Annotated in this window: 36 protein-coding genes (1 of these 36 cut by a window edge); 9 read left to right on the top strand and 27 right to left on the bottom strand. The window is 54.4% G+C overall.

Going from position 1 to position 45,096, the window contains the following annotated elements:
* Window positions 1-166 precede the first annotated feature (166 nt).
* The 5 genes from glgP to glgB form a co-directional block, all read right to left on the bottom strand.
* Window positions 167-2,614, bottom strand: coding sequence for a glycogen phosphorylase (gene glgP / locus H0248_RS19195; protein ID WP_180787124.1), 2,448 nt, complete (start codon window positions 2,612-2,614; stop codon window positions 167-169).
* Window positions 2,615-2,689: 75 nt separating this feature from the next.
* On the bottom strand, window positions 2,690-4,129 hold the full coding sequence (gene glgA / locus H0248_RS19190; protein WP_180787123.1) for a glycogen synthase GlgA: 1,440 nt from the start codon (window positions 4,127-4,129) through the stop codon (window positions 2,690-2,692).
* A 28-nt stretch (window positions 4,130-4,157) separates the two neighbouring features.
* Window positions 4,158-5,435, bottom strand: coding sequence for a glucose-1-phosphate adenylyltransferase (gene glgC, locus H0248_RS19185; RefSeq protein WP_180787122.1), 1,278 nt, complete (start codon window positions 5,433-5,435; stop codon window positions 4,158-4,160).
* Between the two features lie 35 nt (window positions 5,436-5,470).
* A complete protein-coding gene (glgX, locus tag H0248_RS19180; protein WP_180787121.1) occupies window positions 5,471-7,447 on the bottom strand; it encodes a glycogen debranching protein GlgX in 1,977 nt (658 codons plus the stop codon).
* Window positions 7,448-9,625, bottom strand: coding sequence for a 1,4-alpha-glucan branching enzyme (gene glgB, locus H0248_RS19175; protein WP_180787120.1), 2,178 nt, complete (start codon window positions 9,623-9,625; stop codon window positions 7,448-7,450).
* 386 nt (window positions 9,626-10,011) lie between these two features.
* Between glgB and H0248_RS19170 the strand changes: the two genes are divergently transcribed.
* Window positions 10,012-11,730, top strand: coding sequence for a sensor histidine kinase (locus H0248_RS19170; RefSeq protein WP_180787119.1), 1,719 nt, complete (start codon window positions 10,012-10,014; stop codon window positions 11,728-11,730).
* Window positions 11,731-11,841: 111 nt separating this feature from the next.
* Here H0248_RS19170 and asd read toward each other — a convergent pair whose 3' ends face one another.
* Window positions 11,842-12,945, bottom strand: coding sequence for an aspartate-semialdehyde dehydrogenase (gene asd, locus H0248_RS19165; protein ID WP_180787118.1), 1,104 nt, complete (start codon window positions 12,943-12,945; stop codon window positions 11,842-11,844).
* A gap of 299 nt (window positions 12,946-13,244) precedes the next feature.
* Here asd and H0248_RS19160 point away from each other — a divergent pair, with 299 nt between their 5' ends.
* On the top strand, window positions 13,245-13,838 hold the full coding sequence (locus H0248_RS19160) for a YhgN family NAAT transporter (RefSeq protein WP_010277887.1): 594 nt from the start codon (window positions 13,245-13,247) through the stop codon (window positions 13,836-13,838).
* A 375-nt stretch (window positions 13,839-14,213) separates the two neighbouring features.
* Here the strand turns inward: H0248_RS19160 and H0248_RS19155 are convergent, their stop codons facing one another.
* On the bottom strand, window positions 14,214-15,590 hold the full coding sequence (locus H0248_RS19155) for a GntP family permease (RefSeq protein WP_180787117.1): 1,377 nt from the start codon (window positions 15,588-15,590) through the stop codon (window positions 14,214-14,216).
* A gap of 158 nt (window positions 15,591-15,748) precedes the next feature.
* Between H0248_RS19155 and H0248_RS19150 the strand changes: the two genes are divergently transcribed.
* On the top strand, window positions 15,749-16,261 hold the full coding sequence (locus tag H0248_RS19150; protein ID WP_010277892.1) for a gluconokinase: 513 nt from the start codon (window positions 15,749-15,751) through the stop codon (window positions 16,259-16,261).
* Window positions 16,262-16,270: 9 nt separating this feature from the next.
* On the opposite strand, the gene gntR is transcribed toward H0248_RS19150, so the two are convergent.
* From gntR to glpA, 5 genes are all read right to left on the bottom strand, one after another.
* Window positions 16,271-17,266: a gluconate operon transcriptional repressor GntR gene (gene gntR / locus H0248_RS19145; RefSeq protein WP_180787116.1), complete on the bottom strand. Its 996-nt coding sequence runs from the start codon at window positions 17,264-17,266 to the stop codon at window positions 16,271-16,273.
* Window positions 17,267-17,426: 160 nt separating this feature from the next.
* Window positions 17,427-18,122: a pirin family protein gene (locus tag H0248_RS19140; protein WP_180787115.1), complete on the bottom strand. Its 696-nt coding sequence runs from the start codon at window positions 18,120-18,122 to the stop codon at window positions 17,427-17,429.
* A gap of 489 nt (window positions 18,123-18,611) precedes the next feature.
* Window positions 18,612-19,823, bottom strand: a complete 1,212-nt coding sequence (gene glpC / locus H0248_RS19135) for an anaerobic glycerol-3-phosphate dehydrogenase subunit GlpC (protein ID WP_180787114.1) — start codon at window positions 19,821-19,823, stop codon at window positions 18,612-18,614.
* Window positions 19,820-21,082 carry a glycerol-3-phosphate dehydrogenase subunit GlpB gene (gene glpB / locus H0248_RS19130; protein ID WP_180787113.1) on the bottom strand — a complete coding sequence of 421 codons (1,263 nt, stop codon included), beginning with the start codon at window positions 21,080-21,082 and terminating at the stop codon, window positions 19,820-19,822. The genes glpC and glpB overlap by 4 nt, the downstream gene beginning before the upstream one ends.
* Window positions 21,072-22,742, bottom strand: a complete 1,671-nt coding sequence (glpA, locus tag H0248_RS19125; protein WP_180787112.1) for an anaerobic glycerol-3-phosphate dehydrogenase subunit A — start codon at window positions 22,740-22,742, stop codon at window positions 21,072-21,074. Before glpA ends, glpB begins: the two co-directional genes overlap by 11 nt.
* Window positions 22,743-23,053: 311 nt before the next feature.
* Here glpA and glpT point away from each other — a divergent pair, with 311 nt between their 5' ends.
* Window positions 23,054-24,403: a glycerol-3-phosphate transporter gene (gene glpT / locus H0248_RS19120; protein ID WP_180787111.1), complete on the top strand. Its 1,350-nt coding sequence runs from the start codon at window positions 23,054-23,056 to the stop codon at window positions 24,401-24,403.
* Between the two features lie 85 nt (window positions 24,404-24,488).
* Here the strand turns inward: glpT and yigL are convergent, their stop codons facing one another.
* Window positions 24,489-25,289, bottom strand: coding sequence for a sugar/pyridoxal phosphate phosphatase YigL (yigL, locus tag H0248_RS19115; protein WP_180787110.1), 801 nt, complete (start codon window positions 25,287-25,289; stop codon window positions 24,489-24,491).
* A 102-nt stretch (window positions 25,290-25,391) separates the two neighbouring features.
* Window positions 25,392-26,429 carry a lysophospholipase L2 gene (gene pldB, locus H0248_RS19110; protein WP_180787109.1) on the bottom strand — a complete coding sequence of 346 codons (1,038 nt, stop codon included), beginning with the start codon at window positions 26,427-26,429 and terminating at the stop codon, window positions 25,392-25,394.
* Window positions 26,430-26,560: 131 nt separating this feature from the next.
* On the opposite strand from pldB, the gene rhtB reads away from it, so the two are divergent.
* Window positions 26,561-27,181, top strand: a complete 621-nt coding sequence (rhtB, locus tag H0248_RS19105) for a homoserine/homoserine lactone efflux protein (protein WP_180787108.1) — start codon at window positions 26,561-26,563, stop codon at window positions 27,179-27,181.
* Window positions 27,182-27,249: 68 nt separating this feature from the next.
* Here rhtB and rhtC read toward each other — a convergent pair whose 3' ends face one another.
* The 3 genes from rhtC to pldA form a co-directional block, all read right to left on the bottom strand.
* Entirely contained in the window at window positions 27,250-27,873 is a 624-nt protein-coding gene (gene rhtC / locus H0248_RS19100) for a threonine export protein RhtC (RefSeq protein WP_010284889.1), read from the bottom strand.
* A gap of 44 nt (window positions 27,874-27,917) precedes the next feature.
* A complete protein-coding gene (recQ, locus tag H0248_RS19095) occupies window positions 27,918-29,744 on the bottom strand; it encodes an ATP-dependent DNA helicase RecQ (protein WP_015842059.1) in 1,827 nt (608 codons plus the stop codon).
* Window positions 29,745-29,895: 151 nt separating this feature from the next.
* Window positions 29,896-30,768 (bottom strand): phospholipase A, encoded by an 873-nt coding sequence (gene pldA, locus H0248_RS19090; RefSeq protein WP_180787107.1) that lies wholly within the window; start codon window positions 30,766-30,768, stop codon window positions 29,896-29,898.
* Between the two features lie 275 nt (window positions 30,769-31,043).
* Between pldA and H0248_RS19085 the strand changes: the two genes are divergently transcribed.
* Both H0248_RS19085 and rarD read left to right on the top strand, forming a co-directional pair.
* Window positions 31,044-31,532, top strand: coding sequence for a thioesterase family protein (locus tag H0248_RS19085; RefSeq protein WP_180787106.1), 489 nt, complete (start codon window positions 31,044-31,046; stop codon window positions 31,530-31,532).
* A 115-nt stretch (window positions 31,533-31,647) separates the two neighbouring features.
* On the top strand, window positions 31,648-32,577 hold the full coding sequence (rarD, locus tag H0248_RS19080) for an EamA family transporter RarD (RefSeq protein ID WP_180787105.1): 930 nt from the start codon (window positions 31,648-31,650) through the stop codon (window positions 32,575-32,577).
* Here the strand turns inward: rarD and H0248_RS19075 are convergent.
* The 9 genes from H0248_RS19075 to lptM all read right to left on the bottom strand — a co-directional run bounded on the left by H0248_RS19075 (window position 32,543) and on the right by lptM (window position 40,937).
* Complete coding sequence (locus H0248_RS19075; protein ID WP_180787104.1) at window positions 32,543-33,601, bottom strand: AbrB family transcriptional regulator; 1,059 nt, start codon at window positions 33,599-33,601, stop codon at window positions 32,543-32,545. The two genes, rarD and H0248_RS19075, sit on opposite strands and share 35 nt — an antisense overlap.
* A 187-nt stretch (window positions 33,602-33,788) precedes the next feature.
* Window positions 33,789-34,739, bottom strand: coding sequence for a magnesium/cobalt transporter CorA (gene corA, locus H0248_RS19070; RefSeq protein WP_180787103.1), 951 nt, complete (start codon window positions 34,737-34,739; stop codon window positions 33,789-33,791).
* Between the two features lie 166 nt (window positions 34,740-34,905).
* Complete coding sequence (ysgD, locus tag H0248_RS22525; RefSeq protein WP_349814568.1) at window positions 34,906-34,962, bottom strand: YsgD/CorL family protein; 57 nt, start codon at window positions 34,960-34,962, stop codon at window positions 34,906-34,908.
* A gap of 313 nt (window positions 34,963-35,275) precedes the next feature.
* Window positions 35,276-37,438: a DNA helicase II gene (gene uvrD, locus H0248_RS19065; RefSeq protein WP_180787102.1), complete on the bottom strand. Its 2,163-nt coding sequence runs from the start codon at window positions 37,436-37,438 to the stop codon at window positions 35,276-35,278.
* A gap of 80 nt (window positions 37,439-37,518) precedes the next feature.
* Entirely contained in the window at window positions 37,519-38,235 is a 717-nt protein-coding gene (gene yigB, locus H0248_RS19060; RefSeq protein WP_180787101.1) for a 5-amino-6-(5-phospho-D-ribitylamino)uracil phosphatase YigB, read from the bottom strand.
* On the bottom strand, window positions 38,235-39,170 hold the full coding sequence (gene xerC, locus H0248_RS19055; RefSeq protein ID WP_180787100.1) for a tyrosine recombinase XerC: 936 nt from the start codon (window positions 39,168-39,170) through the stop codon (window positions 38,235-38,237). Before xerC ends, yigB begins: the two co-directional genes overlap by 1 nt.
* Window positions 39,167-39,871, bottom strand: a complete 705-nt coding sequence (locus H0248_RS19050) for a DUF484 domain-containing protein (protein ID WP_180787099.1) — start codon at window positions 39,869-39,871, stop codon at window positions 39,167-39,169. The genes xerC and H0248_RS19050 overlap by 4 nt, the downstream gene beginning before the upstream one ends.
* Window positions 39,868-40,692, bottom strand: coding sequence for a diaminopimelate epimerase (gene dapF, locus H0248_RS19045; RefSeq protein WP_180787098.1), 825 nt, complete (start codon window positions 40,690-40,692; stop codon window positions 39,868-39,870). The genes H0248_RS19050 and dapF overlap by 4 nt, the downstream gene beginning before the upstream one ends.
* Window positions 40,693-40,769: 77 nt before the next feature.
* A complete protein-coding gene (gene lptM / locus H0248_RS19040) occupies window positions 40,770-40,937 on the bottom strand; it encodes an LPS translocon maturation chaperone LptM (RefSeq protein WP_374705282.1) in 168 nt (55 codons plus the stop codon).
* A 77-nt stretch (window positions 40,938-41,014) separates the two neighbouring features.
* On the opposite strand from lptM, the gene cyaY reads away from it, so the two are divergent.
* Window positions 41,015-41,335: an iron donor protein CyaY gene (gene cyaY / locus H0248_RS19035; RefSeq protein ID WP_180787096.1), complete on the top strand. Its 321-nt coding sequence runs from the start codon at window positions 41,015-41,017 to the stop codon at window positions 41,333-41,335.
* Between the two features lie 127 nt (window positions 41,336-41,462).
* On the opposite strand, the gene H0248_RS19030 is transcribed toward cyaY, so the two are convergent.
* Window positions 41,463-44,021: a class I adenylate cyclase gene (locus tag H0248_RS19030; protein ID WP_180787095.1), complete on the bottom strand. Its 2,559-nt coding sequence runs from the start codon at window positions 44,019-44,021 to the stop codon at window positions 41,463-41,465.
* A gap of 332 nt (window positions 44,022-44,353) precedes the next feature.
* Here H0248_RS19030 and hemC point away from each other — a divergent pair, with 332 nt between their 5' ends.
* On the top strand, window positions 44,354-45,096 hold the 5' portion of the coding sequence (gene hemC / locus H0248_RS19025; protein WP_180787093.1) for a hydroxymethylbilane synthase. It continues 199 nt past the right edge of the window; only the first 743 of its 942 coding nucleotides appear in the window; it begins with the start codon at window positions 44,354-44,356; its stop codon lies beyond the right edge, outside the window.

Here is a 45,096-nt window from a genome sequence, read left to right as displayed (position 1 = left end):
GGGTGATGCAGTGAGCTGTGGTGGTGTGTTAATTGGCGGGGGAAGTTTACATATAGGCTGATATAGCCTAAATATCACCGTTCTCCTCTTGCCTTAGTAAACAGGCGTTCATTGAACGCCTGTTGTCTTTTTAAAAATGAGTCATAAGAGGGAAGCCCTTCTCTCATCACAACCGTATCGGTTTGATATTCCAGATATCTTCTGCATATTCGCCGATGGTGCGGTCGGACGAGAAATAGCCCATATTGGCAATATTCTGGACGGCACAGCGCGCCCATTCGTCCTTTTTCTCGTACAGCTCATCTACCCGATCCTGCGTATCCACATAGCTGCGATAGTCTGCCAGTAGCTGGTAGTAATCGCCAAAATTCACCAGTGAATCAAACAAATCGCTGTAGCGTCGGCTATCATCAGGGCTAAAGACGCCCGTGGTGATTTGTGTCAGCACGCGGTGCAGTTCTTCGTCCTGATCGTAATATTGTCGTGGGTTGTAGCCGTTCTGACGCAGCGCTTCAACCTGATCGGCCGTGTTGCCGAAGATGAACATATTCTCTTCGCCAATATGTTCCAGCATTTCGACATTCGCCCCATCCAGCGTACCGATCGTCAGCGCACCATTCAGGGCAAACTTCATATTGCTGGTTCCGGAGGCTTCCGTCCCCGCCAGCGAGATCTGTTCAGAGAGATCCGCCGCTGGGATGATCATCTGTGCCAAACTCACGCTGTAGTTCGGGATGAAGACCACTTTCAGTCGATCGTGCAAGGTAAGATCGTTATTGATCACCTTCGCGACGTCGTTGATCAAGTTAATAATGTGTTTCGCCATGTAATAGGCGGATGCGGCTTTACCCGCAAAAATGACAACACGCGGCACACGTTCGACCTCAGGGTCATCCTTAATACGGTTATAGAGTGTGATGACGTGCAACACATTCAGCAGTTGCCGCTTGTATTCGTGAATACGCTTAATCTGCACATCAAACAGCGATTCCGGGTTAACCACAATATTCAGCGTTTCCGCCATGTAGGTCGCTAAACGCACCTTGTTATTCAGCTTCACCTTACGAATTTTCTGCACAAACGCCGGATAATCGATGTGCTGTTTCAATTCGCTCAACTGACTCAGATCGGTGCGCCAGTTGTGACCTATGGTGTCGTCCAGCAGTTTGGACAGTCCTGGGTTTGCCAATCCCAACCAACGACGTGGTGTTACGCCATTGGTTTTATTGCAGAATCGATTAGGGAAGAGACGGGCGAAATCAGCAAACAGAGACTGCACCATCAGATCCGAATGCAGCTCCGATACCCCATTGACCTTATGGCTGGCGACCACAGCCAGCCACGCCATACGAACTTTACGCCCGTTGTTTTCATCAATGATGGAAACCCGCGCCAACAGCTCGTTGTCATCAGGTGCTTCTTTCTGGACGTACTCCAGAAAATGTTCGTTAATTTCAAAAATCAATTGCAAATGGCGCGGCAGGATTTTACCGAGCATATCAACCGGCCAAGTTTCCAGCGCTTCCTGCATCAGCGTGTGGTTGGTGTAGGAGAACACTTTCCTCACCACGGTCCACGCCTCTATCCATTTGAATTTATGCTCATCGATCAGCAAACGCATCAGCTCAGGGATGGCCAGCACTGGGTGCGTATCGTTCAAGTGAATGGCAAATTTTTCCGCCAGATTGGCATAGGTTTTATGCATCATCCAATGCCGACTGAGAATGTCCTGCACTGTCGCGGAAACCAGGAAGTACTCCTGACGCAAACGCAGCTCGCGGCCTGAATAGGTGGAATCATCGGGATACAGCACGCGCGACACGTTTTCCGAGTGGTTTTTATCTTCCACCGCCGCAAAATAGTCGCCCTGATTGAATTTACCCAGATTGATTTCGTTACTAGCCTGCGCGCCCCAGAGACGCAGTGTATTGGTGGCATCGGTATCAAAACCGGGAATGATTTGGTCGTAGGCACACGCGATAACTTCTTCCGTTTCCAGCCAGCGCATTTTGCTGCCTTCCTGCTGGATTCGGCCGCCGAAGCGCACTTTATAGCGCGTGCTGTGGCGCGGGAACTCCCACGCATTACCATATTCCAGCCAGTAGTCCGGCGATTCCGCCTGCCTGCCGTTAACAATATTCTGTTTGAACATCCCGTATTCGTAGCGAATACCGTAGCCGCGACCCGGCAGCGCCATCGTCGCCAGTGAATCCAGAAAACAGGCAGCCAGACGTCCCAAGCCACCGTTCCCTAAGCCGGGATCGTTTTCTTCCTGTAGCAGATCGTCTAGTTCCAGCCCCATGCCATCCAGCGCGGCCTTCAGATCGTCATACAGTCCCATCGCCAGCAGCGCGTTCGACAACGTCCGCCCCAGCAAAAATTCCATCGACAGGTAATAGACCTGTCGCACATCCTGCGAAAGCTGTGCCCGATTCGAGCGCAGCCAGCGTTCTACCATCCGGTCACGCACGGCCAGCAGCGTGGCGTTCAGCCAGTCATGTTTATTCGCAATAGAGGGATCTTTCCCCACGCTAAACATGAGCTTGTAAGCAATAGAGTGTTTCAGCGCTTCCACACTGAGCGTTGGTGAAGTATAGATAAACGGCGAGTTCATAATATTCATTCCCAAGTGAGTGTTACCCTACCCTGTCGTTTTCAGATTGCACGAGGATGACGCGCAGCGGGAAAACTAGTGGGTATACAAGCGTTGATAGAGCGCACCATAAGCCTGAGCAGCAACCTGCCAACCAAAATCCATCGCCATCGCCTGACGCTGCACATAGCGCCATAGCGTGGGTCGGGACCACAACACAAACACACGACGAATCGCGCGGGATAGCGATCCCACACTGCAATCGTTAAAGACGAACCCACTTGCCAGCCCATCCGCCAGATTCTCCAGCGAACAGTCCGATACCGTATCCGCCAGCCCGCCGGTTCGGCGCACCAGCGGCAACGTGCCATATTTCAGACCATAGAGTTGCGTTAACCCGCACGGTTCAAACCGGCTCGGCACCATGATGACATCCGCCCCGCCAATAATGCGGTGCGAGAAGGCCTCGTGATAGCCAATTTGTACGCCAACCTGGCCGTTATATTCTGCCGCCGCTGCCAAAAAGCCTTCCTGTAAATCCGCATCCCCTGCGCCCAGCACCACCAATTGACCACCTTGCTCCAGCAGATCCGGTACGATGCTTAACGCGATATCGAGCCCTTTCTGACTAGTCAGGCGGCTAACGATGGCGAAAATGGGCGCCTTTTCATCCACCTTCAGCCCCATCGCCGTTTGCAAACGCCGTTTGTTTTCAGCTTTATTTGCTAACGTCTCACGGCTGTAGTGGCTGGTGAGTAAAGGATCGTGCGCCGGATTCCAAATCGTTTCGTCTACGCCATTGAGGATGCCGGATAGCCGTCCTTCTTCTTCGCGCGTTTTCAGCAAACCTTCCATGCCGTAGCCATAAGCCGGCAGCGTAATCTCGTGCGCGTAGGTTGGGCTGACGGTCGTAATATGGTCAGCGTAGTACAGCCCTGCCTTGAGATAAGAAATCTGGCCGTAAAACTCCAGCCCAGACACCTGAAAGAACTCACTCGGCAGGTGGAGATTCGGCATATGCCGGGCATCGAACAGTCCCTGATAGGCCAGATTGTGAACGGTAAAGACCGATTTCGCCGGACGGTTGCGTGCCGCTAAATAAGCGCAGGTCAGCCCCGCGTGCCAGTCATGGGCATGCACAACATCAGGCAGCCAGTAGCGATCCAGCCCGCATGCCATTTCACATCCCATCCACCCCAGCAACGCAAACCGCAGGTAGTTGTCGGCATACGCATAAAGTGCCGGGTCGTGATAAGGGCTGCCCGCGCGTTCATACAGCTCAGGCACATCAATCAAATAAATACCGACACCGTTAAAATGGCCGAACAGCAGCGTGACGTGTCCCGCGAAGGTATCCAGCTCGCGCACGACCTGTAGGTTGGCGATGCCTTTTTTCAGATCGGGGAAGGCAGGCAGGATGACACGGGCATCCATCCCCGCCGCAATCTGCGCGCTGGGCAACGCACCAACCACATCCGCCAGTCCACCGGTTTTCAATAGTGGAAAAATCTCCGAACAAACATGTAAGACCCGCATTATTACTCCCGTCTCGTTCCGATGGTGTTTACAGCTTTTCCAACATTGATCGCGTGACCAGCACGATCCCCTCTTCCGAACGGTAAAAACGGCGACTATCCTCTTCCGCGTTTTCACCAATCACCATGCCTTCGGGCAAGTGGCAGGCACGATCGATCACACAACGGCGTAAACGGCAGGAGCGCCCCACGTTGACATCTGGCAGGATCACCGTCGAATCGATACTGCAAAACGAATTCACCCGCACGCGTGGGAACAACACCGAATGCGTGACAACAGAGCCCGAGACGATGCAGCCCCCAGATACCAGCGAGTTCATCGTCATGCCGTGACTGCCGGAACGATCCTGAACAAACTTGGCGGGCGGCAGCGATTCAATCGCGGAACGAATTGGCCAATGCCGATCGTACACATCCAGTTCCGGCGTGACGGACGCCAAATCGAGATTGGCGCGCCAGTAGGCTTCCAGCGTGCCGACATCCCGCCAATACTGATGTTCATCTTCACCCGACGTGACGCAGGACAAGTTGAAAGGGTGAGCCCAGGCCAGACGCTGCGAGACGATCTTCGGGATCAGATCCTGCCCAAAATCGTGATTAGAGTCCGGTGCGTTACGGTCTGCTTCCAGTAATTGATAAAGATAGTCGGCATTAAAAACATAGATCCCCATGCTCGCGAGCGCCATGTCTGGGTTATCTGGCATCGGCGTCGGGTTATCCGGTTTTTCGGTAAAATCGAGAATGCGATGCTGTTTGTCCACGCTCATGACGCCAAAGGCACTGGCTTCTTCGATCGGTACGGGCAGACAGGCGACGGTACATTCCGCCCCCTTCTCCACGTGATCGATGAGCATACGTGAGTAGTCCATCTTGTAGATGTGATCGCCCGCGAGGATCACCACATACTCCGCACGATAGCGTCGAATGATGTCGAGATTCTGACACACCGCATCTGCCGTTCCCCGATACCAGTGATCGGTCGAATGGCGCTGCTGCGCAGGAAGCAAATCCACAAATTCGTTCATTTCCGCATTCAGAAATGACCAACCGCGTTGAATATGCTGCACCAGCGTATGCGACTGATATTGCGTAATCACGCCAATACGCCGGATGCCGGAATTCAGGCAGTTAGAGAGCGCGAAATCAATAATGCGAAATTTGCCGCCAAAGTGAACGGCGGGTTTGGCACGTAATGCCGTCAGCCCTTTCAGTCGCGTTCCACGGCCTCCGGCCAAAATTAATGCCACGGATTTTAAAGGGAGCTGTCTTGCCAACATCAGAGGGTCATGCTTGTCGTTATTTACCATGGCTATCTCCTGATTATTCTTTTAATGGCTTGCGCTTAGGCGGTCTGTTTTATCAAGACGCCTACCGCCTGCGCGTGTCCGTGCCAAATTCCACCTTCAGGCGGATTCGTCTCATCAAACGGCGGTGAAACCTGCCAGTGGCCTTCTGGCAAAATGAACGCACCGGCATGCAGGCTGGCGTTAAACAACACGAGCCAACGACCGGAAAGTAAAATCTGTAGCTGATGCTCCCCTTGCTCCCATTGCTGCGGCGTCAACGGCTGCCCTTCTCGGTTCAGCCACTGCACCGCACCATCCCCTTCTTGCCACCACGTTTCCTGCTGTAATGCCGGAATCGTGCGGCGTAACTGGATCAATCCGGCGACAAACTCGCGCAGTGTGCGATCCGCATTTTCCCAGTGCAGCCAGGTCAATTCGTTGTCCTGACAGTAGGCGTTGTTGTTGCCCTGCTGACTGTGTCCCAGTTCATCGCCCGCCAGCAGCATTGGCGTTCCCTGCGACAGAATCAGCGTCGTCAGCAGCGCCTTCTGGCTGGCCAGCCGGCGTTGAAGAATGTCGTCATCCGCTTCCAGCCCTTCCGTACCGTGGTTATTGCTGAAATTGCTGCCTGTGCCGTCGCGGTTGCCCTCGCCGTTAGCGTCATTGTGCTTGTGGTTGAAACTCACCAGATCGCGCAGCGTAAAGCCGTCATGGGCTGTCAGTTTGTTGATGGAGGCGTAAGGCAGGCGGTCGCGCTGCTGGAAGATGTCGCTGGAGGCAGCAAAGCGGCGGGCGAATGTGCCAAGAGAAATGTCACCATGCAGCCAAAAGCGGCGCATGTCGTCACGGTAGCGGTCGCTCCATTCGGCAAACGGTGTCGGGAATTGACCGAGCTGATAACCGCCATGTCCGATGTCCCACGGTTCGGCGATCAGCTTGCAGCCCTGTAAACGGCTGTCATTTTTCATGGCGGATAGCAGCGGCGCGGCAGCAGTAAAATCTGGGGTACGCCCCAACACCGTTGCCAGGTCAAAGCGGAAACCATCAACGTGGCAGACCTCACGCCAGAAGCGCAGGCAGTCCATCACCCAGTCGATCACCGCCGGATGATTCAGGCGCAGCACATTGCCGCAGCCGGTCCAGTTAGGGTATTCGCCGTTGTCACCCAGCCAGTAGTAGCTTCGGTTGTCGATGCCGCGCTGGCACAGCGTGGGGCCTTCGACGTCCAGTTCAGCAGTGTGGTTAAACACCACATCCAGAATGACCTCGATGCCCGCGTGATGCAGCGCTTTCACCGCATCGCGAAATTCATTCAGCGCATCGTCACCCGCCGCCAGACTGTTATCGACGGCAAACGGCAGCAGCACGTTATAGCCCCAGTAGTTACGCAGCCCCAGTTGCTGAAGCCGGGGTTCATCGGCATGCTGCTGCACCGGAAGCAGCTCCAGCGCCGTGATGCCCAACGATGTCAGATAATCAATCATCACCGGATGGCCTAACGCCGCATAGCTACCGCGAATATCTTCGGGGATATCAGGGTGCAGTTGCGTCAACCCGCGGACATGCGCCTCATAAATCACCGTCTTATGCCAGGGCGTGTGCGGATGCTGGTCGCCCTGCCAGTCGTAATCTTCCGCCGTGACCACGCACTTCGCCATCATGTCAGCACTATCGCGTTCATCTCGCTGGTTAATCCCGCCTTGCAGGCAAGCATCATCCACCACACAGCCATCAAGCTGGCGGGCACACGGATCCAACAGCAATTTATGCGGATTGAAGCGCAAACCCTGCGACGGCTCGAACGGCCCATCAACCCGGAAACCGTAGCGTAGCCCCGGCTGTGCATCAGGGAGATAGCCATGCCAGATATCGCCGCTGCGCGCGGTCAGTTCGATGCGCAGCTCCTGCTGATGTTCATCAAATACACACAGTTCGACTTGCTCGGCATCCGCCGAAAACAGGGCAAAATTCACGCCCTGTCCATCAAAACGGGCTCCCAGCGGCGTCGGCTTGCCCGTCTGCAATTCCGCCATTTACGCCTCCTTCACCAGATATAGCGTGGCAAGTGGCGGAATGGTCAGAACCAGAGAATGCTGGCGCTGATGGCTAGCGTGCTCATCGCTGTAAATCGTCCCGACATTGCCCGTATCGCTACCGTTGTAGTGAACCGAATCCGTGTTGAGCACTTCTCGCCAGCCGCCAGGCTGGTTAATGCCGATACGGTATCCATAGCGCGGAACCGGCGTGAAGTTGCTGACCACTAGCACTTCGTTACCTTGCTCATCGCGCCGGACAAAGGCAAAGACGGAGTTTTCCCGATCATCCACCACCAGCCATTCAAAGCCCTGCGGCTGGAAATCCAACTGATACAGCGGCGGCTGCTGGCGATAGCAGTGGTTGAGATCGCGTACCAGTGTTTGCACGCCGCGGTGCCAGCCTTCCGGCTCATCCAGCAGATGCCAGTCCAGACTGGCGTCGTGATTCCACTCACGCCCTTGCGCAAACTCGCTGCCCATAAATAGCAGCTTCTTGCCGGGATACGCCCACATAAAGCCGTAATAGGCGCGTAAGTTGGCAAATTTTTGCCAGACATCACCAGGCATGCGATCCAGCAGCGAGCGCTTACCATGCACCACTTCATCGTGAGACAGCGGCAGCACGAAATTCTCGCTATAGGCGTACAACATGCCGAATGTCAGTAAATCATGATGGTATTTGCGGTGAACCGGATCGTGCTGCATATAGGCCAGCGTGTCGTGCATCCAGCCCATATTCCACTTGTAGTGAAACCCTAACCCGTTGCAGTCCGGCGGCAGCGTGACGCCCGGATAATCGGTGGACTCTTCGGCCAGCGTGATCGCCGCAGGCGCGGCATGACCCAGCATGTGGTTGGTGTAACGTAGAAACGCAATCGCTTCGAGGTTCTCTTTACCGCCGTAATGGTTCGGTACCCACTCGCCTTCACTGCGGCTGTAGTCGCGGTAAATCATAGAAGCCACGGCGTCGACCCGCAGGCCGTCGATGCCATAGCGCTCCATCCAGAACAGCGCATTGCCCGCCAGATAGTTACGCACCTCATGGCGACCATAGTTATAAATCAGCGTGTTCCAGTCCTGATGATAGCCTTCGCGCGGATCGGCGTATTCATACAGCGCGGTGCCGTCAAACTGCGCCAGACCGTATTCATCGCTGGGAAAATGCCCCGGCACCCAGTCCAGCAGGACGTTGATACCCGCCCCATGAAGCGCATCAACAAAGGCTCTGAACTCGGATGCGGTACCGAAACGGCGCGTGGGCGCATACAGCCCCAGCGGTTGATAGCCCCAGCTACCATCGAACGGGTGTTCGTTAATCGGCATCAGCTCCACGTGCGTGAAGCCCATGTACTGCACATAATCAATCAGCTGATTCGCCAGTTCTTCATAGCTCAGCCAGAAATTGTTATCCGTATGCCGCCGCCAGGAACCAAGGTGAACTTCATAAATGGAGATCGGTGAACGCAGACCGTTCGCCTCACGCCGGGCGTCGCTGGTCGGGACTTTCTCAGGCAGCGGTGTAATCAGCGAGGCGGTATCCGGGCGCATCTGCGCTTCGAACGCATACGGATCGGCCTTCAGCCTGACGTTGCCGTGGCTGTCGATCATTTCATATTTGTAGAGCTGCCCCGCTTCCACATCGGGCAGAAACAGTTCCCAAATACCGTTTTCCTGTCGCAGCCGCATCGGGTGACGTCGGCCATCCCAGAAGTTGAACTGCCCCACCACAGAAACACGCTGGGCATTCGGTGCCCAGACCGCGAAGCGCGTGCCTTCAACACCGTCCAGCGTTTCCAGATGTGCGCCTAGCCGTTCGTAAGGTCGCAGGTGGGTACCTTCAGCCAAAAGCCAAATGTCCATATCCTGCAACAGCGGGCCAAAACGGTAAGGATCTTCAATGACCCAGGTTTCTTCACCCCAAGTCACCGCTAATTGGTAACGAAAGGCGTTTTTCCGGCGCGGCACTACACCACAAAAAAAACCGCGTTCGTCTATACGTTCCAGCTCGACGAGTTTTCGCCGATTGCTGGCATCCACAACCCAGACTGCCTGCGCATCCGGCAGTAGTGCCCGAACCTCAAGGCCTTTAGAAGAATGATGCATACCTAACAGCGAAAACGGGTCAGCATAGTGCCCGGAAATAAGTAAATTAATCGCCTCAGAAAACGCTGACATGGTATCCATCCTCTGATTAACCATTTGAATTAAATAAATAAGTAATATAAAAAACGCATTACGTTACGTTTATATTATCCTATTACTTATCTTTAACAAAAAACCAATAAAATTAACGAGTTATTAGCTTGCTAACGAATAGCGGCGATAGGTAAAAATAATGAATACTATGAAAGAGTTCTTGAACCACGCCCCCTAATTTAGCGTAGTCAAAGAATGGGGAAATATCAGAGAATTAATGCAATTTTTCCGTTTATATTTATATGAATAAGTTATGACACAGGACAATTAGCATCTTTTGTTTAATATCGATTTGTTCATAGGGAAAAAGCAGTACAATTTGGCGATTATATATGTTGCAAATTGTGTGTGAAGAGACCCCGTCTATGGTTAGTCAGGTTGATCTGATTCTTTCCCTGTTACAGCAGATGTGTGTTTATCTGGTCATCGCCTATCTGCTCAGTAAGACACCGCTGTTCATCCCGCTGATGCAGGTCACCATCCGTCTGCCGCACAAGCTGGTCTGCTATCTGGTTTTTTCCGTGTTTTGCATCATGGGAACCTATTTCGGGCTGCATATAGACGATTCTATTGCCAATACCCGCGCGACGGGCGCCGTGCTCGGCGGTATGCTGGGCGGCCCTTCCGTCGGCTTTCTCGTCGGGTTAACGGGCGGATTACACCGCTATTCGATGGGCGGAATGACTGCGCTGGCCTGTATGCTGTCGACGATTGCCGAAGGCTTGCTCGGCGGGCTGTTACACCGCTATCTGGCACGCCGCAACCGCATCGATTTGCTGTTCCAACCCCTCGTCGTCGGCCTGACCGCACTGGTAGCGGAGATACTGCAAATGGCGATTATCTTGCTGGTCGCCCGTCCGTTTGATAACGCCGTTGAACTGGTTCGAGATATCGCTCTACCGATGATGATCACCAACACCATCGGTGCCGCCATGTTCATGCGCATCCTGCTCGACAGACGCGCCATTTTTGAAAAATACACCTCCGCGTTTTCCGCCAAAGCACTGCAAATCGCCGCCCGCGCCGAAGGGGCGCTACGTCAGGGATTCAACCCGCAAAACAGTATGCGCGTCGCCCGTATTTTGTATGAAGAGCTGGGGGTGGGTGCCGTAGCCATTACCGATCGCGACAAACTGCTAGCCTTCATCGGACTGGGCGACGATCACCACAACGTCGGCACACCTATCACGTCATCACATACGCGTCGGGCGATAGACAACAATCAGGTGGTGTACGCCGACGGCAACGAGGTGTCTTATACCTGTTCGGTTTCATCACACTGTAAACTCGGCTCCACGCTGGTGATCCCGCTGCGTGGCGAAGATCAGCGCGTTGTCGGCACGATCAAGCTTTATGAGCCCAAAAATAAGCTATTTTCCAGCATTAACCGCACGCTGGGGGAAGGGATCGCCCACCTGCTTTCCGCACAGATTCTGACGGGCCGCTTTGAACAGCAGAAACAGCTACTGGCCCAATCGGAAATCAAGCTGCTACACGCGCAGGTCAACCCGCACTTTCTATTTAACGCACTCAACACGCTGTCTGCCGTGATACGGCGCGATCCTGCTCACGCCCGTCAGTTAGTGCTGTCTCTGTCGACGTTTTTCCGTAAAAACCTCAAGCGCAGCAACGATGAAGTATCGCTCAATGACGAGCTGGAGCACGTTAACGCCTATCTCGAAATCGAAAAAGCGCGCTTTGCCGATCACCTGACCGTAGAGATTTCACTGCCGAAGGAGCTACGCGAAACCCGATTACCGGCATTTTCCCTGCAACCGATTGTCGAAAATGCGATTAAGCATGGTACTTCACAGATGATTGAACACGGGCACATCCACATTAGCGGACGCCTGCACGCCAACACGCTGGAACTGTCAGTGGAAGATAACGCGGGCACCTATCAGCCCCGCAGCGGCGGGGATGGGCTGGGTATGAATCTGGTCGACCGCCGCATTAAAGCACGCTACGGCAACCGCTATGGCATCACGGTGGTCAGCGAAGCAGATAAATTCACTCGGGTCGAAGTACGCGTCCCGCTGATTTCGGCGCGCAAGGCATTGGGACAGTTGGATAGTGCGGCGTGAGGGGGGAAACGTCAGATATCATAATAAGAAGAGTGTCAGGCCCGTCATTGAAATATGGCGCAACACCAAACGATGTTGCGCCAGAAAAGCAGAAGAACGATAGAAAGATAACTACAGCAAGATGCGCAGCATACGGCGCAGCGGTTCAGCGGCTCCCCACAGCAGCTGATCGCCGACCGTGAAGGCGGACAGGTATTCCGGCCCCATGTTCAGCTTACGCAGACGACCCACCGGCGTGGAGAGCGTGCCCGTTACCGCAGCAGGCGTCAGCTCACGCATGGTGATATCGCGATCGTTCGGCACCACTTTCACCCAGTCATTGTGGGTTGCCAGCAGTTGTTCGATTTCCGGCAGCGCTACGTCTTTTTTCAATTTGATGGTGAATGCCTGGCTGTGGCAGCGCAGGGCGCCAACGCGGACGCAGAGGCCGTCAACAGGAATGACGCTGCTGGTGCTCAGAATCTTGTTAGTTTCAGCCTGACCTTTCCACTCTTCACGGCTCTGGCCGTTATCCAGTTGCTTGTCGATCCACGGAATCAGGCTACCTGCCAACGGCACGCCGAAGTTATCGGTCGGCAGCGAACCGCTACGGGTCAGCGCGGTCACTTTACGTTCGATATCCAGAATCGCAGAGGCCGGATCCTGTAGCTCTTTCGCCACTTCACCGTGTAACGAACCCATCTGGGCCAGCAGTTCACGCATGTGACGCGCACCGCCACCGGAAGCCGCCTGATACGTCGCGGCAGAAACCCACTCCACCAGATTGTTCGCAAACAGACCGCCCAATGACATCAGCATCAGGCTGACGGTACAGTTACCGCCGGCAAAGGTTTTGATGCCTTTATCCAGACCCTGTTGAATCACACTGTGGTTAACCGGATCCAGAATAATAATCGCGTCATCTTTCATACGCAGTGAGGATGCGGCGTCGATCCAATAACCCTGCCAGCCACTTTCACGCAGCTTTGGGTAAACTTCATTGGTATAATCGCCGCCCTGACAGGTAATGATGATGTCCAGCGCGCACAGTGCATCGATATTATAAGCATCCTGCAACACGCCTTTATGACCACCCAGCGCCGGAGCAGGTTCGCCGTGCTGAGAAGTCGAGAAGAATACCGGGTGAATCACATCAAAGTCGCGTTCTTCCACCATGCGCTGCATGAGAACCGAGCCGACCATACCGCGCCAGCCAATAAAACCAACATTTTTCATGGTAACTGTCCTGCTTTGGGGGTAACAAAAAGAATTCTGGCTAACGTCGATAGCGCTGAGTGATTGCTGGTTCGGTGATCTCCCGCAGAGGTCGCGCGCGCGTCGTGTCGTAAACCCGTAAATAATTGTGTCATTCAGCCTTACAAAATGTACCTAAAGTCGCAAGTGAATTTATTCGATAGCACGCCCTTTTTCAGCAGTCATTCTAATATCATCAACCTGACGCAGGATAATCACGTTGGTCAACCCATAAAGATGGCCGAGGTCAGGAAACAAGGTTTCGGGAGTAAAAAACCAAAATGACAGAAATGATCTCCGCAACAGTGCTGCTGTTGCTCATTATGGATCCACTCGGCAATCTGCCGATTTTCATGTCCGTACTCAAACACCTCGACCCCAAACGCCGACGTGTGGTGCTAATACGTGAAATGCTGATCGCACTCGGGCTGATGCTGATCTTCCTGTTCGCCGGTGAACACATTCTGGCATTCCTGAATCTGCGCACCGAAACCGTGTCGATTTCCGGCGGTATCGTGCTGTTCCTCATCGCGATTCGTATGATTTTCCCTTCGCAGGAAGGCAATAGCAGCGGCCTGCCTGCCGGAGAAGAGCCGTTTCTGGTGCCCATGGCGATTCCACTGGTAGCGGGGCCGTCGATCCTCGCGGCGCTGATGCTGCTTTCCCACCAGTATCCCAACCAGCTACCTCACCTGACGCTGGCGCTGTTTATCGCCTGGACGATTTCATTCATCATCCTGCTGATGTCGGATGTGTTCTTGCGCTTGCTGGGTGAGAAAGGCGTGAGTGCGCTGGAGAAATTGATGGGATTGATTCTGGTCATGCTATCGACGCAGATGTTCCTCGACGGCGTGCGTGCCTACATGAAGTTATAGCAGCTCCGTTTCCCCCTGTGTCTTATGCATAAATGTGCAAATTAGTGTGGGGGTTGACGTTATCTGGCGTAAAAATTATGCAGCGATGGGCATGACCACCGAGTGAGCGGCAAGGACGCCGCGAAAGGCTGTGCCGCGCCGGGAGCGCGTCACAGTCGGCTCGAAAAGTGGTCATGAACGCCGATGGCACCGCGTAGCGGCATAATTTAGCCAGAAGCCTGGGGTCATGGGGCGAGCGGCGTTTGAGCCGCCCCATGTCGGGCGCGTGCTACGAAGTAGCATGAAAATAACGACATTATCGCGCACGAAACCGTCTCTTGGTCGGCATAAAAATGTGACTAAAAGCCTCCCTCCGCAAGGAGGGGGCTAAACACATCAGAGAAGAATACTTCCCACTAACGCCAGCAGGAACGCAATGGTGCCGAGCAGCGTTTCCATCACCGTCCAGGTTTTCAGGGTCGTTTTCTCATCCATTTCGAGGAAACGACTGACCAGCCAGAACCCGGAGTCGTTCACATGCGACAGCACAGTCGCCCCGCCCGCAATCGCCACCACGATAAAGCACAGGTCAAACTGGCTTAATCCCGTGGTCGCCGCCACTGTGGGTGCCATCAACGCCGCCGTGGTCGTCAGTGCCACCGTTGCAGAACCCTGCGCTACACGCAGTGCCATCGACACCACAAATGCAGCAACGATAACAGGCAAGCCCGTATCTGCCAGTGCACCAGATAGCGCGTTGCCAATTCCGCTAGCACGCAGAACGCCACCGAACATGCCACCTGCGCCAGTTACCAGAATAATGGCGCAAATTGGCCCTAATGCCCCATCACAAATTTTTTCCAGATGCGCTCGGCTTTTGCTGCCGCTAAAGACCATCAACGCAAATAACACCGTGATCAGTAATGCAACTGGCGTTTTACCCAACATGCGTAAGAACTGCACCACGCCGTTATCACCGCTCACTACCCCCATCACCGTTAGCGTATTCAGCCCAGTATCGAGAAAAATCAGCACTAATGGCAGCAGCAGAATACTCAACACCACGGAAAAGCGCGGTGGTTTAACAGCCGTATCCGTTTCAACCGCAGACAAGAAGCTTGCAGGCAGTTTGATGTCGAATTTTTTACCGGCGTACAACCCATAGAGGTAGCCGCCGAAATACCAGGTCGGTAGCGCGATGAGGCCCCCGATAATCACCAGCAGGCCGATGTTGGCGCCTAACAATTCACTCGCAGCAACGGGGCCGGGATGTGGGGGTACCAAGGCGTGCATAGCGGCAAACGCGCCCGCCGCAGGAAACGCATATTTTAGCGTCGAGCCGCCGAAGCGCTTTGCCACGCTGAAAATAATCGGCAGCATAACAACCAGACCGGCATCAAAAAAGATCGGGAAGCCGAACAGCAGAGAAGCAACCCCTAACGCAAAAGGTGCACGATGTTCGCCAAATTTATTAATTAGCGTATCCGCCAGCACATTCGCGCCGCCGGTCACTTCTAACAGGCGGCCGATCATTGCCCCTAGTCCAACCAGCAGGGCAACGGATGCCAGCGTACTACCGAAACCACTCAGCAGCGTCGGCACAATCTTTTCGTAAGGTGTTTTTGTTACCAATGCTGTTACCAGACTGACGAGTGTCAGCGCCAGGAACGCATGGATTTTAAAGCGCATAATCAGCACCAATAACAGTGCGACTGCACCAGCGGCAATGGTCAACAACACACTGGCGCTATAGGCGGAGGTGATTTCTGTCATCGTTAATAATCTCTTTAGGGCACTCGGTCTGGGTTGGCTAATTGTTTGTGAGGTGTATCACATCATCATTTGATACCGGTAACATGATACGGGTAACATGTTAAAGTATGGAACCATTAAGTATCATTTAATTTACAGTTTGGGATAGAGATCAAATTATGTCAGGTCGAAGCATTATTCTGATGGGCGTATCAGGCAGTGGAAAATCCTCAGTTGGCGCTGAACTTGGCCGCGCCATTCAGGCAAAATTTATTGACGGCGACGATCTGCACCCGCGCGCGAATATCCAGAAAATGGCCAGCGGTACGCCATTGAATGACGACGACCGCGCACCGTGGCTGGAGCGTCTCAGCGATGTCGCCTACAGTCTGGCGCACAAAAACGAGACCGGCATCATCGTCTGTTCCGCGCTGAAAAAGCGTTACCGCGACCGCCTGCGCGAAGGCAACGAAAAGATGGTGTTTATCTATTTGAAAGGCAGCTTCGAACTGGTTCTGGAGCGTCACAAAGCCAGAGCAGGCCACTTCATGCCGACAGACCTACTGAAAAGCCAGTTCGATGCGCTGGAAGAACCGGGTAGCGATGAGCCGGATGTCCTGAAAGTCGATATTGACGGCACTCGGGAAGACGTCGTGCAACGCTGCGTTGACGCACTGCGCGCGGCAGGCTAACACAGCGGCTTAGAGGCTTTCGCCGTCCAGCACGGTAAAGCCGACATCGACCCTCTCCTGCGTAACGGGCTCGCCCCGCAGACGAGCCAGCAGTTGTTCGGTGCCGACGCGTCCCATGTGTTCACGCGGTGTCAGTACGCTAGCCAGCTTCGGCACCATCGCCTGACCAATGTCATGCCCGTGGAAACCGGCTACACCAATGTCATCCGGCACGCGCAACCCCTGCCGCTGGCATTCGAACATCGCACCGACGGCTAAGTCGTCATTGGTGCAAAATACGCTATCGACCTGCGGGTATTCCGCCTGCGTCTGCCGCAGCAATTCGCCACCGAGCGAATAGGACGATGCCCGCTCACTCATCACGCAATAGCTCTTGAGCCCGCTTTCCCACATCGCTTGCTCGTAGCCCTGACTGCGCATAATCGTACGCTCATCCTGACGCGCACCGAGATAGACGATATGACGATGCCCCAGCGCGACCATACGCAGAGTCATCTGTCGGGCGGCTTCAACGTTATCAAATCCGACGGCCATATCCAGACAGGGCGAAACAGAATCCATTAGCTCGACAACCGGAATGCCAGCAACGTCCAGCATCTGGCGCGTTCGCGGCGTGTGGGTGCGCTCGGCCAGAATAAGTCCATCGATGTGATACGACAGCAGGGAAGTCAGACGCTGTTCTTCTCTGTCAGGATGATAGCCATAGTGCGCCAGCATGGTCTGGTAGCCGTGCGCTTCCGCCGTGCGTTCAATCCCGCGCAAAACTTCGGCGAAAACCTGATTGGTTAATGACGGCAGCAGCACGCCAATTGCGCGGCTGGTGGCGCTGGCGAGCATATTCGGCGCGAGGTTGGGGATATAGCCCAGCTCATCCAATGCAATAGCGATCTTTTCCTGCAACGCAGCGGATACCTGAGCAGGATTACGCAAATAACGGCTTACCGTCATTTTGGTAATCCCCACGCGGTCAGCAACGTCCTGGAGAACGGGTCTTTTTTTCTTCATCGTCGACTAAAATGCCTGAAAAACAGTAATCTAAGTCTATCAAAAAAAGCGTCAGGAAAGTAAAGACTGAGGGCAGAATCTGAATGATGTAATCAGGTCGTGATAAATAAAAAGCCCGCGTCCTTTCCTACGCGGGCTGCTTCACTTTTCTCACTCGCCGTTATACTGGCGGCAGATCAAACAGCAGGATTTCGCTGTCCTCGCTGGCGTGCACGGCGATCGCCGTTTCATCCCAAACCGCGAATGCATCGCTGGTTTCCGCTTTCTGGCCGTTAATCTCTACCGTACCGCGCACGACCTGAACCCAGACGCGGCGGTCAGCCTGAATCGGGTACACCGATTGCTCCTGCGCTTTCAGCGCCCAGCGCCACAGCGTCATGTCCTGAAAGACTTTCAGCGAACCTTCACGTGCATCTGGGGACAGCACCAGTTGACGCCCTTGCTGCACATCAAAGCGCTTTTGCTCGTAGCGCGGCGTCAGCCCGGTTTTTTCTGGGATAATCCAGATTTGGTACAGGTGCAGCTGTTCATCTTTGCTGGCATTGTATTCAGAGTGACGAATGCCCGTGCCCGCGCTCATAATCTGGAATTCGCCCGCTGGCACCTGCTCTTTATTCCCCATGCTGTCCTGATGCTCAACCGCACCGGACAATACATAGGTCAGAATTTCCATATCTTTATGCGGATGCGTGCCAAAGCCCTGACCGCCTTCAATAAAGTCTTCATTAATGACGCGCAGTGCCGAAAACCCCATGAAATCAGGATCGTAATAATCGGCAAATGAGAACGTGTGCCAGCTGTCGAGCCAGCCGTGATTCGCATGTCCGCGATCTTGCGCTTGACGTAAATAGATCATGTTATTTCCTCCCGCGTTTTTGATAAGGAAAGTGTAACGGGCGGCGGTAAATAAGATAGCGCAAAAAACTCACCGCTCTGTTCGAAAAATCAGAACGGGATGACGGGCTGGAAGGGAATTGCAAAAAAAAAGCCAGCACCCGAGCTGGCTAAATAATACTGGAAGCAATGTGAGCAATGTCGTGCCTTCACAGGGAAGCCGAACCGTCATGAACACCATCGGTTATTAACACAGGCACATGACATCGCTCCCCAGAACGCACAGCAATAATAATCATTATCATTCGCACCTGTAAAGTGCTTTTTGCGATAAATTCTTATTCTCAACAAGAGTAGGGAAATAATCTGTTTTGCTTAACACCCATCGTTTCAAGATCGAGATACTGGGGCTACCACGGTGCGAGGCATCCCTACGGGAACCTCATCACCGTGTTTCCCCTACGTTCACGCTTAAGCGATTGGCATTACACGTTTTGCTCCCTGCCACCTGTTATTCTGGCTGCGCCAGTGACCTCGCCAACAGGGTGATTGGGTGTTCACATTTTTTGCTGGTCGACATCTCAATCTGCCATTTACAGGTTTCGCAGTCCGTCACCACGATATCGACGCCGCTCTCTTCAATCTGCTGAAACAGCGGTGCGCCAATGCCTTGCGACGTGGCGTAATTCTCTTTCTTGAAACCGTAGGTGCCAGCAATACCGCAGCACTGAGAATCCAGCATCACCAGTTCCAGACCGGGGATGCGTTGCAGCAGCGCCAGGGTATACGCTGTCCAGCCCATTCGCTCCAAGTGACAAGGCGTGTGATACGCCACCCGCAGCGGCAATTTACCCAGCGGCAGCGAGCGTCCTTCTTCTTCCAGCAGACGGTAGAGCTGGCGCGTCACCAGTTCGATGCCATCGCGCACATGGCCGTTATCCACGCCCAGCAGATGTGGATACTCGTCCCGCAGCGTGAACGTACAACTGGATGACGTCGCGACTACCGGCAGGGATTTCTGATTGATTGCCTCATCCAGCGATTTGATATTCGCATGTGCCTGCTTTCTGGCCTTGTCGTGAAAACCATTGGCAATCAGCGGCACGCCGCAGCACTTCTCTTTATTCAGCAACTGGACGCCAATGCCCATCGCGTTAAAGACCTGAACCAGATCTTTACCCAGCTGTGGATGGTTGTAGTTCACATAGCAGCCGTGGAAGTAGGCGATCTGCTCATCATAGGCCTGCTGCTTTGCTGCCTGTTGGCGATACCAGCGCCGGAAGGTGCCGAATGAATATTTCGGCAACTGGCGACGATGGTCGATTTTCAACGCTTTATCCAGCAGTTGGCGCACGGGTTTCAGGCTGGTCGCCGTATTCACCAGCGGCGCAAACGGCGTGGCAATTGACCCCATAAGATCGGTATGGCTCAGAATCGCATCGCGCAGCGTCGGCTTGTGGGTGCTGTGCGTCCCCTTTGCGCGCTGAATAATGTCACCAATTTTGACATCCGACGGGCACGCGACCTCACAACGTTTGCAGTTGGTGCAGTATTTCAGCGCATCATCATACAGCGCCGGATCTTTGCGCCGCAGGCGTTCACCGTCCGGCCCTGCCTGTTTCGGGCCGGGATAAAGCGGGTTCACGCGTGAAACCGGACAGTATGTGGTACACACCGTACACTTAATGCAATCTTCAAAACTGTTATCGCTAAGCAGGCTCATGGGTTGCCCTCCTTCAAAATCTGTTCGGCAACATGAAGTGCGCTGAGCAAGGAAACCCCCGCTCCACATCCCTGCACAATCGGGTCGAAGCCTTCCAGCACCGCGCCTATCGCGTACAGGTTGTTGACCGTTTCGCCCCCAATGCGCGGATGCAGGTGTTCGTCGACAATTGCACCAAATTGCATATAAGGCTGTGGCGCAAACACATCCTGCTGGCTCCAGCCCTCGCGCTGGTCAGCGACTCGAACGTCCAGCCCAAAGACCGGCTCGGTCACCCGATCGAATGTCGTCACCAATCCGTTACTGAAAAAGCTGCCGCTCGCCAGCACCGCATGCTTAGCTCGCAGCGGAATATCGCGATGATGGTGGCTATGGACGGCAATCTCCTGCGGCGACAGCGAGGCGCGCACCGCACGATCGCCCGGCATCACCATGCCGCCCAGTTGGCGAAAGCGCTGCGACAGCGCCTGATGCAGGCGTAACCCAAGCAATGACGGTGGTAATGTCGGCAGCAGCAGCACCGGTTTACCTAACGCATCAGCAAGTTCATTGATGATTTCAGGGCTGTCCAAGCCCAGACAGGCTGGCATGATGATGGCATCGTTACCGTTAGCCAGAAGCGACAATTCCTCCAGCAGCGCCGAGCGATTTTCCGGTCGGTCGAGCACGCGGGCGATATTGACCGCGCGGAATTCGCTGGGGTTCTGACGCAACCGATCCAACACGGGCAGCTTGAGTTCATCACTGCGTGCCGAGATCCCCTGCGTCTGAAGCGTACCGGCCACAATACGGGACTGAAAATCCAGAAAGCCTTCGATACCCGCAATCAGCGGATTATCACCAAAGCGGGAATCCGGCAGACCACGCGTGACGCCATCGACCGGACTCAGCCAGCAGGCGCGAAACTTACCTAGCGGTGTCATGCGCCAGTGGTTCTGCTGATGATTGCCCAGCAGAGTGATATTACTGCGTTCCAGCAGCGCCTCGACCTGTGGCAGCAGCGCCGCCACTGCCGCCGCGCCCATGCGGGAATAAGGATGATGAGGAGCCTGACGCGCCAGTTCATCCAGCGCATCGAGTGGCTGGCTCACGGGCTGCCCGTCGGGGAGATGGGAGAGTAAATCCAGCGCGCCGGAAGAAAAATGCAGCGCATTCTGCCCCGCGCTAACAATCGCACAGCGTTTTCCCTGCTCCGTCAGGCGAATACCGCAGGTCAATCCCGCCAGTCCGCCGCCGATAATCACAACGTCATAGCGCATGACGATCCTCCTGACTGTCGCTGGCCGTCAGGCCGCACAATCCCTGATAAATCCAGCTGGTAAACTCGCTTTCGCGCAGCGCATTGCCCCACGCAATCGGGCGAATGCCTTTCCAGCGTTCATTCAAAAACTGGCTGAGCTGCGTGAGCGACTGCTCCGGCGTTGCGGTGCCCAGACGGCATAATAGACCTGCCGCACGGCAGGCACAGAGTTCACCCTGACAGGTGCCCATACCCACGCGGGTGCGCCGACGTAAATCAATCAGGTTATTCACCTGTAACGATTCCACGGCGTAGCGCACTTCTCCCGCCGTCACCGCCTCGCATTCGCACACCAGACTGCGGTCCAGACGCTCACCGGACAGCATTCTTCCGGCACGTTCACCGTGGCGATAGATCGCCGAACCGCGCAGCGGTGCAGAGAGCGGTTTTGCCGCAGGGTAAGCAGACAGGGGATGAGGAGCGGACTTCACCTCCTCCAGCGATTCAGAACCGGGCAGCGGCGTCTGTGCCGTCGAGCAGGCCACGTCATGACCCAGCTTTTTACAAATAGCGTCAGTTACCCACTCCGCCATCAGGCGGTAGGTCATCAGCTTGCCGCCGGTGATGGTAATAAATCCTTCAAGCCCGTCGCGGCTGGCATGGTCGAGCAGCACAATACCGCGGCTTACGCTACGTCCGCTCGGGTCGCTATCGTTGGCAACCAGCGGTCGGACACCCGCATAGGCGCGTAGAATGCGCGTGCTCGCCAACGTCGGTGCCAGCATCGAGCCTTCCCGCATCAGCGTTTCCACCTCGGCGGGCGTTACCAGCATAGTGTCGATTTGATCGTAATCGATGTGGGTTGAGGTGGTGCCAATCAGCGAAATGGTATCGCCCGGCACCAGAATATCGGCGTCCGCCGGTTTACGGCAGCGGTTGATCACCATGTTGTTGATGCGGTGCCCAAGAATCAACAGCGCACCTTTTGCTGGGAACATGCGCACACGCAGATCGGCATATTCCGCAATGTGTTGCCCCCAAATACCGCCCGCGTTGACCACCACCTGAGCATAGATTTCTGTTTCTACACCTTTTTTATGGTCGAAAACGCGCACGCCGGTAATACGATCGCCCTTGCGAATCAGCCCGATGACCTCGTGATAGGTCAGCACTTCCGCGCCGTGCTCGCAGGCATCAATCATGTTGGCCGCCGTCAGGCGAAAAGGATCGACCGAACCATCCGGCACGCGCACCGCGCCAATCAGCGCCGGATTTGCTGCCGGTTCCAGTCGTAACGCTTCCTGCGGGTCCAGCGCCTGCGCGCGAATTCCCGCCTGCTGACAGGCGGTAATAAACTGAGCCTGCCAACCGAGATCGTCTTCAGGCAAGGTGATAAACAGGCCGTCAGTAGGTTCAATACAGTGGCGAGCAATCCGCCGGAGAATCTGGTTTTCTTCAATACATTCGCGGGCAGACTCGCCATCGGTTACCGCATAACGGGCACCGCTGTGTAATAAGCCGTGATTACGCCCGGTCGCGCCGGTCGCAATATCATAACGTTCAAGCAGCAGGCAGCGCAGTCCACGCAGGGCACAGTCCCGTGCCGTTCCTGCTCCCGTTGCACCACCGCCGATGACAACCACGTCAGTTTCACGCCAGTTCCCCGTAATTTGCATCATGTTCTCGCTCCAGGCGGATGGTCTACATGTTGCTATTGGGACACAGAAAGAAGGGTTAATGTTTGATAAAGAGCAAAAACGAACACTAAACGAAAATAAAATGGGATTTAAAAACAATAAGTGTGATTTAGGTCACTAAAACCGCACTGTGGAATTTTCCGATTCTGTTAACATGAGCGCAAAAATCGTCACAGTTTCATAAAAGTGTAACATTAGCGTCATGAATCACACTCATTTGCACGCTATCCCCTTACAATAACGTTCGTAATAGAACAAAAAAGCTATCGTTTTTTTTCGCATTGGAGATATCTATGCTGAGTATTTTTAGGCCCGCCGCCCACCAGCCGCGCGTGTCGCAAGAACACGTTGATCCGCTCTATCGCCGCCTGCGCTGGCAGATTTTCATGGGGATCTTTTTTGGCTACGCCGCCTACTATCTGGTACGTAAAAACTTCACACTGGCCATGCCTTACCTGATTGAACAGGGCTTCTCACGCGGTGACCTCGGGTTTGCACTGTCCGGTATCTCTATCGCCTACGGCTTTTCCAAATTCATCATGGGTTCGGTATCTGACCGTTCCAACCCGCGCGTATTCCTGCCTGCCGGTCTGATTTTGGCCGCTGCGGTCATGCTGTTTATGGGCTTCGTGCCGTGGGCAACCTCTAGCATTGCTGTCATGTTCGTTCTGCTGTTCTTGTGCGGTTGGTTCCAAGGGATGGGCTGGCCACCGTGTGGACGCACCATGGTTCACTGGTGGTCACAAAAAGAACGAGGCAGTATCGTGTCCGTCTGGAACTGTGCTCACAACGTCGGCGGTGGGCTTCCGCCTCTGCTGTTCCTGTTGGGTATGGCCTGGTTTAACGACTGGAAAGCCGCACTCTACATGCCTGCCTTCGCCGCGATTCTGGTTGCACTTATCGCATTTGCCCTGATGCGTGACACACCGCAATCCTGTGGTCTGCCACCGATTGAAGAATACAAAAACGATTATCCTGCTGATTACAATGAAAAAGCGGAAGAAGAACTGACAGCTAAGCAGATCTTCATGCAGTACGTTTTCCCGAACAAACTGCTGTGGTACATCGCGATCGCCAACGTCTTCGTTTACCTGCTGCGTTACGGCATCCTCGACTGGTCCCCAACTTATCTGAAAGAAGTTAAACACTTCGCACTGGATAAATCCTCCTGGGCCTACTTCCTGTACGAATACGCAGGCATTCCAGGCACGCTGCTGTGCGGCTGGATGTCCGACAAGGTCTTCAAAGGCAACCGTGGTGCAACGGGCGTGTTCTTCATGACGCTGGTGACAATAGCAACCATCGTTTACTGGATGAACCCAGCCGGTAACCCAGGTGTGGATATGGCCTGTATGATCATCATCGGCTTCCTGATTTATGGCCCAGTCATGCTGATTGGTCTGCATGCATTGGAACTGGCACCGAAAAAAGCAGCGGGTACCGCAGCGGGCTTCACCGGCCTGTTCGGTTACCTCGGTGGTTCTGTTGCCGCTAGCGCCATCGTCGGCTACACCGTTGACTTCTTCGGTTGGGACGGCGGCTTCATGGTGATGATCGGCGGCAGCGTTCTGGCGGTACTTCTGTTGGTTGTTGTTATGCTGAATGAGAAAAAGCATAAAGCAGAGTTAGCCAGTCGCGCTTAACGCACTCTTGTAGCATCCCTCTGGCGGCGTCATGATGACGCCGCCTTCGTTTGTGCCATAAATCACAGCACAACCTCAGCGCTGATTACTTCAGAAACAGTTCCCGCAGGTAATTCGGCACCGCGCTGTCCGCGTTAGACCCAATCACTTCGCGATCCGGCAGCATATCTTTCAGGCGCTGATGCGCGTTTTGCATCACGCAGCCTTTACCCGCCATCGACAGCATTTCGTAGTCGTTCATGCCATCACCAAACGCCACACACTCTTTTAGCGAGAAGCCGATAATCTTCGCCACTTGTTCCAGCGCATGGCCTTTAGACACACCGCCCGCCATCACTTCCAGACAGGTAAGTGTCGAAAAGCTCACGTTGACGCGGTCGCCCCAGCGCGCATTGATCGCTTCTTCCAGCGGCAACAGCTGCTCATGGGAATCACAGGTAAAGAACACTTTGCTGACGCCATCGGTTTCGAGCAATACAGGTTCAAACAGCTTGTATTTAAAGATCGACTCTTTGAAGAAGCGCTCTTCTTCCGCGCGCGGACGGTTCATAAACCACTCATCATCGCGGTAAACGTGCGTCAGCATATCGGGGTTATTGTGTACGATGCTGTAAAGGTCGCGGGCGATGTCCTGATCTAGGTTATGGCTGAAAATCAGTTCTCCCTGCGAGTTGTGCACCCGCGCGCCATTCGAGGTAATCATAAACGCGCTGATACCGAGGTTATCGCGGATCTGCGCGACATCCATGTGATGCCGTCCGGTCGCAAACACAAAGTGAATCCCTTTTTCCGTCAGCAGTCTGAGGGTTTCTTTCGCATACGGGGACAGCGAGTGGTCAGGTGACAGCAGTGTGCCATCTAAATCGGAAGCAACGACATGGTACATAGCGATGAGATCTCACTTCTGGTGTGTTGTGGCGGCACGCGCCGCAAAAAATTAACGAGGTTGCTGGCAGCGTCCGTTGAACGGCGTGCCAACAGTCTAAAATTAATGATAACGCGCAAAGTGCGCCAGAATCAGCGTAAATGCCTGAGCGCGGAGGTGATCCGTTTCAAAGAGAATTTCATGCCGCGCACCGGGGATAACCTGCAACACGCCGTTTGAGTTAGCGTTACCGTTCTGTGTCAGTATCTGGCAAAACGCATTCTGGCTGCGGTTATCCACCACATGTTCCTCTCCCGCCTGTAGCAGCAGAAGTGGCGTGGTGACAGCGCTGGCCTGTGCCAACAGCTGTTTCCCCGCCTGTATCGCCTCACGCACCCAATGATAGGTAGGGCCGCCGATGCGCAAATCCGGTGAGTCCGCATAAAATCGAATGCTGCGCTGGTAACGTTCACGGCTGTGCGTCAGCACATTCATCCGATAGGGCAGCGGGCGCCACTGTCCGGTGCCGATGGCGTAGTAATCACGAATCGCTGGGCAACGTTCCGCCCAATCGACGATCCATCCGACAACGCAATGAGGAAGCGGTAAACGAATGCCAAACATCGGTGCGCATAGCGCTACGGCATCAAACATCTCAGGTTGGCGAATCAGAAGCTGCGCCAGAATCGCGCCCCCCATCGAATGCGCTAAGGCAAACCGGCGGGTATAGTGCTTCGGGCCAATATGTTGCTGGCACAGCGTTTCAGCATCATCGACATAATCACTGAAACGCACAACGTGTCCACGGTGGCCGTCTTGCAACACCCGACCCGATCGCCCTTGCCCACGGTGATCCATGATGAGCACATCATAACCGCTATGAAAAAGGTCATACGCCACTTCGCTATATTTGACGTAGCTTTCGATGCGGCCAGAAAAGACAACGACAATCTTGTCGTGCTGTGGCGCGGTAAAACGAACAAACCGGATAGGGACGTCATCAACGCCAGAGAATTCGCCCTCTTCGCGCTGACGCCAAAAATCCAGTAATTCTCCGGTAGCAAAAGCGGCAAACTGCGCTTCTCGCGTTAGCAGGTTCGAGGTTAACCCCTCAGGCGTTAACCGTTCCGACGTAAACAACGTATTGTGGCGTTGAACCATCACACCTCTCCGGTGACGCGGGAAAACTAAAGCTAGCGGAAGAACATGACAAGCGGTAGAGCACCAGCGTATTGTGACATAAAAAACAGACAGACTCTCGTAATACAGAACGTGATTCAGGGGCATGCTTCATGACATTGGACTGGTGGTTAACCTATTTACTCACAACGCTTATTCTCAGCCTGTCACCCGGCTCGGGCGCCATCAACACCATGAGCACCGGCATTAGCCACGGCTATCGCGGCGCAGCGGCCTCCATCTGTGGTTTGCAGGTCGGGCTGGCGATTCATATCGTGCTGGTCGGCATCGGGCTAGGCGCGCTGCTTAACCAGTCGGTACTGGCTTTCGATATGCTGAAATGGCTGGGCGCGGCTTATCTGATTTGGCTGGGGATTCAGCAATGGCGTGCCGCGGGCGCACTGGACCTTCAGGCGATCGCCAGCGCGATGCCGCGTCGTAGACTGTTTAAACGTGCGGTGCTGGTGAATCTGACCAACCCGAAAAGCATCGTGTTTCTGGCGGCGCTGTTCCCACAATTCATTATCCCCCACCAGCCGCAGGCCGCTCAGTATCTGGTATTGGGCGTCACCACCATTGTGGTCGATATCATCGTGATGATTGGCTACGCCACGTTGGCCACGCGGATCGCCGGGTGGCTGAAAGGCCCACGGCAGATGAAGACACTCAACCGGATATTCGGTTCACTGTTTGTGCTGGTTGGCGCGTTACTCGCCACCGCGAGAAAGGCCTGATAAAGACAGCGCGTCGTATCAAATTACGGCGCGCTGTTGTTCTCCACCAGAAACGCTCTGGGGAAATGTCAGCGAGAGAAAATCAGGTGCAGGCCGAAACCGGTAAACAACACGCCCGCTACGCCATCCACCCATTTCGCCAGACGCTGATAGCCGCGACGCATTGCCGGCAAGGCGAAAACCATTGCGACCAGACTGAACCAGATCAGCGTTTCAATCGAGATCAGCGCGAACAGCCCCCAGCGGGCACCGCTGCCAACGCTATCGCCAACAAACAGCGAGAACACGCTGCCGAAATAGATCAGCGCCTTCGGGTTAGCCAGATTCGTCAATAACCCGCGCATAAAGGTTTTGCCACGCTGAGGCAACACAACAGCCGTTTCCTGCGTGGTTTCCAGCTGCGCTTTACGCCGTGCGGAGCGCAGCATCTGCCAGCCCATCCAGCACAGATATAGCCCGCCGCCGACGGTAATGGCGGTATGCAGCCAGGCCATTTTTTGCAACAGCAGATGCAGCCCCAGCAGCGCGATCGCCGCCCAGACCACCACGCCCAGAGAAATACCCAGCACACCCATCATTGCTTCACGGCGGGAACGGCTGGCCGCGGTTTGTGAAACGAAAAAGAAATCCGGCCCAGGGCTCATCAGCGCAATGAAATGCACCAGCGCCACCGTCAGAAATAGCATCAGCATCTTGGTTTTCCTGTTTTTTTAAATGCAATCAGATAAGGCGAGCGTTACTCGTCATCATTATCGACATGATCGCGAATCATGTTCATGAAGGGCGCACCAAAGCGTTCAAGCTTACGGTGACCGACCCCGTTGATATTCAGCAATTCACCCGCGGTGATCGGCATCAGTTCCGCCATCTCCAGCAGCGTCGCATCGCTGAACACCACGTAAGGCGGAATATTGTCTTCATCCGCAATGGATTTACGCAATTTACGCAATTTGGCGAACAGCTTACGGTCGTAATTTCCGCCATAAGATTTCTGATTCGCGCGAGGCTTCAGGTTAATCACTCGCGGCACAGCCAGCTGTAGCGGCACTTCTCCCCGCAATACCGGACGTGCCGATTCGGTAAGCTGTACGGCGGAATGCATCGTGATGTTCTGGTTCAGCAAGCCCAGATGAATCAGTTGGCGCAGCACGCTGACCCAATGCTCCTGCGATTTATCCTTGCCGATGCCGTAAACCGGCAGCTTGTCATGGCCGAAGTCCCGGATACGCTGGTTATTTGCGCCGCGCAACACCTCGACGATATACCCTAAACCAAAGCGCTGCCCGACCCGATACACGCAGGACAGCGCCTTTTGTGCCTCAACCAGCCCGTCGTAGCGCTTCGGCGGATCGAGACAAACATCGCAGTTACCGCAAGGCTGTTGGCGCCCTTCACCGAAATAGTTCAGCAGCACCAGACGACGGCAGGTTTGCGCTTCGGCAAACGCCCCCATCGCATTGAGCTTATGGCGCTCAATATCCAACTGTGGCCCGGCGGGTTTTTCTTCCAGACAGCGGCGCAGCCATGCCATATCAGCCGGATCGTAGAACAGCGCAGCTTCAGCAGCGAGGCCGTCACGTCCGGCACGCCCCGTTTCCTGATAGTAGGATTCGATGTTGCGCGGAATATCAAAGTGCACCACAAACCGTACGTTAGGTTTGTTGATGCCCATACCAAATGCGACGGTCGCGACGACCACCTGAAGATCGTCACGCAGAAACGCTTCCTGCACCTGCGCACGCCGTTCATTATCCAGACCGGCGTGATAAGCCCCTGCGCTCAGCCCGCGAGCCTGCAAACGCGCGCAAATGTCTTCCACGCGGGAGCGGCTATTGCAGTAGATGATGCCGCTTTTCCCCCGCTGCCCCTGCACGAACATCCAGAGCTGATCGAGCGGTTTGAATTTCTCTACCAGCGTGTAGCGAATATTCGGGCGGTCAAAACTGTTGATCTGAATGAGCGGCGACTGAAGATCCAGCAGGCGAACGATATCGTTGCGCGTGGTCTCGTCAGCGGTGGCCGTCAAAGCGATGAAAGGAAGATGCGGAAAACGCTGTTTAATCTGCCCCAGCGCGCGGTATTCAGGGCGGAAATCATGGCCCCATTGGGAAATGCAGTGCGCTTCATCCACCGCGATCAGGGCGATCTGCCAGTGGGCGAGATGATCGAGGAAGCTGTCTGTCGTCAGGCGTTCCGGCGCAATATACAGCAGTTTGATTTGGCCGGTACGACAACCCGCCATCACTTCAAGCTGCTGTTCACGCGTCTGTGTCGAATTCAGGCAGGCCGCCGACACGCCATAGGCCTGAAGCTGATCGACCTGATCTTTCATCAGTGAAATCAGCGGGGACACCACCAGCGTCAGCCCGTCCATCACCAGTGCAGGGATTTGATAGCACAGCGACTTACCGCCGCCTGTCGGCATGATCACCAGACAGTCCTGCCCACTGAGCGTCGCGCTGATAATTTCCTGCTGACCCGGTCGGAATTGCTGGTAGCCGAACGTGTCCCGCAGAACCTGAACCGCCAGCGCTTCCTTATTCAATACTTCCGCCGTAGACACGCCTTCCCCAATTCAATGAAATCAAACAGGCGCTATTTTCAGCGCCGTTTGGTAAAACTGCAATGGTTAGTTTGGTAAAACGACACGGGTTAACAAAGACAGTCGTTAACGAAGGCAGTAGTCAAAACGGCAAGCGCTAAAATAACCGCTGTTAGAACATGTCGTTCAGCGTCACCCCAACGCCGAAGCGAGTCTGACGGTGGTTGTAGTCAATCAGTGATTCACCGTAACCGCTAAAGACCTTGGTATAAAAGCGAACATGACGCGTCAGCGGGTAGCTCCAGCCCAGTTCGCCACCGCCGTAGCCGCTGTTCCAGTTATAACGTCCTTCCGCGCTAAACACGCTGTCGCCCCACACATAGCCAACGCGTAAGCGGTAATGACCCATGTATTTGGTAATGTCCGGGTTATCGTCCTGGCTATCAGAGAAACGAACCCACGGTTTCACATCAACCTGCCAGTTACCGTTCTGTGCCATCAGGCGGGCATAGGCGCGGTTCCAACTGCGTGACGTGGGTTCGGAACGGCCGTTAGATTGGTGATTAAAGCCCACTTCCACATCCCGCAGCGTCCAGCCCGCGAAGGTGGCGTTCGTTGCCCAGCCCAAAAAGACCTGGGGTTCATAATCCGTTTCACGGAATGGAGAAGACTCGCTCTTATTCGACAGTTGCCACCATGAGCGCTGCGTATAGGACGCCCCCAGCAGCGAGTTATCACCCAGAATACCACGCCAGATCGGGAACCCCAGACTCAACTGGTAATGCACTTCATCTTTACGTGCTTCATCGCCCCAGTTATAGCTCTGTATCGCCGTTTTATTGATGTTGCTGGTATAGGTATACAGTATGTAGTTGCTCTCGTAAGGATAGAGGACAAACGGGGTGTTGTGCTCTTCTAACAAGCTGGCAATAATGCTGCCACGTACCACCGGTTGATTTGGCGCAGGCGCGTTTACGTTTGTTGTGTCTTCGGCATGAGCCTGTGCCATCAGTAATGCTGCCAGTACGAATCCGATTTTATGCATTCATTTTCTCCGACATGGTTTTTCTCCGGCATTCTTTTTATCCAAATAAAATCTTTTATCTAAATAAACTCTTTTATCTAAATAGCGATGAGCCTTCCCCACTCAAGCCCGCCATTCTACACAGTTCCGCGACGTTTGAATTACCGTTCCTCCGTTTCTTAGCCTTTTCTGGCAAGAAACAAAATCAACGCATAAAATAAACATTTGCATAACCTTATCGCATCAAATCACCTACATTTAATGTGTACCTCTTATTGCTCGGACGGAAAACAACGATGGCTAACCTCCCCTCATTTCAGGGAACGACATTAACCAGAGATACCGTGCGCCAGCTCGTTGGCGAGATTTTCATTTACAAAATGCCATTCAACATTGAGCTAGGCCTTGAGCTACAGCAGTTTGAAGCTGATAAAGCCGTCCTGACGTTCGCCCGGCAAGAGAAGCTCATCGGCAATGCGGCACAAAAGATTCTGCATGGCGGCGTTATTGCCGCCGGGTTGGACGTTGCTGCCGGATTGGTATGCGTCGGTAGCACGCTGCTGCGCCATGAGACGATCAGCGATCAGGAATTTCATCACCGACTCGCCCGCATGGGAACCATTGATATGCGCGTAGATTATCTGCGCCCGGGCTATGGGGAACACTTCACGATAACCAGCACGCTGCTGCGCGGCGGCAATAAAATCGCTGTCGCCCGTGCCGAATTGCATAACGAACAGGGGTCATATTTGGCCAGCGCGACCGCAACCTACATTGTCGGGTAGCCTTTCCCGTGGGCAAACAGGATTGTCAGGCAACATGGCCATTAACACTTTACGTGAAAGCGCTCACAGTTTTGGGTAGACTTAGCGTTTTCCCGCCGTCCTTATCGAGTCACCCATGAACGCGCAACAAACCCGTGAGGGGATATTTTTCGCCCTCGGTGCGTATTTTATTTGGGGAATTGCTCCCGTTTATTTCAAGCTGCTTGAGCACGTTCCACCTAATGAAATACTGACGCACCGTATTATCTGGTCATTCTTCTTTATGCTTATCCTGCTGACCATCGGCCGGAAATGGCGTCAGGTGAGCCTTGCCTGCCGCAACGTCAAGCATCTGTTTCTGCTGGCATTAACGGCGGTGCTTATCGGCGGAAACTGGCTGTTGTACATCTGGGCGGTCAACAACCATCACATGCTGGAAGCCAGTCTGGGGTATTTTATTAACCCGCTGGTCAACGTCATGTTGGGCATGATCTTCCTTGGAGAGCGCTTCCGCCGTTTGCAATGGCTGGCCGTGCTGCTCGCGGTGACAGGTGTACTGGTTCAACTGTGGACATTCGGATCGCTGCCGGTGATCGCTCTGGGGCTGGCATTCAGCTTCGCGTTATACGGCCTGCTGCGTAAGAAGATTGGTATCGACGGGCAAACTGGCATGTTGATCGAAACGCTGTGGCTGCTGCCAGTGGCGGTCATTTATCTGTTTTTTATTGCCGATACGCCAAGCAGCCATCTGACAGCCAATCCCTGGTCGCTAAACCTGCTGCTGCTCTCGGCGGGTATCGTCACCACGGTGCCGCTGCTATTTTTCACCGCGGCAGCTATGCGTCTGCGTCTATCGACGCTCGGCTTTTTCCAGTATCTCGGCCCAACCATCATGTTCCTGCTGGCGGTGGTGTTCTACGGTGAAACGTTCAGCAGCGACAAACTGGTCACGTTTGCCTTCATCTGGGGCGCACTGGGGCTGTTCATTCTGGATGCACTTTATACACAGCGTAAGCTACGGCGCACGCCCGCTACACCTTCCCAGCCTCAACACGGCGGGAAATAAAGCGCGATAAGATCGGGCTGAATACTAGCGTCGAAAACAGCCGCAGCGTCTGCATGGCAATGACAAACGCCATATCGACCCGACTGCCTGCGGCAATAATTGCAATCGAATCGAGCCCGCCGGGGCTGGTCGCCAGAAAGGCGGTCAGCATATCCACCGGCATCATTTTCGTCACCATCCAAGCCATTCCGCCACAGAGCAGCATCAATCCGACGATCGACGCCATCATGTGCGGCAACGTGCGTATTGCCAGTAGAAAGATGGGGCGGGTGAAACATAAACCCACGCTCCAGCCAATCACGGCGTAGGCCAACGCCAGCAGCCACTCCGGGGTTTGCAAGTGCAAGGTGCCGCTGGCATGCAGCATCGAACCAATAATCATCGGCCCCAGCAGTGCCCCGGATGGAATACGCATGCGTCTTGCTAACCATGCGCTACCAAATGCCACGCCGAGCGTCGCCAGAAAACGCCAGTCCAGTGAAGGAAACCACACTAGCATCGCGCTGTTTTCTGCCGCTTCATCGCCTAAGCTCAGGCGAGCCACGAAGGCTGCCGAAGCGGTCACCATCAACACGCGTAAATATTGCATGAAGGCAACCAGTCGCACGTCCGCGCCAAACTCTCCAGACATGGCAACCATAGCAGACGCCCCGCCCGGCGATGCGCCCCAGGTTCCGGTCGTTCCGGGTAGCTCGCTAAATTTGACCAGTAACCAGCCAGATAATCCGCTGGCCGCCAGCGTCGCCAACAAAATGAACAGCACCAGCGGCCATTCATTCAGCAAAGGAGTCAGGATAGAAAAAGACAGGCTTTGTGCGACCAGACAGCCCAGAACGGCATTGCTGCCTGCAAATCCGACGGGCGGGATGCGAATCGTCGCACCGTTCAAGCCCATGACGACACCAACCATCATCGGCCCCAGCAACAGCGCGGCAGGAACATGGTAAACCTGTAGTCCAAACCCCAGTAATAACGAAACCGACAGCAATATTCCCCATTGCATCCAAGGAGACATCCCTTTCATGCACACGACCTGTTTTTAGTAATAGAAAGTAAGAATAGAAAGGACTGTCCGCCATTCTAAACAAGATGGCCGGAAAATGAACGGGCGCGGGAGAATAAACAGAAAGAGTGAGTCGGAGAACGATGAAGGGAGGAAGGCATGTTGATACGCCTGATGGTTAATTTCCATCAGGCGTATCGGTAAAAACTTAGAGCCAGTTTTTACGTTTAAAGTAGAGGTACGGCGCCAGTCCGGCGAGGATCATCAGCACAATCGCCCCTGGATAGCCAAACGACCATTTCAGCTCAGGCATAAACTCAAAGTTCATCCCGTAGCTGGATGCCACCAGCGTCGGCGGCAGGAATACCACGGAGACCACCGAGAAGATCTTGATAATCCGGCTCTGCTCGATGTTGATGAAGCCCATCGCCGCTTGCATCAGGAAGTTAACTTTCTGAAACAGGGATTCATTGTGTGGCAGCAGAGATTCGATATCGCGTAAAATTTCGCGTGCCTGCTCTAACTGGCCGGATGGTAAGCGGGCTTTGCGCACCAGAAAATTCAACGCGCGTTGGGTATCCATTAGACACAGGCGCACTTTCCAGCCCACGTCTTCCAGTTCCGCCAGCGTGGACAACGCCTCGTCGTACTCTTCACCCTGCCGCCCTTCCATTATGATGCGGCTCAGTGATTCCAGATCGCTGTAGATGTTCTCGATTTCGTCCGCCAGTTGCTCAATTTTTGTCTCAAAGAGATCGAGCAGCAGTTCGTAAGCATTACCGTCCACCAGCGTTTGGTTGCGGGCGCGCATGCGGTACAGGCGGAACGCGGGCAGTTCACGCTCGCGCAGGGTGTACAGGCGGCCATCGCGAATGGTAAACGCCACCGTGGAGTTACCAGCGTGATCCTCAGCATCTTCAAAAAAGAAAAAGGAGTGAATATGCAAGCCATCTTCATCTTCAAAAAAACGTGCCGACGCTTCGATATCTTCCAGTTCCGGACGGGTTGCCAGGCTTTGTCCCAGTTCGTTTTGTACTTTTTCACGCTCATCGTCTTCCGGTTCGATCAAATCGACCCAAACTGACGTGGTGAGATCATCGGAGTCATCCAGTTCCAGACGAGATAAACGGCAATTATCCAGTTTAAATGCGCTCAGCATGGGCCATAGCTCCCCTTTCAGTAGCAGAGATGGACAACGCGATTGAAGCACAGAAACAAAGGTGAGGTGTCACCAGCAGGTTTCAGTCCGTTCGACGGATCTGACTCGTAGCGACAAAAACAGCGTCGCTGACAACCACGAAGGCTATCAGCAGAGGAAGATAGCCTTAGAAGTTGTACCTAATGAACAGGTTAGTGAGCCAGTATCGACTGGGTGTGTCCAAGGCGTTAGTCCTCCGAGAATAATGATGCGCGCATGTTACGCCGAGATGAAAAAGACTTCAACTTTAAAACCGCGGCTGAAACACGCGGTACAAAATTGGTCCAATGGATAAGGTTTATCCAATAAATTCGGCGCGGAAAAGGGTAAAAAACGCAGCACTCAGCGTAAAAAAGAACTGCGTTTATCGGTTAAGCGTGGTCTGGTAAATAGGCGATAGCACGGACGGGGAAGCCGGGCACGCCAGAGAAATTAGGGTAGCTGACGTGAATATAAGCGCCGGTAACCCCGTCATACTTCAAACTGCACCGTGACGATCACACCGTTTCCAGTCTGGCATAAGCCGCGACCAGCCATTTAATGCCTTGCCCTTGAAACGCGACCTGAAGACGGGCGTGATCGCCGCTGCCTTCCAGATTCACGATCGTACCTTCGCCGAATTTCGCATGGCGAACCCGCTGCCCTAATTTGTAGCCGCTGTCGTTTTGCGTTATCGGCGTGCCGAGGCGCTGATGATTAACCGGACGGGAGACGCTGGCGCGTAACCGCACTTCTTCAACACACTCTTCCGGCAGCTCGCCGACGAACCGGGAAGGCCGGTGATAGGCTTCTTTGCCGTATAAACGGCGGGATTCCGCGTAGGTTATCGTCAGCTTTTCCATGGCGCGCGTGACGCCGACATAAGCCAGACGACGCTCTTCTTCCAGACGTCCGCCTTCATCCAGCGACATCTGGCTAGGGAACATCCCTTCTTCCATACCGACGATAAACACCTGCGGGAACTCCAGCCCTTTCGCCGAGTGCAGCGTCATAAGCTGAACCGCATCCTGATTGGCATCCGCCTGACCTTCCCCTGCTTCCAGCGCAGCATGCGACAGGAAGGCCTGAAGCGGCATCAAATCCTGATCTTCTTCCTGATAGCTGAACTGGCGCGTAGCCGTCACCAGTTCTTCCAGGTTTTCTACCCGCGCCTGCCCTTTCTCACCTTTTTCCTGTTCGTACATGCTCCACAGGCCGGAATCCTTAATCGCCCGGTCGGTTTGAATATGCAGCGGCAGCTCAGAGGTTTCATAGGCCAGCGCATCGATCAGCTCGATAAAGCGTTGCAGCGATGCCGCCGCCCGCCCAGCCAGCACTTTCTCCTGCAACAGCGCCCGTGTGGATTGCCACAGCGTCAGCTGACGATCGCGCGCCGTCTGACGCACCACGTCCAGCGTGCGATCGCCAATGCCGCGCGTCGGCGTATTTACCACACGCTCGAACGCCGCATCATCGTTACGATTAGCGATCAGGCGCAGATAAGACAGCGCATCTTTGATTTCCTGACGTTCGAAGAAGCGCATGCCACCGTAGATGCGGTACGGCATACTCTGCTGCAACAGCGCCTCTTCCAGCACGCGCGACTGGGCGTTACTCCGATACAGAATGGCGTTATCTTTCAGCGAACCGCCATTTTCATGCCAGGTTTTAATCCGATTAACGACGTAGCGCGCCTCATCCAATTCGTTGAACGCGCAATACAGCGAGATAGGCTCGCCTTCTACGCCATCGGTCCACAGGTTTTTTCCGAGCCGCCCGCCGTTATGCGCGATCAGCGCATTCGCCGCTTTCAGGATGTTGCTGGTCGAGCGGTAGTTCTGCTCCAGACGGATCGTTTCTGCACCGGCGAAATCTTTCAGGAACAGCTGAATATTTTCGACCTGCGCCCCGCGCCAGCCATAAATCGACTGATCGTCATCCCCGACGATCATCACCTTGGCGCTGTCGCCCGCCAGCATACGGATCCAGGCGTACTGAATGCGGTTGGTATCCTGGAATTCGTCCACCAGAATGTTAGTAAAACGTTCGCGATAGTGGTTCAGCACATGCGGCTTGTTCAGCCACAGTTCGTGTGCGCGCAGCAGCAGTTCGGCGAAATCCACCAGCCCGGCACGATCGCACGCTTCCTGATAGGCCTGATACACGCGCTGCCACGTTTGCTCGATAGGGTTGCCGTAGCTTTCAATGTGCTGCGGGCGCAGCCCCTCATCTTTCTTCCCGTTGATGAACCACATCGCCTGACGCGGCGGCCACTGTTTCTCGTCCAGATTCAGCGCCCGAATCAGACGCTTCAGCAGACGTAGCTGATCTTCGCTGTCCAGAATCTGGAAATCCTGCGGCAGATTGGCATCCATATGGTGCGCACGCAGCAGACGGTGTGCCAGCCCGTGAAAAGTGCCAATCCACATACCGCCCTGACTGGTACCGATCAGGTGATCGATACGATGGCGCATCTCCGCCGCCGCTTTGTTGGTAAACGTCACCGCCATGATGGAGTACGGCGAACAGTTTTCGACGGACAAGAGCCAGGCGATGCGATGGACCAGTACCCGCGTTTTGCCGCTGCCTGCCCCCGCCAGCACCAATAAATTGCTGCGCGGCGCGGCTACCGCGTCACGCTGTTTGTCGTTGAGGCCATCGAGCAGATCAGAAACGTCCATAGGTACGGGTTATCCGGTGAGGGAAACACCGCATCGACAAGGGCGTTTCCACTGGTGATTTATACAGATTAATGCAGTGATTATAGCAATGCCGACAGCGATGCCAACCGCGAAATTTCAATATGCGGCAGCAGTCGGGCGTCCCCAATCTGCGTCAGGCTGCCTTCACGCAGGTTAATCCAGCAGGCCTGCATACCGCAGCGGATCGACCCCGCCACATCGGTCGTGAGATCGTCGCCGACATGCAGAATCTCATGCACAGGCAAATTGAGCTTTTGCGCCGCCAGATGGTACATGTCGTCAAACGGCTTGGCGCGACCGTGCGGGCCAGCGCGCAGGATAAACGAGAAATAGCGATCGAGGCCAAAGCGGTGCGGCTCAGCGTTACCGTTGGTGATGGCGGCCAGCGGTACTTTCTCGGCTAACGCCGCTAGCGTCTGGTGCGTCTCTTCGGTAATCGTAATCTGGCTGCGCCAGTGGGCAAAGTTTTCCATTGCCGCTTTTGCGCCATCCTTAGCCTCTGCCGCGCTCAGGCCGTGCTCTAACATCGCCAGTTCAGCCGCACGGCGACGCCATTCGGTCACGTCGTGATAGATGTCCGGTTCGCGCTCAAGCAAGGTCTGGCGTAAGTTCTGAAAGTCATCAGCCTGAAAATCACGAAGTGCAGGATGGTACTCTTGCAGGAAGCGGATTGACTCTTGCCCCGTGCGCCGAATGACGTCCGCGTTATCATACAGCGTGTCATCCAGATCGAACGTGATCGCCCGGATCGGGCCAAGAGATCGGTAAAAATGCATCAGGGTTTCCCTCGTTTGGCGCGTGGATGCGCGGCATCGTACACGGAGGCTAAATGTTGAAAATCAAGATGGGTGTAAATCTGCGTCGTGGTCAGGTTAGCGTGGCCAAGCAGCTCTTGAACCGCGCGTAAATCACCGCTGGATTCCAGCATATGCGTCGCAAAGGAGTGACGCAGCTTATGCGGATGGACATGACTATTCACGCCCTGCTTAATCCCCCATTCGGCAAAACGCTTCTGCACGTTGCGCATCGAGATGCGTCGCCCCTGATTGGAAATAAACACGGCATCATCCTGTGGGCCAAACAGTTCGCGCAGCGCCAGCCAGCGTTCCAGCCAGGTTACCGCCGTTTTTCCTATCGGCAATTTGCGCTCTTTACTGCCTTTCCCCATGACCCAGATTTCACCGCTGGCCAAATCAATATGCTGATAATCCATGCCGACCAGCTCCGCCAGACGCAGCCCCGCGCCGTACATCACTTCCAGCATCGTGCGGTCGCGCACGGCAAGGGGATCGTCCAAATCGATATCCAGCAGCCTGTCCATCTCGTCCACATCCATATTCTTGGGGAGTGGACGTCCGGATCGCGGCGTGGATACCCCTTTCGCCGGGTTCGCCGCCAGCATACCGCGTGACACCATCCAGTCGAGAAAGCTGCGTAATGCCGATAAACGGAGCGCCAGGCTACTGGAATGCAGCCCATCGCGCTTACTGCGGGACACCACGGAACGCACGCCAGAGGCGTCCAGCTTGCGCCAGTCAGCCACACCCGCCGCGGAGAGTATCGTGATAACCGCGGACAGTTGACGTAAATAGCTGGTCTGCGTCAGCGGACTGAGCTGGCGCTCTACTTTCAGATAACGTAGGAACGCATCAACATCAGCGTGTAACGGCGAAGAGGAAGGAGCCTCCGATAGCGCAGGCTGTCGGCTCATACCCGTTCAATCCAGCGCGCCAACATCGCTGGCAGCATCATGGCCATTTGCTGAAGCAGCACGGTTCCCATGCCATCCTGATAATGGTGGCTGTCGCGGCTGCTGAAAATCAGCACGCCCAAATCGTGATGATTTCCCATCAGCGATAGCGCGACCGACCCAACCTGTCTGGCCTGCGGCACCAGAAGCAACAGCTCCGACCCGTTCAGACTGCCAAGATAGTGGTTATGTTGTCCGAAGCGCTGAATGCGCAGCGGCTCAAAGGCGGAGCGGTTTAGCCCAAGGTGGGTAAAACCAGACGGCGCGCCAAGGCGCCATTTATCACTGAACAGACGCACCGCTGCGCCCGCCAGACCAAGCTGACGCGCCCAGCGCTGCAAGCGATCCAACATGTCTGTCAGGCTTTCCGCTGATGCCAATTCAGTTTGTAACCCAAGCAGGCGATTGAACAGCACTTCGTTCGCCCCCGCCTGTTCCATCAACAGCGTGATTTCTTCCTCAAGCTGAGTAATGTGGTTACGCTGACGCGCCAGTTGCCATTCCACCAGCGACACGGTTCCCCTGACGGGGTGAGGAATGCGCATCTGCTCGACGGGACGCGCATTGCGGATAAAAAAATCGGGATTCTGTTGCAGGAACTGCAAAACTATCTCGTCACTGAGTGCGATCTCGCGCTCTGCCTGTTCCTCGACATTCTTCATAAATGAATAAATCCATCGTAGACATGCGTTGCAGGCCCGGTCATGAATAACGGATGTCCCGGCCCATCCCACTGGATATCCAACTCCCCGCCCGGCAGCGATACGCGAACGTTCGCGGACAATAATCCCTGCTGGATCCCTACGGCCACAGCAGCACACGCGCCGCTACCGCACGCCTGCGTTTCTCCCGCGCCGCGTTCGTACACCCGCAGGCGGACAGAGTGGCTATCAACCACTTGCATAAAACCGATGTTGGCACGTTCGGGAAAACGCTCATGACTTTCCAGCAGCGGCCCCAGCGTTTCCACCTTAGCCGTGTCCACATCCTCAACCTGAATCACACAGTGCGGGTTGCCCATCGACACCACGCCACACAGCACCGTATGTTCGTCGGCACGCATGATGTAGGTTTTCTCCGCTTTGACCGCGCGGAAAGGCACCTGTTGCGGCTCGAAATTGGGTTCGCCCATATTGACGCGTACCAGTTCGTCATCGGTCACTGACAACACCATCCGGCCTGTCTGCGTGCTAACGGCAATATCACGCTTGTTGGTCAGCCCTTTCAGGCGAACAAAACGAGCGAAGCAGCGCGCGCCATTGCCACACTGCGCGACTTCGCTGCCATCCGCGTTAAAAATGCGGTAATGAAAATCCAGTTCAGGATCGTAAGGCGGCTCGACGACCAGCAATTGGTCGAACCCTACACCACAGTGTCGATCCGCCAAACGGCGAATCAATTCGGGTGAAAAATAAACGTTTTGCGTAACGGCATCAACAACCATGAAATCGTTGCCTAACCCGTGCATCTTAGCGAACTGCATTATCCTGACTCCCCCGCTTGCTTAACCGGGCGCGATAAACATCTACGTGACCTGTTATTTATTATTACCGTCACGCATTAAGGACGTATTGACGCTTTCTTTTGCGGCGGCTGGTTCTCATTTTGCTGAGTCGTTGACGCACCGGATTTGCCATCGGCAGGCATATAAAGCGGCCCTTTCAGACCACAACCGAATAAACTCACTACTGATAACACCAGAAAAAACTGGCGAAACACGTTTTTCATCACGTTAAGACCTGTCATTAATACTTGTATGCTCTCTATAATCGCAGGTGGATCATGAAAATCAATAGGAATCGAAAATGAACGATAGCGAGTTCCACCAATTTGCCGACGAACTCATGCTTCAGTTGGAAGAAACGCTGGATCGGTTTGAGGGTGATGCCGACATCGATTACGAAACTAACGGCGGCGTGATGACGCTGAGTTTTGAGAACGGCAGCAAAATCGTGATTAATCGGCAGGAACCGCTACACCAAATTTGGCTGGCGACCAAAACGGGCGGTTACCACTTCAACCGTCAGGCGGAACGCTGGGTATGCGATCGCAGCGGTGAAGATTTTATCACGCTGCTGTCAGCAGCCTGCTCGGATCAGGCAGGGGAAACCGTTCACTTCGGGTAACCGCCTTCTCAACGGTCACGCGGCGCTCCACACATCAGCGCCGTCACAACATGATCAACCCCAGAACCAGCAACAGCAGCATGCCGAATATATACCCGTCATACTTCATATTTAGGGTATAGAGTGGTTATAAAATCTGTAGCCGCTGCGCCATCGTCATCACCTCATCATTCACCACGGGGGTAATGCACAGATGAGAAAGCGCGCTGCTGCGGAACGGGATCACCTGCGAGCGACCGTCCAGTTGTACGATTTGGTAGAACTGTGGCAGGTTGAAATTGATAAAGCTGGAGCCGTAAGTAAAGCGATCGTGCGAAGACGAATAGAAGCGGCTGACATCACGCACCAGCTCTTCTTTACTGCCTTCACAATGGTGATACACCTCAACGCGATTCGACTCATCCAGAATATAGATATTAAAGCCCTGATTTTCTGTCAGATCTTCAAAGAAGAACTGGATGATCCCTTCGCTGGCGACGCCATCGACCACTGGCGGTAAATGGATATGGTTGGTTTCAACCTGAACCGGCTGGCCTTGCAGTTTGTTATTGGAAATCGCGCCATAAAACTCGACCGCATTTTCCAGCTTCTGCACCGATACACTCAGCCGCTCGAAGAACAAGCCCCAGGTTTGCCCCGCCACTTTCACCGCTTTGAAACGCCCTGGTTCTTGCTGCCGCGTACTGGTCAGACGCAGCTCAATGCATTCGGACACCAACTGCTGCACGCGGGTACGAATCAGCCCGCGCAGGTGCTGGCTGTAGCAGAAGACTTCCAGTGATTCCGGCAGCGCCGCATCCTGATGCATTTTGCCCAGAATGGTTTTCAGCGCTTCCAACACCGCCTGTTCGCCACTGAAATGCAGCGTACGCACTTCGTTCCACGAGTTGCGATACAACAGGTCGATACTACCAACCAGACACTGCTGCTGCTGGCCGAAGCTAAAGACATCCAGATGACGGAAATCGAAATGCACCACCTGATTGCGGAAGGCCGCCGTCGGATCGTGTTCCAAATTGACGATAATCGCCAGATGACGAATTTCACACGGGCTGTACAGCGCCTTCGGCGTGGGGGCAGGCAGACGCAGCGGGAAGTGGCTGGCTACGTCGTCCACCAGTGCTTGCAGGCGCGTAATGTCACACAGTTCGTTGCCTTTAATATACAGGCGCGTGCTTGGCGTCAGCAGGCCATTAAAATACGCCCACGCCACCAGCTTGTTCAGATAGCGGTTATATTCCAGCGGCTGATGGCTGACAATCGCATCCATCGATGGTGCCTGATTGTACAGGTACCAGCCAGAGCGGTTCGCGCGCCCCGCCGGAACATAGATAAAGGTTAAATTCGGCTCCGACAAATCGGGCGAAATTTGTGGGTTCAGCAGGGTAACTTTACCCGGCAGCGCTTCAAACGCAGCGTACAGTTTACGGGTCAACACACCGATATCCTGCGGGCTGGCGCTGACGCTCAGATTATTACGGCGGGCGAAGCGAATCAGGTTGCGATAGGTCTGCATCATCGCATCCAACAGCTCATTATGTGCTTCGCGTACCTGTTCGATTTTCCAGTTAGCGCGGTTATCCAGCATCGCCAGATGTTCGTCGCTCCATCCCCATTCTTGCACCAGTTGGCTCAGAATCTGACGACGCCAGCCGACACAGGCTTTTTCTCTGGAGAGCTTTTCACAAACTTTTAAGTAGAAGCATCGACGCGCCAGATCGAGGCGCGTGGGATCGTTGATCGCCGTCAGATAGTGCGTCACGCGATCCAACATCATGCAGTAAGGATCAAGACCGAAAGAGACGATCTCGCCGTCATGCAGACGTTTTTTAATTTCAGTCGACAGCAGACTGGTATCCGGGTATTCCCAGGAATAGGCTTCCAACAGCAGCGTCTTCAGTACGGCTTTATAGGGGGAATCGATGCTTTTATAGAGCTGCCAGAGACTCGCGCCGAAATACTCTTCCGCCGACAGCGTGCTCAGGCCGCCTAAATCCATCCACTCGTTAGGAGCCAGTGCCCCTTGCGAGTAGAGCGACAGCACATACTCGTCGTAGTGAGATTCTTCCTCGACCGGCACCATATTCCACAGAATACGTTTACCCGCCATACGCACGGCGGTACGGTAGAATTCATCGAGTAATAGAATGTGCTGCATGGTGCCGCAGTCTTCACCGCTCAGGCTACCGCTTTCATTGTGGCGGAAACGGCTTTCATCCATCAGGAAGAAGCTGACCTCAGCGCCCTGCGCCGCAGCCCACTGCTCAAGCAGCGTACATTTCTTCTGTAGGAATTGGCGTTCTTCGCTATCCAGCCAGGATTGGTGGCACACCCAGATATCGAGATCGGAGCTACAGCTCTGCCCGATAGACGAGGTGCTTCCCATTGAATAGATGCCCGTGATCGGCAGTTCACCCTGCGGATGAGAGCAGTCAAACTGACCCCAGCGCAACGCGATGCTATCAAGGTACTGTTGCTGCTTTTCATCAGGCGTGTGAGTGCAGATACCGTGAGGCACCTTGCCTTCAAGGTAGCCGGGCATCAACGGGTGATGATGATGTAATAAAATGGGCAGAAGACTGTAAACCTGCTGAAAAGCGGGTTTCATTGCTCCCAGAGCACGGTCAACACGCAGTTGGTTGATCGCATCCAGTCTTTGCTTCAAAGTCTCGATGTAGAAGTACAAGACGTTTCGCCTGATTTATCCCAGTGCCTAGAAAAACCCCGTGTTCCAAATCCGCATGATGAAATTAGAAGAATGTTTAGCGAATTATTGCTGGAAACGTGATCAATTTAACACCTTGCTGATTGGGCGTAAAGAAAGTAAAGAAAGTTAGACTTATCTATCTTGCTTTATTACGAATTTACCTACCCGACTGCATCAGCACGGCTTCCTATCTATGTATGCGGCACCCGAATTTCAGACCGTTTTAAAAGGCGCACCGCTAATGCCCACAACCTGACACCAACGCACCATCAATGATACGATGGCGGAAAATGATAAAAACGGTATCAAGCATGTTAGCCAATATTATTAGAATTGCCACCCGACAAAGCCCGCTCGCCCTGTGGCAAGCACGATATGTTCAGCAGTGTCTGAACCACCTCTACCCGGATTTACACGTGGAACTGGTGCCGATGGTCACCCGCGGCGACATCATCCTCGATACGCCACTGGCAAAGGTCGGCGGCAAAGGATTGTTTGTTAAAGAACTGGAGTTGGCGCTGCTTGAAGGGCGCGCCGATATTGCCGTCCACTCCATGAAAGATGTCCCTGTCGAATTCCCTGATGGCCTCGGTCTGACCACCATTTGCGAGCGCGACGACCCCCGCGACGCTTTTGTTTCCAATCATTACGACAGCCTCGATCAATTACCGAAAGGCAGCTGTGTCGGCACTTCCAGCCTGCGCCGTCAGTGCCAGCTGCGCGCCCGACGTCCCGACCTGGTGATTCGAGATTTGCGCGGTAATGTCGGCACACGCCTGTCAAAACTGGATAACGGCGAGTATGACGCCATTATTCTTGCGGTCGCGGGCCTGAAACGTCTTGGCCTTGAAGCGCGCATCCGCTGTGCGTTAAGCCCGGAAGCGTCTCTGCCAGCCGTCGGACAAGGCGCTATCGGCATCGAATGCCGTTTGGATGACGAACATGTCCGCCAACTCCTTGCCCCGCTCAATCACCCCGCTACCGCCGCCCGCGTACTGGCTGAACGCGCCATGAATGTACGCCTTGAAGGTGGCTGTCAGGTGCCGATTGGCAG

The sequence above is a fragment of the Pectobacterium brasiliense genome (assembly GCF_013449685.1).
GTDB lineage: Bacteria > Pseudomonadota > Gammaproteobacteria > Enterobacterales > Enterobacteriaceae > Pectobacterium > Pectobacterium brasiliense_A.
This window is presented reverse-complemented; position numbering and strand designations above follow the sequence as displayed.

What these genes read in the sequence shown, in the direction of transcription:
- H0248_RS19085 (WP_180787106.1), top strand. Translation starts at nt 31,044, where the DNA reads ATGGCTAACCTCCCCTCATTTCAGGGAACGACATTAACCAGAGATACC.
- gntR (WP_180787116.1), bottom strand. Translation starts at nt 17,266, where the DNA reads ATGAAGAAAAAAAGACCCGTTCTCCAGGACGTTGCTGACCGCGTGGGG.
- H0248_RS19050 (WP_180787099.1), bottom strand. Translation starts at nt 39,871, where the DNA reads ATGAAGAATGTCGAGGAACAGGCAGAGCGCGAGATCGCACTCAGTGAC.
- rarD (WP_180787105.1), top strand. Translation starts at nt 31,648, where the DNA reads ATGAACGCGCAACAAACCCGTGAGGGGATATTTTTCGCCCTCGGTGCG.
- H0248_RS19160 (WP_010277887.1), top strand. Translation starts at nt 13,245, where the DNA reads ATGACAGAAATGATCTCCGCAACAGTGCTGCTGTTGCTCATTATGGAT.
- glgA (WP_180787123.1), bottom strand. Translation starts at nt 4,129, where the DNA reads ATGCGGGTCTTACATGTTTGTTCGGAGATTTTTCCACTATTGAAAACC.
- pldB (WP_180787109.1), bottom strand. Translation starts at nt 26,429, where the DNA reads ATGGTTCAACGCCACAATACGTTGTTTACGTCGGAACGGTTAACGCCT.
- corA (WP_180787103.1), bottom strand. Translation starts at nt 34,739, where the DNA reads ATGCTGAGCGCATTTAAACTGGATAATTGCCGTTTATCTCGTCTGGAA.
- H0248_RS19170 (WP_180787119.1), top strand. Translation starts at nt 10,012, where the DNA reads ATGGTTAGTCAGGTTGATCTGATTCTTTCCCTGTTACAGCAGATGTGT.
- glgX (WP_180787121.1), bottom strand. Translation starts at nt 7,447, where the DNA reads ATGGCGGAATTGCAGACGGGCAAGCCGACGCCGCTGGGAGCCCGTTTT.
- glpA (WP_180787112.1), bottom strand. Translation starts at nt 22,742, where the DNA reads ATGATGCAAATTACGGGGAACTGGCGTGAAACTGACGTGGTTGTCATC.
- xerC (WP_180787100.1), bottom strand. Translation starts at nt 39,170, where the DNA reads ATGAGCCGACAGCCTGCGCTATCGGAGGCTCCTTCCTCTTCGCCGTTA.
- H0248_RS19150 (WP_010277892.1), top strand. Translation starts at nt 15,749, where the DNA reads ATGTCAGGTCGAAGCATTATTCTGATGGGCGTATCAGGCAGTGGAAAA.
- glpC (WP_180787114.1), bottom strand. Translation starts at nt 19,823, where the DNA reads ATGAGCCTGCTTAGCGATAACAGTTTTGAAGATTGCATTAAGTGTACG.
- glgB (WP_180787120.1), bottom strand. Translation starts at nt 9,625, where the DNA reads ATGTCAGCGTTTTCTGAGGCGATTAATTTACTTATTTCCGGGCACTAT.
- yigL (WP_180787110.1), bottom strand. Translation starts at nt 25,289, where the DNA reads ATGTACCATGTCGTTGCTTCCGATTTAGATGGCACACTGCTGTCACCT.
- rhtC (WP_010284889.1), bottom strand. Translation starts at nt 27,873, where the DNA reads ATGCTGATGCTATTTCTGACGGTGGCGCTGGTGCATTTCATTGCGCTG.
- lptM (WP_374705282.1), bottom strand. Translation starts at nt 40,937, where the DNA reads ATGAAAAACGTGTTTCGCCAGTTTTTTCTGGTGTTATCAGTAGTGAGT.
- asd (WP_180787118.1), bottom strand. Translation starts at nt 12,945, where the DNA reads ATGAAAAATGTTGGTTTTATTGGCTGGCGCGGTATGGTCGGCTCGGTT.
- H0248_RS19075 (WP_180787104.1), bottom strand. Translation starts at nt 33,601, where the DNA reads ATGAAAGGGATGTCTCCTTGGATGCAATGGGGAATATTGCTGTCGGTT.
- glpT (WP_180787111.1), top strand. Translation starts at nt 23,054, where the DNA reads ATGCTGAGTATTTTTAGGCCCGCCGCCCACCAGCCGCGCGTGTCGCAA.
- glpB (WP_180787113.1), bottom strand. Translation starts at nt 21,082, where the DNA reads ATGCGCTATGACGTTGTGATTATCGGCGGCGGACTGGCGGGATTGACC.
- pldA (WP_180787107.1), bottom strand. Translation starts at nt 30,768, where the DNA reads ATGCATAAAATCGGATTCGTACTGGCAGCATTACTGATGGCACAGGCT.
- uvrD (WP_180787102.1), bottom strand. Translation starts at nt 37,438, where the DNA reads ATGGACGTTTCTGATCTGCTCGATGGCCTCAACGACAAACAGCGTGAC.
- H0248_RS19140 (WP_180787115.1), bottom strand. Translation starts at nt 18,122, where the DNA reads ATGATCTATTTACGTCAAGCGCAAGATCGCGGACATGCGAATCACGGC.
- H0248_RS19155 (WP_180787117.1), bottom strand. Translation starts at nt 15,590, where the DNA reads ATGACAGAAATCACCTCCGCCTATAGCGCCAGTGTGTTGTTGACCATT.
- rhtB (WP_180787108.1), top strand. Translation starts at nt 26,561, where the DNA reads ATGACATTGGACTGGTGGTTAACCTATTTACTCACAACGCTTATTCTC.
- cyaY (WP_180787096.1), top strand. Translation starts at nt 41,015, where the DNA reads ATGAACGATAGCGAGTTCCACCAATTTGCCGACGAACTCATGCTTCAG.
- glgC (WP_180787122.1), bottom strand. Translation starts at nt 5,435, where the DNA reads ATGGTAAATAACGACAAGCATGACCCTCTGATGTTGGCAAGACAGCTC.
- yigB (WP_180787101.1), bottom strand. Translation starts at nt 38,235, where the DNA reads ATGCATTTTTACCGATCTCTTGGCCCGATCCGGGCGATCACGTTCGAT.
- glgP (WP_180787124.1), bottom strand. Translation starts at nt 2,614, where the DNA reads ATGAACTCGCCGTTTATCTATACTTCACCAACGCTCAGTGTGGAAGCG.
- dapF (WP_180787098.1), bottom strand. Translation starts at nt 40,692, where the DNA reads ATGCAGTTCGCTAAGATGCACGGGTTAGGCAACGATTTCATGGTTGTT.